General features: G+C 63.7%; 48 protein-coding genes, 1 tRNA gene and 2 pseudogenes (1 of these 51 cut by a window edge). 18 read left to right on the plus strand and 33 right to left on the minus strand.

Annotated features, from left to right (window positions below):
• Positions 1-210: 210 nt before the first annotated feature.
• From E4Q23_RS06535 to E4Q23_RS06600, 15 genes are all read right to left on the minus strand, one after another.
• A complete protein-coding gene (locus E4Q23_RS06535; RefSeq protein WP_169065889.1) occupies positions 211-1020 on the minus strand; it encodes a ParB/Srx family N-terminal domain-containing protein in 810 nt (269 codons plus the stop codon).
• A 383-nt stretch (positions 1021-1403) separates the two neighbouring features.
• Positions 1404-1769, minus strand: coding sequence for a cytochrome b5 domain-containing protein (locus tag E4Q23_RS06540; RefSeq protein WP_336511619.1), 366 nt, complete (start codon positions 1767-1769; stop codon positions 1404-1406).
• Positions 1769-2986: a ferric reductase-like transmembrane domain-containing protein gene (locus tag E4Q23_RS06545; protein ID WP_248595282.1), complete on the minus strand. Its 1218-nt coding sequence runs from the start codon at positions 2984-2986 to the stop codon at positions 1769-1771. The genes E4Q23_RS06540 and E4Q23_RS06545 overlap by 1 nt, the downstream gene beginning before the upstream one ends.
• Before the next feature lie 62 nt (positions 2987-3048).
• The gene (locus E4Q23_RS06550) at positions 3049-3357 is read right to left on the minus strand and encodes a hypothetical protein (RefSeq protein WP_169065891.1); all 309 of its coding nucleotides are present in this window, start codon (positions 3355-3357) and stop codon (positions 3049-3051) included.
• Between the two features lie 31 nt (positions 3358-3388).
• Positions 3389-4381, minus strand: a complete 993-nt coding sequence (locus E4Q23_RS06555) for a DUF3616 domain-containing protein (RefSeq protein WP_169065892.1) — start codon at positions 4379-4381, stop codon at positions 3389-3391.
• 196 nt (positions 4382-4577) lie between these two features.
• Positions 4578-6158, minus strand: coding sequence for a glucose-6-phosphate dehydrogenase (gene zwf, locus E4Q23_RS06560; protein ID WP_248595283.1), 1581 nt, complete (start codon positions 6156-6158; stop codon positions 4578-4580).
• A gap of 67 nt (positions 6159-6225) precedes the next feature.
• Positions 6226-6921, minus strand: a complete 696-nt coding sequence (pgl, locus tag E4Q23_RS06565) for a 6-phosphogluconolactonase (RefSeq protein WP_169065893.1) — start codon at positions 6919-6921, stop codon at positions 6226-6228.
• A gap of 11 nt (positions 6922-6932) precedes the next feature.
• Entirely contained in the window at positions 6933-7913 is a 981-nt protein-coding gene (gene gnd, locus E4Q23_RS06570) for a phosphogluconate dehydrogenase (NAD(+)-dependent, decarboxylating) (RefSeq protein ID WP_169065894.1), read from the minus strand.
• Positions 7914-7994: 81 nt separating this feature from the next.
• A complete protein-coding gene (locus E4Q23_RS06575; protein ID WP_169065895.1) occupies positions 7995-10139 on the minus strand; it encodes an FAD-dependent oxidoreductase in 2145 nt (714 codons plus the stop codon).
• 176 nt (positions 10140-10315) lie between these two features.
• Complete coding sequence (gene arsS / locus E4Q23_RS06580) at positions 10316-11350, minus strand: arsenosugar biosynthesis radical SAM (seleno)protein ArsS (RefSeq protein WP_169065896.1); 1035 nt, start codon at positions 11348-11350, stop codon at positions 10316-10318.
• 385 nt (positions 11351-11735) lie between these two features.
• Complete coding sequence (locus E4Q23_RS06585) at positions 11736-12188, minus strand: DUF302 domain-containing protein (RefSeq protein WP_169065897.1); 453 nt, start codon at positions 12186-12188, stop codon at positions 11736-11738.
• 51 nt (positions 12189-12239) lie between these two features.
• The gene (locus E4Q23_RS23255) at positions 12240-12431 is read right to left on the minus strand and encodes a hypothetical protein (protein WP_211203667.1); all 192 of its coding nucleotides are present in this window, start codon (positions 12429-12431) and stop codon (positions 12240-12242) included.
• 47 nt (positions 12432-12478) lie between these two features.
• Positions 12479-13051 carry a hypothetical protein gene (locus E4Q23_RS06590; protein WP_169065898.1) on the minus strand — a complete coding sequence of 191 codons (573 nt, stop codon included), beginning with the start codon at positions 13049-13051 and terminating at the stop codon, positions 12479-12481.
• 132 nt (positions 13052-13183) lie between these two features.
• Positions 13184-13516, minus strand: a complete 333-nt coding sequence (locus E4Q23_RS06595; RefSeq protein ID WP_169065899.1) for a type II toxin-antitoxin system RelE/ParE family toxin — start codon at positions 13514-13516, stop codon at positions 13184-13186.
• Entirely contained in the window at positions 13513-13764 is a 252-nt protein-coding gene (locus E4Q23_RS06600) for a type II toxin-antitoxin system ParD family antitoxin (protein ID WP_169065900.1), read from the minus strand. Before E4Q23_RS06600 ends, E4Q23_RS06595 begins: the two co-directional genes overlap by 4 nt.
• Before the next feature lie 224 nt (positions 13765-13988).
• On the opposite strand from E4Q23_RS06600, the gene E4Q23_RS06605 reads away from it, so the two are divergent.
• Positions 13989-14135 carry a hypothetical protein gene (locus tag E4Q23_RS06605; RefSeq protein WP_169065901.1) on the plus strand — a complete coding sequence of 49 codons (147 nt, stop codon included), beginning with the start codon at positions 13989-13991 and terminating at the stop codon, positions 14133-14135.
• A 193-nt stretch (positions 14136-14328) separates the two neighbouring features.
• Here the strand turns inward: E4Q23_RS06605 and E4Q23_RS06610 are convergent, their stop codons facing one another.
• Positions 14329-15129: an SDR family oxidoreductase gene (locus E4Q23_RS06610; protein ID WP_169065902.1), complete on the minus strand. Its 801-nt coding sequence runs from the start codon at positions 15127-15129 to the stop codon at positions 14329-14331.
• 195 nt (positions 15130-15324) lie between these two features.
• Here E4Q23_RS06610 and E4Q23_RS06615 point away from each other — a divergent pair, with 195 nt between their 5' ends.
• The 4 genes and pseudogenes from E4Q23_RS06615 (at position 15325) to E4Q23_RS06630 (ending at position 22057) form a co-directional block, all read left to right on the plus strand.
• The gene (locus E4Q23_RS06615) at positions 15325-17514 is read left to right on the plus strand and encodes an ABC transporter substrate-binding protein (protein ID WP_169065903.1); all 2190 of its coding nucleotides are present in this window, start codon (positions 15325-15327) and stop codon (positions 17512-17514) included.
• Between the two features lie 59 nt (positions 17515-17573).
• Positions 17574-18552, plus strand: a pseudogene (locus E4Q23_RS06620) (ABC transporter permease).
• On the plus strand, positions 18552-20024 hold the full coding sequence (locus E4Q23_RS06625; RefSeq protein WP_169065904.1) for an ABC transporter permease: 1473 nt from the start codon (positions 18552-18554) through the stop codon (positions 20022-20024). The pseudogene E4Q23_RS06620 and the gene E4Q23_RS06625 overlap by 1 nt, the downstream one beginning before the upstream one ends.
• Positions 20021-22057 carry an ABC transporter ATP-binding protein gene (locus E4Q23_RS06630; RefSeq protein WP_169065905.1) on the plus strand — a complete coding sequence of 679 codons (2037 nt, stop codon included), beginning with the start codon at positions 20021-20023 and terminating at the stop codon, positions 22055-22057. The genes E4Q23_RS06625 and E4Q23_RS06630 overlap by 4 nt, the downstream gene beginning before the upstream one ends.
• Before the next feature lie 120 nt (positions 22058-22177).
• Here the strand turns inward: E4Q23_RS06630 and E4Q23_RS06635 are convergent, their stop codons facing one another.
• The 3 genes from E4Q23_RS06635 to E4Q23_RS06645 all read right to left on the minus strand — a co-directional run bounded on the left by E4Q23_RS06635 (position 22178) and on the right by E4Q23_RS06645 (position 25922).
• Positions 22178-23923: a lytic transglycosylase gene (locus E4Q23_RS06635; protein ID WP_169065906.1), complete on the minus strand. Its 1746-nt coding sequence runs from the start codon at positions 23921-23923 to the stop codon at positions 22178-22180.
• Between the two features lie 286 nt (positions 23924-24209).
• Positions 24210-24286, minus strand: a tRNA-Asp gene (locus E4Q23_RS06640).
• A 193-nt stretch (positions 24287-24479) separates the two neighbouring features.
• Entirely contained in the window at positions 24480-25922 is a 1443-nt protein-coding gene (locus tag E4Q23_RS06645; RefSeq protein ID WP_169065907.1) for an HDOD domain-containing protein, read from the minus strand.
• Positions 25923-26316: 394 nt separating this feature from the next.
• On the opposite strand from E4Q23_RS06645, the gene E4Q23_RS06650 reads away from it, so the two are divergent.
• From E4Q23_RS06650 to rpmG, 4 genes are all read left to right on the plus strand, one after another.
• Positions 26317-26955, plus strand: a complete 639-nt coding sequence (locus E4Q23_RS06650; protein ID WP_169065908.1) for a glutathione S-transferase family protein — start codon at positions 26317-26319, stop codon at positions 26953-26955.
• A 214-nt stretch (positions 26956-27169) separates the two neighbouring features.
• Complete coding sequence (gene radC, locus E4Q23_RS06655) at positions 27170-27850, plus strand: RadC family protein (RefSeq protein ID WP_169065909.1); 681 nt, start codon at positions 27170-27172, stop codon at positions 27848-27850.
• Between the two features lie 106 nt (positions 27851-27956).
• Positions 27957-28190, plus strand: a complete 234-nt coding sequence (rpmB, locus tag E4Q23_RS06660; protein ID WP_169065910.1) for a 50S ribosomal protein L28 — start codon at positions 27957-27959, stop codon at positions 28188-28190.
• A gap of 14 nt (positions 28191-28204) precedes the next feature.
• The gene (gene rpmG / locus E4Q23_RS06665) at positions 28205-28360 is read left to right on the plus strand and encodes a 50S ribosomal protein L33 (protein ID WP_169065911.1); all 156 of its coding nucleotides are present in this window, start codon (positions 28205-28207) and stop codon (positions 28358-28360) included.
• 184 nt (positions 28361-28544) lie between these two features.
• Here rpmG and aroG read toward each other — a convergent pair whose 3' ends face one another.
• The 8 genes from aroG to E4Q23_RS06705 all read right to left on the minus strand — a co-directional run bounded on the left by aroG (position 28545) and on the right by E4Q23_RS06705 (position 41083).
• Complete coding sequence (gene aroG / locus E4Q23_RS06670) at positions 28545-29624, minus strand: 3-deoxy-7-phosphoheptulonate synthase AroG (RefSeq protein WP_169065912.1); 1080 nt, start codon at positions 29622-29624, stop codon at positions 28545-28547.
• 104 nt (positions 29625-29728) lie between these two features.
• Complete coding sequence (locus E4Q23_RS06675; protein WP_169065913.1) at positions 29729-30877, minus strand: HD domain-containing phosphohydrolase; 1149 nt, start codon at positions 30875-30877, stop codon at positions 29729-29731.
• A 126-nt stretch (positions 30878-31003) separates the two neighbouring features.
• Positions 31004-31402 carry a hemerythrin domain-containing protein gene (locus tag E4Q23_RS06680; RefSeq protein ID WP_169065914.1) on the minus strand — a complete coding sequence of 133 codons (399 nt, stop codon included), beginning with the start codon at positions 31400-31402 and terminating at the stop codon, positions 31004-31006.
• Between the two features lie 414 nt (positions 31403-31816).
• Positions 31817-37888: a PilC/PilY family type IV pilus protein gene (locus tag E4Q23_RS06685; protein WP_169065915.1), complete on the minus strand. Its 6072-nt coding sequence runs from the start codon at positions 37886-37888 to the stop codon at positions 31817-31819.
• A 30-nt stretch (positions 37889-37918) separates the two neighbouring features.
• Positions 37919-38581, minus strand: coding sequence for a pilus assembly PilX family protein (locus tag E4Q23_RS06690; protein ID WP_169065916.1), 663 nt, complete (start codon positions 38579-38581; stop codon positions 37919-37921).
• Positions 38572-39627, minus strand: coding sequence for a PilW family protein (locus tag E4Q23_RS06695; protein WP_169065967.1), 1056 nt, complete (start codon positions 39625-39627; stop codon positions 38572-38574). Before E4Q23_RS06695 ends, E4Q23_RS06690 begins: the two co-directional genes overlap by 10 nt.
• 5 nt (positions 39628-39632) lie before the next feature.
• On the minus strand, positions 39633-40631 hold the full coding sequence (locus tag E4Q23_RS06700) for a GspH/FimT family pseudopilin (protein WP_248595285.1): 999 nt from the start codon (positions 40629-40631) through the stop codon (positions 39633-39635).
• Between the two features lie 5 nt (positions 40632-40636).
• Complete coding sequence (locus tag E4Q23_RS06705) at positions 40637-41083, minus strand: type IV pilin protein (RefSeq protein WP_169065918.1); 447 nt, start codon at positions 41081-41083, stop codon at positions 40637-40639.
• Between the two features lie 205 nt (positions 41084-41288).
• Here E4Q23_RS06705 and E4Q23_RS06710 point away from each other — a divergent pair, with 205 nt between their 5' ends.
• Positions 41289-42137: an energy transducer TonB gene (locus E4Q23_RS06710; protein WP_169065919.1), complete on the plus strand. Its 849-nt coding sequence runs from the start codon at positions 41289-41291 to the stop codon at positions 42135-42137.
• On the opposite strand, the gene ispH is transcribed toward E4Q23_RS06710, so the two are convergent.
• Genes ispH through E4Q23_RS06735 form a run of 5 tightly spaced genes read right to left on the minus strand, consistent with a single transcriptional unit; the run spans position 42103 to position 47889 of the window.
• The gene (gene ispH / locus E4Q23_RS06715) at positions 42103-43026 is read right to left on the minus strand and encodes a 4-hydroxy-3-methylbut-2-enyl diphosphate reductase (RefSeq protein ID WP_169065920.1); all 924 of its coding nucleotides are present in this window, start codon (positions 43024-43026) and stop codon (positions 42103-42105) included. The genes E4Q23_RS06710 and ispH overlap by 35 nt on opposite strands.
• A gap of 8 nt (positions 43027-43034) precedes the next feature.
• Complete coding sequence (locus tag E4Q23_RS06720) at positions 43035-43541, minus strand: FKBP-type peptidyl-prolyl cis-trans isomerase (RefSeq protein WP_169065921.1); 507 nt, start codon at positions 43539-43541, stop codon at positions 43035-43037.
• 46 nt (positions 43542-43587) lie between these two features.
• Positions 43588-44112, minus strand: coding sequence for a signal peptidase II (lspA, locus tag E4Q23_RS06725; protein ID WP_291995846.1), 525 nt, complete (start codon positions 44110-44112; stop codon positions 43588-43590).
• Complete coding sequence (gene ileS / locus E4Q23_RS06730; protein WP_169065922.1) at positions 44099-46957, minus strand: isoleucine--tRNA ligase; 2859 nt, start codon at positions 46955-46957, stop codon at positions 44099-44101. The genes lspA and ileS overlap by 14 nt, the downstream gene beginning before the upstream one ends.
• The gene (locus tag E4Q23_RS06735) at positions 46927-47889 is read right to left on the minus strand and encodes a bifunctional riboflavin kinase/FAD synthetase (RefSeq protein WP_169065923.1); all 963 of its coding nucleotides are present in this window, start codon (positions 47887-47889) and stop codon (positions 46927-46929) included. Before E4Q23_RS06735 ends, ileS begins: the two co-directional genes overlap by 31 nt.
• Before the next feature lie 324 nt (positions 47890-48213).
• On the opposite strand from E4Q23_RS06735, the gene E4Q23_RS06740 reads away from it, so the two are divergent.
• The 7 genes from E4Q23_RS06740 (at position 48214) to E4Q23_RS06770 (ending at position 55344) form a co-directional block, all read left to right on the plus strand.
• Positions 48214-50697 carry a heavy metal translocating P-type ATPase gene (locus tag E4Q23_RS06740; RefSeq protein ID WP_169065924.1) on the plus strand — a complete coding sequence of 828 codons (2484 nt, stop codon included), beginning with the start codon at positions 48214-48216 and terminating at the stop codon, positions 50695-50697.
• A 6-nt stretch (positions 50698-50703) separates the two neighbouring features.
• Complete coding sequence (gene ccoS / locus E4Q23_RS06745; RefSeq protein ID WP_169065925.1) at positions 50704-50910, plus strand: cbb3-type cytochrome oxidase assembly protein CcoS; 207 nt, start codon at positions 50704-50706, stop codon at positions 50908-50910.
• 341 nt (positions 50911-51251) lie between these two features.
• On the plus strand, positions 51252-52679 hold the full coding sequence (gene ccoN / locus E4Q23_RS06750) for a cytochrome-c oxidase, cbb3-type subunit I (protein WP_169065926.1): 1428 nt from the start codon (positions 51252-51254) through the stop codon (positions 52677-52679).
• A gap of 14 nt (positions 52680-52693) precedes the next feature.
• Positions 52694-53308: a cytochrome-c oxidase, cbb3-type subunit II gene (gene ccoO / locus E4Q23_RS06755; protein ID WP_169065927.1), complete on the plus strand. Its 615-nt coding sequence runs from the start codon at positions 52694-52696 to the stop codon at positions 53306-53308.
• A 68-nt stretch (positions 53309-53376) separates the two neighbouring features.
• Positions 53377-53505 (plus strand): hypothetical protein, encoded by a 129-nt coding sequence (locus E4Q23_RS24510; RefSeq protein WP_272873644.1) that lies wholly within the window; start codon positions 53377-53379, stop codon positions 53503-53505.
• Positions 53502-54410: a cytochrome-c oxidase, cbb3-type subunit III gene (gene ccoP / locus E4Q23_RS06765; protein WP_169065928.1), complete on the plus strand. Its 909-nt coding sequence runs from the start codon at positions 53502-53504 to the stop codon at positions 54408-54410. The genes E4Q23_RS24510 and ccoP overlap by 4 nt, the downstream gene beginning before the upstream one ends.
• 145 nt (positions 54411-54555) lie before the next feature.
• Positions 54556-55344 carry a DUF3313 domain-containing protein gene (locus tag E4Q23_RS06770; RefSeq protein WP_169065929.1) on the plus strand — a complete coding sequence of 263 codons (789 nt, stop codon included), beginning with the start codon at positions 54556-54558 and terminating at the stop codon, positions 55342-55344.
• A 123-nt stretch (positions 55345-55467) separates the two neighbouring features.
• Here E4Q23_RS06770 and E4Q23_RS25120 read toward each other — a convergent pair whose 3' ends face one another.
• Complete coding sequence (locus E4Q23_RS25120; protein WP_423753315.1) at positions 55468-55710, minus strand: hypothetical protein; 243 nt, start codon at positions 55708-55710, stop codon at positions 55468-55470.
• On the opposite strand from E4Q23_RS25120, the pseudogene ccoG reads away from it, so the two are divergent.
• Positions 55600-56647 (plus strand): annotated as a pseudogene (gene ccoG, locus E4Q23_RS06775) (cytochrome c oxidase accessory protein CcoG); it runs 279 nt beyond the window's last position. The gene E4Q23_RS25120 and the pseudogene ccoG overlap by 111 nt on opposite strands.

The raw sequence follows: 56647 nt of genomic DNA on the forward strand, positions 1-56647 counted from the left end.
TTGCGCGCTTTCACAGTTAACGGTCATGACANGTNGAGANACCCCNAATCATGAAAGTCATGACCGTTTCCCTCTTCCCCTGCCCCTTCTCCCGCAAGGGGAGAAGGGAGTTTCGTGAGTCGCTTGCGCGACTTTCACATTAACTCAGCGCGCTCTGGGAAGGCAGCGGCGGGCGGGCGTCGAGCGACGCCACGCCTGTCGCCGACGCTGTTACTGGCAGCGTTTCGGTTGCGGGATGCCGGGTTGCAGCGCCGGGTTGTGGCCCGCATCCTTGCCCAGCGCCTGCAAGGCTTCTGGCGCTGCCGCTGCCTGCATCGCCAGCGGCAGTGCTTTGATCATCACGTCATACTGCTTGTCCAGGCACTCCTGATTCAAGGGATCCTGTTGCGAGCAGCTCGCTTCGCTTGCCAGCGCCTCTTTCACCGCGGGAACGTTGCCGAGGTAGGTGGCCCACTTGAATTCCAGGAAATAGACGTTGGCCGGTGCGCAGGTCGCGCTCTCGTGAAACTTGTCGTCGCAGCTCAGTTCGTCGTCGTCCAGGCTGACGCCGGGAGCGTCACACTTGATGTAGCCGCAACTGTTTCGCACCCACGCCGACAGCGTTCGCAAGGGGTCGTCCTGCAGGGCGCCGATGCTTTTCGGAAGCTGGCTGGGCCGGATATCCTCGCCGGCCGGATTCTTCAGCCAGGTATCGTGCTTCGCTACCATCCGCGCCCAGAAGTCGTCATCCTTCAGGTCGGACCAGTCGGCAAGGAGGTAGCCGTAAACCTTCTTGTCACTGTTCTTCAGGTCTGCGTTCCACACGGCGGTGGACAGGTGATGGTGGTCGGTGAGGTAAAACACTTCGCCCGGCCCCCGCACCAAGGGCACCCAGCGCTTCTCGCCAAGCAGATATTGATCCAGTTTCCCGGCCTTGGCTTTCCCCGTAATCTTGGCGGCCTTGCACTCGACGGCGTCCATCCCGACTGCCGACTGTGTCGGATGAAGATCCTTGACCTCGATGACGCAGCCTCTCTTCATTTTTTCCTTCAGGCTGATGAGCCCATCGTCGTTCGCTCTGGCGACTTTTTGTATGCTTGTCGCACTCCGCAATCTTGTCGTCGTCCTTGTCTTTCTTCGCTTGTGCCGTTCCAGACAGGCCAATTGCCAGCAATCCGGAAAGCATGATCGTAATAGCGTGCATCTCGTCCCTCCTTTGTTAAAGCAACGTGAAACAGATGTGAGGCAAGCTCCAAGGGGTGCCGCAGGCAGTATCGGGGGCGCCAGCGGGCAAGTCAATCTTTTGCCGACATGAGGCAGAGTGCACAGGACGGTCGCTGGCCAACTGCAAGCTGCCCGCCAGGGTCTACGAAGGCCGCGGAGTGGAGTGAGCGGTGTGCTTGTGCTGTGGTGCGAGCGCGCGATCAGCGGTCTTGCAGCGTGGCGATTCGGTATTCGGCCAGCTGGCGATCGGCGCGGGCCGAGTGGGCGCGGTTCTTCATTTTTGTCCGGTAGGCCTCGCTCGCTTCCCGGCCGCACCAGACCTTGATGACTTCCGGCTCGCTCGGGTGCTCGGGCAGATAGCTGCTGAGGTCGTAGACTTCGCCGTTGATCGCCATCCAGCAATCGTCGGCAGTCTTGTGCCTGGCCACTTCGCCGAGGGTACGGAAGTTGCCTCTGGCGATCAGCAGGGGTGCCTGAACCTGGTTGGGCAGCCATCGATCGCTGCTGGCGAAGCCGAGTAGCAGCAGCCAGAAGGAAGCGGTGGCGATGATGAATAATTGGCGCATCAGCGGAAATCGAAACTCTCGAAATGAATGGCTGCGGCGCTGACTCCGCGCTGACGCAGGGCTGCGGTGAGCGTTGCCAGCAGCGGCTGTGGACCGCACATGTGCACCTGCCGCTCGCGCAGCCCGGACACCTGTGCCAGCAGGCGGTCGACATCCGGCAGGCCGGATCCGGAGGCGTCAGTGAGCAAGACGAATTGCGCATCCTCGCGGCTCGCGGCGGCGAGTTCTTCGAGAAAAACGGCATCGGCGGTGTGGCGAAAGAGGTAGAGCAAGGTCGTCGGCTGGCTGCAGCGCTGCGCCCGCAACTCGGCAATGAACGGGGTGATGCCGATGCCGCCCGCAATCCAGAGTTGGGGCGCCCAGCGAACATCGTCCAGAAAGCTGCCGAAGGGACCTTGGAGGCGGACCAGAACGCCCGCTTCGAGTTCCTGGATATGGCGAGAACAGGGGCCAAGTGCGCGCACGCTGATTCGTAGTCGGCCCTGGTGGTCAATGCCGCTGACCGTGAAGGGATGGTATTCGCCACAGCCGTGAAAGCTTGGGCCGTCGCCGAAGGCGGCGAGAACGAACTGGCCTGGGCTAAGCGCCAGTGCCGCGGCACAGGGCGCCAGCGCGGCCTCGATCACTCCTGCCGCCGGCTTTTCGACCTGCGTTACCCGGTAGGGGTGAGCGCTCAGGCCGAGATCGCTGGCCAGCAGGCGCCAGCCGAGCGCCAGCGTCGTGATGAGCAGCAAAGCGAGGAGTAGCGGCTCGTTGCCAAGCAGCACGTAGACATGCGTCAAGCCGAGCAGGACGCCGCCGCCAAGCAGGAAATGAAAGCTGCGCCAGCGCCGGTACGGCAGGTGCACGGCGAAAGTGCTGGCCAGGCCGAGCATCAGCAAGAGTAGTCCGGCCCAGCCAAGCCACAGTGGCCAGGACTGCGCACGCGGATCGAGCGTTTGCCAGGCGAGCTGCGGCGCTTCTGCCCAGCCGTCGAGTGCCAGCGCCAAGGGGTGGCAGAGGAGGAGAAGATAGGCGATCAGGCCGCAGCGGTGGTGCCAGCGATAGCTCAGCTCGAGGCCGCCGAGCAGGCGCGCCAGGCGGGCCTCGCGAACCATCAGCAAGAGACTGGCCACCAGCAGGCCGGTGCCCGCCCATCCGGCGACGATGCCGGCGCTGCGCCAGGCCGTCAAATCCTCCGGGAGCGCCCAGTAGACGCTGGCGAGAGCGATTGACAAGGCCAGCGTCGGGGCAACCAAGCGACGGGCTGAGGCGGCGCCTGGCGCCGAGCTTGGCCGGCTCATTGCAGCCGGCCGCGCGCGCGCAGCTTGTCACAGCCGGATTCCGGCGACGCTTCGAGAACGACACCCACTGCACGGGCGCGCTCGGACAATTCGGCGTGCCGTTTCGTCTGGTAGGCCTTGCATTCCTGGTAAGTCGCAAAGCTGCGCATCAGCCGCTGATGTTCGACACGCTCGTCCGGGGTCATGAACTGCCAGCCGTAGGTGTTCTGGCGAGCGGCGTGCCAGGGCCCTGCGGCCAGAGCGACGGTGAGCAAGGGCAGGAGCAGCACGCCTGCCAGCAGCGCCCTGCGTTTGAATGGCTTCATCGCTTATGGCCCGGGAAGGATTTTCACGGCCTCAAGGCGCGATTTGCAGTTGCGCCGGGTCGAGAAGCAGGAAGCGGGCGAAGCGTTGTTCCTTGCGCTTGCCGTCGTCACTGACGATGACGATTCGCGGCTGGCCATCGATGACTGCCGCGGTGATTCCCTCGGCGTGCTCGAAGCCGGGCAAGCCGGCGACCGTCACCCGGCGTGCCCGGTCATCGGCATCACCACTCCAGAACCAGAGTTCGAACTGTACCTGCGCGCGCGCCATCGGGCCAGCGATCACGAGATAGCCATTCAGCAAGGGGATGTAGGCCATGCCGCGGATACCATTGCCGCCAAGATCGAGGCTGATCAGCGAGGCCGCAATCCTGGCTTCGGCGCCCGTTTCAAACAGCGTTTCGGGCTCATGAAGACAAGCGATAATCGCCCGGCCGTTGAGCAGTGGCGCACGCAATCCGAGCAGCAGGGCACGCTGGTCGGAACTCAGGGTCAGCCCTTCGATATTCAGCCCGCCGTCGGCCTTTACGTCGCGGATCCTGGCCGCAGCCGCAAGCACCGGGTGTGCAGCGGTCAAGGCCTGTTTCACCCCCGTGGCGACGCTGGCGTCGACGACGCGCTCGCCGTCGATGCGAAAGCGGATCAGTTTTTCGCGCGCTGCCCGCACCTCGCCATCCTTGTCGCGGGAGTGCGAGGTGATCGCATAGATGACTCCCGCGCGGTCGACGGCGACCCCTTCGAGGTCGTCGAGTTCACCCAGTTCACTGATTGCACCTTGTTGCGCGTCCTTGTCGGGCACGCCGAGGGCGAGCCTGATCTGGTCGAACAGGCCCAGCTTGCGCTTGGCGTCGTCCGTTGCCAGGGGCGTACTACTGACGCTGTCGTCGGCGTCGATGGTGATCACGCTGAGCGGCTGCGTGCTGTCGTCCTCGACGACAATAAAACGGCCGTCGGGGAGCTGCTGGATACCAGATGGCTCATAGACGCCGGGCAGGGTACGGAAGCTGGGGGTGTCGTGCGCTGGCAAGGGAGAGCTCTCCGGACAAGAGTAAGAGTCAGCGCGTTGCGTGCGCTGCGTGAGCTGAATGAGTTGTATGAGCTGTTTGCTTTCTGTGCTTTGTTCCGCTGTGCCGACCAGTATCCATGGCTGCGGGAGTGCTCGTCAATCGCGCCGTCGCGGCGTCTCGTCGGCTCTCTTTCTGCGCCCTCAAGTCTCTCGGCTCTCAGATGTGACACATGCCGACGTTGTCGGCGATCAAACGCCAGCGATGGCCTTTGCGGCTCAAGAGGGCGTCGGCTGCGGCCGGGCCATCGCTGCCGGCGGCATAGGAGGGCAGGGGTTCGTCCTGTTGCGCGGCCCAGGCCTCTTCGATCGGCGTCATCAGCCGCCATTGCGCCTCGACGCCGTCGCGACGGGTGAACAGGGTCGGGTCGCCGCGCATCGCGTCAAGCAGCAGTACGGCATAGGCGGAAGGCGGCTGGCCGGCAAAAGCCGAGCGATAGCAGAAGTCCATGCTCACCGCGGTCGCCTGTTTCCCCACTCCCGGTTGCTTGGCGCCGAAGACGAGGCTGATACCCTCGTCCGGCTGGATGCGCAGGGTGATGCTGTTGGACTCAAGCGTATTGGTATTGGGAAACAGGCTGACCGGCGCGTGCCGAAAATGAACCGTGATTTCGGTGACCTGGCGGGCGAGACATTTTCCGGTACGCATGTAGAAGGGTACACCTGCCCAACGCCAGTTGTCGATGCTCAACTCCAGTGCCGCGTAGGTCTCGGTACGGGAGTCGCGAGCAACGCCCTTTTCCTGGTGATAGCCGGGCACGGGCAGGTCGTCGATCGTTCCGGCAGCATATTGCGCGCGCACCGTGCGCAGCCCTACTTCCGTGGCCGTCATCGGGCGGATGCTGCGCCAGACTTCGCTCTTCTTGTCGCGGATGACGTCGGCGTCAAGGCTTGCCGGTGCTTCCATGGCCGTCAGTGCCAGGAGTTGCAGCAGGTGGTTGGCGACCATGTCGCGCAGCGCGCCCGATTCTTCGTAGTAGCCCGCCCGATGTCCCACGCCGAGGGGTTCGGCGGCGGTGATCTCGACATAGTTGATGTGGTTGCGGTTCCACACCGGCTCGAAAAGCGCGTTGGCAAAGCGAAAGAAAAGGAGGTTCTGTACGGTCTCTTTGCCGAGGTAGTGGTCGATGCGATAAATCTGTCGCTCGGCGAAGGCTTCGGCGACCGTGGCGTTGAGGGCGTGCGCCGACGCCAGGTCACGGCCGAAAGGCTTCTCGATGACAAGCCGCGACCAGCCTTGCTGCTCCTGGTTCAGCCCGGCGCTGGCCAGTTGGCGAATGATGGTCGGCGCGGCGCTGGGCGCAGTGGCCAGATAGAACAGGCGGTTGGCGGCGGCGGGCAGGGGCAGCGCCTGCAGGGATTCTGCCAGTCGCCGGTGAGTGTCCGGATCGGCGAAGTCGCCTTGCAGATAATGCAGCCGCGAGGCGAAGCCCGGCCATTGCTCGGCCACGTCAGCCAGGTCGCTGGTCTCGGGCGATTCGGCGACGCCGCCGTGCAGATGTTCGCGGAAGGCATCGTCGGCCAGCACCTGGCGCCCGATTCCCAGGAGCTGAAACTTCTCGGTCAGGCAGCGCTCGCAGGCCAGACGAAACAGCGCCGGTATCAGCTTGCGCCGCGTCAGGTCGCCGGTGGCACCGAAAATGACGACGATGCATGGCTCGGCGGCGGGCAGGGGCGCGGCCGGCGTTGCCAGGGGAGTGCTCGGATCGTTTTGTGGAGACAGCGCAGCCATGGGAGGCATCGGTTTTTCCTTGCGAAAGCGAGCGGGAGGGGGAGCGTCAACGGCGGGCGCAGCAAAGGCAGGCGCGTCAAGAGTCGGGTGAGGTATGGAAAAAGATGTCGACGCCGCCAGTCGGAGTGATCCGACTGGCGGGGACAGGTGCGCCGTGGCGCCAGTCTTGCAGTGCTTCCTGCTTGTCCGGGCCACTGACCAGGAAGATCACCTGTCTGGCGCTGCTCAGCCGCGCGGGGCTCAGCGTGACCCTTTCTGGCGGTGGCTTGGCGGCGTGCAGGATGGCGATCACCGGCGGCAGCTTTGTTGCCTTTTCCCAGGCTTCTCCGGGGAACAGGCTGGCGGTATGGCCGTCTTCGCCGAGGCCCAGCAGGACCAGGTCGAAGTCCGTTCCCGCGCCCAGCGTGGCGAGTTCCTGCGCATAGCAGAGCGCCGCTTTTTCGGCGCCCAGTTCAGCCGGAATCGGATGCACCTGCAGCTGCGGGATGGGCACCTGCGCGAGCCATGCACTGCTCGCCATGGCACTGTTGCGCTGCGCATCTGCCGGCGGCAGGCAGCGCTCGTCGCCAAAATAGATGTGCCACGCCGACCACTCGGTCCTCGCCGCGCACAGCGCCCGATAGACCTGGCGCGGGGTCGTGCCGCCGGCGAGCACGATGCGAAAGGCGCCGCGTTCGGCGATGGCCTGTTGCGCGCTGGCGAGAATGGCATCGGCAGCCGCCGCTTCCAGGTCGCTGCGGCTATCGAATTCGTGCCAGCGGCGTTGTTGCATGGCGCTTCGCCTTACTCGGCCTTGCTCGGCTCGACATGGCCGCCGAAGCCTGCGCGCATCGCGGAAAGCATTTTCTCGGCAAACGTATGTTCCTGGCGCGAGCGGAAGCGGGCGTAGAGCGCGGCGGTGAGCACTTCCGCGGGCACGGCCTCGTCAATCGCCGCCTGCACCGTCCAGCGGCCCTCGCCGGAATCCTGCACGAAGCCACTATAGCCGGACAAGTCGGGCTGCCTGGCCAGCGCCGCGGCGGACAGGTCGAGCAGCCACGAAGTCACCACACTGCCGCGCCGCCACAGCTCGGCGATATCGGCGAGGTCGAAGGGGTAGCGTTCAGCGCTCGGCAGGGCTTCGCTGTCGGCGTTGCGGAGAATGTCGAAACCCTCGGCATAGGCCTGCATCAGGCCGTACTCGATGCCGTTGTGCACCATCTTGACGAAGTGTCCCGCCCCGGCCGGGCCGCAATGAAGATAGCCCTGCTCGGCACTGCCGCCAGGCGTTCTCCCTGGCGACGGCGGCACGCCGGAAGGGCCCGGCGCCAGCGTCCGGAAAACCGGCTCCAGGCGTTTCACCGCCGCCGCATCGCCGCCGATCATCAGGCAATAGCCACGTTCCAGGCCCCAGACGCCGCCACTGGTGCCGGCGTCGAGATAGAGGATGCCGCGTTCGGCGAGCACTCGCGCGCGGCGCACGTCATCCTTGAAATGGCTGTTGCCACCATCGACGATGACGTCGCCAGCGGCGAAATGGCTGGCCAGTTCCATCACCGTCGCGTCGGTGATCTCGCCCGCCGGGACCATGATCCATGCGGCGCGCGGCGGCCTCAGCTGGTCGGCCAGTTCGGCCAGGCTGGCGGCGCCGCTGGCGCCCGCCTGCACCAGTTGGGCGACGGTTTCCGGCTTGGGGTCGTAGACCACGCAGTCGTGTCCACCCTGCAGCAGTCGCCGCGCCATGTTGGCGCCCATGCGGCCCAATCCCAGCATCGCAATTTGCATCGTCATTACTCCTTGATCGACAGGTCAATCGGCAAAACGCTGGCTCGCAGGAAGGGCGCGGCGCCGAGGTGAAGCAGCTGCCTAGCCGCGGCGCCAGGCGTGGAAGCGTGCGACCCATGCGAGCAGCTGCTGCGGCGCGTGCGCCTTCTTCCAGTTACCGGCGACGTACTTGTTGGCTTCGGCGAGCGTCGGGTAGATGTGGATGGTGCCGAGAATCTTGTTCAGGCCGATGCCGTGGCGCATGGCCAGGACATACTCGGCGATCAGGTCGCCGCCGTGCTCGCCGACGATGGTGACGCCGAGAATGCGATCCTTGCCGGGAACGGTGAGGACCTTGATGAAGCCATGCGCTTCGCCGTCGGCGATCGCCCGGTCGAGATCGTCGATACCGTAGCGCGTCACTTCGTAAGGGATGTTGCGCGCCCTGGCGTCGCTCTCGTTGAGCCCGACGCGCGCCACTTCGGGTTCGACGAAGGTCGCCCAGGGGATCACCGAGTAATCGGTACGGAACTTCCTGAACGGATCGAAGAGCGCATTGACCGCCGCGTACCAGGCCTGGTGCGCGGCGGTGTGGGTGAACTGGAAGGGGCCGGCGACGTCGCCGGCGGCGTAGATGTTCGGATATTTCGTTTGCAGGAAGTCGTTGGTCTCGATCGTCCGATTCGTCGCGATGCCCAGTTCCTCGAGGCCGTAGCCACTCAGGTTGGCTGCCCGGCCGACCGCTACCAGCAAGGCGTCGAAGGGAATGCGCACTTCCTGGCCCTGGTGTTCGGCGAGCAGGATCTTCTCGCCGTCCTCGACGACAAAGGCTTTCGCCTGGTGATTGAGGAGCACGCTGATGCCTTCGTCGCGGAAGCGTTTGGTGACCATTTCCGAGACTTCCGGATCTTCGCGGACCATGATCCGTGGCCCCTGCTGCACCTGCGTGACTTGCGCACCGAAACGGGCGAAGGCCTGCGTCAGTTCGCAGCCGATCGGGCCGCCGCCGAGGACGAGCAGCCGGCGCGGCAGTTGGCGCAGCTCCCAGATGGTGTCGGAGGTGAGGTAGCCGACCTCTTCGAGACCGGGAAGCGGCGGCACGAAAGGGCGACCGCCGGTGGCGATGACGATGCTGCGCGTCGTCAGCCGCTCGCGCTCGCCACTGTTGCGCAGCACCTCGACTTCCCACGGCGAGATGATCCTGGCGCTGCCGGCGATCACTTCGACGCCGAGCTCGGTATAACGCTCGGCCGAGTCATGCGGTTCGACGGTCTTGATCACCCGCTGCACACGTTCCATCACCTCGGCGAAGTCGAACTCTGCCTTTGCTGCGCGGATGCCGAACTCCTGCGAGCGTTGCATGTGCGAGAGCAGCTTGGCCGAACGAATCACTGCCTTCGAGGGCACACAACCGGTGTTCAGGCAGTCGCCACCGAGTTTGTGTTTTTCGATCAGCGTCACCTTGGCTTTCACCGCCGCGGCAATGTAGGCGGTGACCAGTCCGGCCGAGCCGGCACCGATGACGATCAGATTGCGATCGAAGCGCGCCGGCTTCGTCCAGCCGGCATAGACTTTGCGGGCCGCCAGGGTGTCGACGATCTTCTTGGCAAGCAGCGGAAAGATGCCGAGCAGCACAAAGGAGCCGAGCAGCGCCGGCGAGAGAATCCCGGCCAGCGAGTCGATCCTGGCCAGCTGCGTGCCGGCATTCACATAGACCAGCGTGCCGGCGAGCATGCCGAGCTGACTGACCCAGTAGAAAGTGCGCGTCTTCAGCGGCGTCAGCCCCATCACCAGGTTGATGACGAAGAAGGGGAAGAGCGGTACCAGGCGCAGGGTGAACAGATAGAAGCCGCCTTCCCTGGCGATGCCGGCGTTGATGGCGCGCATGCGCTCGCCGAAGCGCTTCTGTACCCAGTCGTGCAAGAGGAAGCGCGAGGCCAGGAAAGCCAGGGTGGCGCCCAGCGACGAGGCAAAGGAGACCAGCAGCAAGCCCCAGAAGAGTCCGAAAATGGCACCGCCGGCGAGCGTCAGCACAGCGGCACCGGGCAGCGACAGCCCGGTCACGGCCACGTAGGCGAGGAAGAACAGCAAGCCCGCCTTGACCGGCTGCGCCGCACGCCAGGCTTCGATTGTTTCCTGCTGGCTCTTGAAGTAGTCGATGCTCAGGAAGCGACCGAGGTCGAGCGCGAAGTAGGCCACCAGCAGGCCGCCCAGGGCAGCCATCAGCAGCAGTCGTCGAGTATTCATTACCGCCTTTCCGATCTAGAGTGGTGCTGCATTCCTGATCAGGCTTTCAGCGACCCTGAGCGCAGCCTGAAAGCCGTGAGGTCGCGGGATTTCGCCCGCTTGGTGGCGCTGCCGTCGTGGCAATGACGTGCGCGCTGGTGTGGCGGCGTATTTCCGACGCGACTCTCAGCAAGCGATCAGCTGCCGCAAGTCGGCGCGGCAGCGATTTGGTCGCCGAGCACCTCGCCGAGCGCGCCGCCGCAACTCGAGCCCTGTCCCGCCGTACAGCCATAGCAGTGATCGGCAACGCGGATCGGGCGTCCTTCGAGGGCCGCGGCGCTGAGCTCGGTAATGTGCAGGCGTGGCTGGCCGGGCTGGCCAGGTGGCTTGCCCGCTGCCAGGCCGAGGGGCAGCCCGAGCTGCTGGTTGAAGTCACAATCGTAGAGATAGCCCTGCCAGTCGATCGACAGCAGATTGCGGCACATCACCTGCTCGAGGTTGTCGTCGCGATGCGCGCCGCGCAGCAGTTGCATGTAGCTGTTGAACTGACCTTTCGAGATCAGCATCGACCCGAAGCGCTGGATCGGCATGTTGCTGAGCGTGAACAGCTCGTTGAAAACGATGCCGAACTCCTGCCCGAGATGCTCGCGGTAGGCGGCGGTCAGCGCTTCCTGCGGTGGCGGCAGCGTCGGTCCTTGCGGGTTGAAGACCAGATTAAGCAGCAGGCCGCTGTCGGGAGCCGCGTAGCCGAGCGCATTGAGTCGCTGCAGGCCGCGGATGCTGGCGTCGAACGTGCCCTTGCCGCGTTGCCGGTCGACGTTCTCTTCGAGATAGCAGGGCAGTGAGGCGACCACCTCGACGCCATGTTCGGCCAGGAAGTCGGCCAGATCCTCATGGCCTGGCTCCTCGAGGATGGTCAGATTGCAGCGGTCAATGACGCGCAGACCACGTTGCCGACCGGCGACCACCAGGCGGCGGAAATGCCTGTTCAGTTCCGGCGCGCCGCCGGTCAGGTCGAGCACCTTGACTTCGGGGCTGGCGGCAATGAAGGCCAGCAGCGCATCGATCGTCTCGGCGGTCATTTCCTCCTTGCGCTGCGGGCCGGCATTGACGTGGCAATGCAGGCAGCTTTGATTGCAGCGATAGCCGAGATTGACCTGCAGGGTTTCCACCGAGCGCCGGCGCAAGGCCGGGAAAGTGCTGATGGCGAGAAGGGGGAGGGTGGCGTGCATCTTGTTTTTTCTCCGGTTGATCGTCCTGCCTTGGTCGAGCGCAAGCGGTGTTTCCTTACAGCGCGCTCAGGCACCAGGCAGGACGCTCGACGCGCAGGCTACAACGCGTCCCGGGAACTCGCTGATTGCGCTGGCCACCGGAAAGGGAGCGCGGCGCCACACCAACCCGCACGTCATTGCGAGGAGGCGCAGCCGACGTGGCAATCCAGTTCCATCGTCTCACTATCTCCTGCCGCAGTGACACGCTGCCGCACTGACATACTGACAACGCGAAGAGCCAAACCTCTGGATTGCCGCGTCGCTGCGCCTCCTCGCAATGACGGTGGATGGGTGGATGGGTGGGTGGATGCTTGCCGACAGCCCATCAAGAATGCAGCGCATGCCCCTAGGGTGCGAGAGCCGCTTTCGCCAGGCCGGCCAGGGCCTTGCTCAGCTTCTCGGCGACCGGGCACTGCGCGACGCCGTGTCGCTGGGCCAGGAAGAGGGGATCGTTATAGCCCAGCCAGACCTGCGCACTGTCGTCCTCCCAAATCAGCGCCTTGAGGGGCAAATCGATGCCGACTGTTTGTGCGCATTCCATGAACGGCGTGCCGCCTTCCGGATTGCCGAAGATGATGACCTCCGTGGCGCGCAGGGACTTGCCGATCTTCGCCGCGCCCGCAGCGTGATCGATACGCGCGAAGACGGTGAGTCCGCGTTCCTTGACGACTTTCTCGAAGCGGTCCATGGTCGCCAGCACGCCATAGGGGCTCTTGACGACCACCAGACCTTCGGCGGCGGAGGCCAGCGAGACAATGGCCATGAGGGCGAGGGCGACGAGCGAGTGCAGGGTCTTCATGATGAACTCCTTTCAGGTGGGCTCAGGGGGGTCATTCACTATGACAGTAAATCAGGGTTCCGAGAAGAAGCCCGGCGCCGGCTTCGCCAGACGCTCACTTGTCCACCGCGAAAGGTGAGCCTTGTCCAAAGTGGTGTGACCCTCAAAGTAGATGTCGGCGAAGGACGAAACGGCTTGGTCATCCTGACGATGGTGATCAACAGGAACGAAACACGGCTTCGCACGATCGAGCAGATCGAACAATTCCCACGCGGTAGCGGGAATTCATAGCTTCCATACTGTGTGCAACGCTACCTTAGCGTGCTCTGTTTTCTGTTTTCCGAGAACGACCCCTTCTTCAGCAAACGCCTGTGCAGCAGCTGTGCGCTGCTGGACCACGGGTGGCCGGTTCGCCTAGCGCTCACTTCGCGATGGTAATCGGCAGGTCGACGCCCGGCGCCATTGCCGAAGACCTTGGCCAGCGCATAAGCCTCGAGCGCGGCCGTCAGGATGTCGCTGCCGAGCGCTATTTCGGTGTCGTCGGCTTTGCCCACCAGCTGCCGCAGGCTGGCCAGGTGCGGTCGCAAGAGATCGAGCTTGTGGAGATCGCGCTCGGCTTCGGCGAGATCGAGTTCCGGCGGGATGATCTGCCTGTTCTGCGCCAGGACGATCAGCGTCTGTCGGCAAAAGGCTTCCGACTTGTCGCCCATCTTCGCCAGGCTACGCCGCTGCTCGACCGAGAACTCGATCAGGCCGCCGAGTTTCTCCTGCAGGGTCGTGATCGCGGCGGCAATCGCCGCCAGGTCGTCGGGGCTGATATTCGGCGTTACGAGGTTTTGGCTCCAATGACTCTTGATTGACCGCGCCGGACGGCCGCCTGTCAAACTCGATTGCTTGTCGATGGCGGCCTTGTAGTACGATTGCCGGGCGGCGTGTTTCGGCCATTAACTGCCACTGGAGCGGAGCTCCGATAAGCGGACCGTGACAACCGCCCCGTGGGGTGCCCGGCGATCACGTCAGGAGAAGACGTCTGGATCCTGCATCCAGGCGGGAATGTCGCTCTGGCCATGCAGTATGCGCCAGACGTCGATGTGGTTCGGTTGCTCGGCGTAGAACACGAGGTAGGGGTAGGACGACAGCGCCCAGGCGCGTAGGCCGGGAAGGTCCAACTCATGTCCATAGCGAGGCGAACCCGTGCCAGGATAGCGCGCGATGTGGGTATAGCTCCGTTCCAGTGCGTCAATGAAGCCCAGCGCCACCGCCGAGGAAGCCTCTTCGAGGTAGTAAGCTATCGCGTCGTCGACGTCCTGGTTTGCCCGTTCACGGGGAACGACGGGCTTGACCTTCACCCGCGAGAAACCGACTTGGCGGCTTTGTGTACCCGGCCACGCAGACTTTCGAAGTAGGCGGCATCAGCCGGCGACGTCGGCGCAGTGGCTACGCCGGCCAACAACAAACCACGCAAGTGCTGACGATCCTGATCCTTGCGGATCAATGCGCGCACGTACTCACTACTGGTGCCGTAGCCACGTTCGCTCACCTGCTTGTCCACGAAGGACTTCAGGCTGTCGGGCAAGGAAATATTCATTGTGCTCATGGACGCAGACTAGGCTTCTTGGCAAAATTTGGCAAGTCGCTTATTCGCCTCCGTCTCATCAGTTGCGCTGGACGACCGCTTCCTTGTCGCGCTGATGACTGCAACGACCCTTATGGAAAGCTTTCCATAAGGGTCGTCAAGAGACCATCACGAAAAAATGACAGAAACCTCGCTTCGGATTGTTTCCGAATGCCGTGGCTGCCCTCCGAACCACGAAGCATCGCTTGGCCAACCGCCTGTCTTCTGCTCACCACAAGAAGCGCGCCGTGGCCGCCCTCGACGCATGCGGTAAGCAGGTTTCCCTCGTCGGCATGTTCTACGGCGGCGAGTCGCCGGCACTGTCGTGCCGGACTTTCCGAGCATTAATGTGAAAGTCGCGTATGCGACTCACGAAACTCCCTTCTCCCGTCGCGGGAGAAGGGCCGGGGGTGAGGCGGGGAATTCAGGGAGCATGCTCCCTGCCCGGCGAACGATTCCGGCGTGCAAGCCGGAATGCGCACTGCAAGTGAGAGGGGGGGCGGTCATGACTTTCATGATCAGGGGTGTCTCGACATGTCATGACCGTTAGCCGGGCATTGGATCCGCGTTACCCAGCGCCGTCGTATTCAGCCCGCCATCGACGTACATGATCTCGCCGGTAATCGCGCTGGCCAGGTCGGAGAGCATGAAGGCGGCGGCGTTGCCGACTTCGTCGATGGTGATGTTGCGGCGCAGGGGGGCGTTGTGGGCGTTGTAGGCGAGCAGGCGCGAGAAGTTGCCGATTCCGGACGCGGCCAGGGTCTTGATCGGGCCGGCCGAGATGGCGTTGGCGCGGATGCCTTGCGGGCCGAGGCAGAAGGCGAGGTAGCGGGTGGCCGCTTCGAGGCTGGCCTTGGCCAGGCCCATGGTGTTGTAGTTGGGCAGGGTGCGTTCGGCGCCGAGGTAGGAGAGCGCCAGCAGGGCCGGGTTGCGGCCTTTCAGGAGCAGTGGCCGGGCGGCCTTGGCCAGTCCGGCGTAGCTGTACGAGGAAACGTCGTGGGCGATGCGAAAGGCGTCGCGCGAGATGCCGTCGAGGAAGTCGCCTTCGATGGCTTCGCCGGGGGCGTAGGCGATCGAATGCACCAGGCCTTCGAGGCCGTCCCAGTGCTCGGCGAGAGCGGCGAACAGCGCGTCGATATCGGCGTCTTCGGCAACGTCGCAGCGATAGACCAGGGTGCTGTCGAACTCCGCGGCGAATTTGGCGACGCGAGCTTCAAAGCGTTCGTTCTGATAGGTGAAGGCCAGTTGCGCGCCTTCGCGGTGGCAGGCTTTGGCGATGCCGTAGGCGATCGAATGCTTCGATAGTACGCCGGTGATCAGAATTCGCTTGTCGGCGAGGAATCCCATGACTTCTCCCGTAACTAGAATGGGTTGCGTTGGCAGCTTGGCTGCGAATCAGCATAACCGACGCATTATAAAGGAATTGCATCACTCGCTCGGCAAAAGCACGCAGTCTGTCAGGTGGCGGGCGTTTGCCAATGGCGAGTGCCGGATGCTGCGCCGTGCAGCCAAAGCGGCGGACTTCAAGGTAAACTGCCGCCCATGCCCCCCTTTCGCCTTGCCCTTCGCCCGCTGCTTCTTCTGCTTGCGCTGCTGTCGCTGCTGTTCCTGCTGGCGGCCTGCAGCAGTGAGCAGAACGATCCCTATCCGCAGGCCGAGCGCGGCAAAAATATTCTCTATGCGGCCTTCACCGAGCGTCCGAAACACCTCGATCCGGTGCAGTCGTACAGCGAGGACGAAATCACCTTCACTGCGCAGATCTACGAGCCGCCGCTGCAGTACCACTACCTGAAGCGGCCGTACACGCTGATTCCGGCGACCAGTGAGAGCGTACCGGTGCCGCGCTACTACGACGCCGAGGGCCGCGAGTTGCCGGCCGACGCACCGGCCGCCGAGATCGCGCGCAGTGTTTACGACATTCACATTCGCCCGGGCATTCGCTACCAGCCGCATCCGGCTTTTGCCACCGACGCCGCCGGGCAGCCGGTCTATGGCGAACTGGACGCCGAGAAGCTGCGCGGCATCGAGGTGATCGCCGATTTCGCCGCGACCGGCAGCCGCGAACTGGTCGCCGACGACTACATCTACCAGATCAAGCGCTTGGCCCATCCACGCCTGCATTCGCCGATCTTCAGCATGATGAGCGAGCGCATCATCGGCCTGCCGGAACTGGGTGCGGCGCTGAACGAGGAAGCGAAAAAGCTGCCGCCAGAGGCCTGGCTGGATCTCGATCGTTTTCCGCTGAGCGGCGTCAGTCGCCTCGATCGCTACAGCTATCGCATCGAGTTGCGCGGCAAGTATCCGCAGTTTCCCTACTGGCTGGCGATGCCTTTCTTCGCGCCGGTGCCGCGCGAGGTCGACCGTTTCTACAGCATGCCGGGAATGGCCGAGAAGAACCTGACGCTGGACTGGTATCCGGTCGGCACCGGGCCGTTCATGCTCACCCGCAACGATCCCAACAGCCGCATGGTGCTTGAGCGCAACCCGAACTTCCATGGCGAGAGCCATCCCTGTGTCGGCGAGGCCGGCGACGAGGCGGCCGGGCTGCTGGCGGATTGCGGCAAGGCCTTGCCGTTCATCGGCCAGGCCGTCTTTTCGCGCGAGAAGGAGGCGATTCCCTACTGGAACAAGTTCCTGCAGGGCTATTACGACGCGTCCGGGATTTCCTCGGACAGCTTCGACCAGGCGGTGCGTCTCGGCGGCGGGGGTGACGTCAGCCTGACCGACGAGATGCGCGGGAAGGGCATCCGCCTGCTGACCAGCGTGCGTCCCTCGGTTTTCTACATGGGTTTCAACATGCTCGATCCGGTCGTCGGCGGCCTCTCCGAGGAGGCGACGAAGTTGCGCCAGGCGCTGTCCATCGCCATCGACCAGGAGGAGTTCATCTCGATTTTCATGAACGGTCGCGGCATCGCCGCAACCAGCCCCCTGCCGCCGGGGATTTTCGGCTATCTCGACGGTGAGGAGGGTAATAACCCGGTGGTGTACGACTGGGTCGACGGGCGGCCGCGACGCAAGTCGATCGAGGTGGCGAAGAAGCTGCTCGCCGAAGCCGGCTGGCCGAATGGTCGCAACGCCAAAACCGGCGAGCCGCTGGTCCTCAGTCTCGATACCACCAGCGGTGGCATGGGCGAGAAGTCGCGGCTCGACTGGCTGACCCGGCAGTTCGCCAAGCTCGATATCCAGTTGCTCGTGCGCTCGACCGACTTCAACCGCTTTCAGGAGAAGATTCGCAAGGGGGCGGTGCAGCTCTACTACCTCGGCTGGAACGCCGACTACCCGGATCCGGAGAACTTCCTGTTCCTGCTCGACGGCACCGACGGCAAGGTTGCGGTCGGCGGTGAAAATGCCTCCAACTACGCCAATCCCGAGTACGACCGCCTCTTCGAGCGCATGAAGAACATGGAAAGCGACGGACCACGCGGCGCTGAACGGCTGGCCATCATCCGTCAGGCGATAGCCTTGCTACAGAACGACGCGCCGTGGATCTTCGGCTTTCATCCGAAGAGCTATACCCTCGGCCATGACTGGCTGCACAACCGCAAGTCGACGGATGTCGGCAACAATATCCTCAAATATCAGCGCATCGACGTCGCCGAGCGCGAGCGCCTGCGGCAGCAATGGAATGAGCCGGTGCTCTGGCCGCTGCTTGTCGCGCTGCTGCTGCTGGTGGCGGTCGTCTTGCCGGCGGCGATCGGCTATCGGCGCCGCGAGCGCGGGACCGCGCGCTGATGTGCGCCGCGCTCCGGGCAAGCCGCTTTGCGCTGCGGCTTGAGGTATAGTCGCGCACCATGCTCGCTTACCTCGTTCGCCGTCTGCTCTATGCCTTGCCGATCCTGATCGGCGTGAACGTGATCACTTTCGCGCTGTTCTTCATCGTCAATACCCCCGATGACATGGCGCGCATGCAGCTTGGCGTCAAGCGCGTGACGCCGGAGGCGATCGACAAATGGAAGGCCCAGCGCGGCTACGACAAGCCGCTGTTTATCAACGAAGCGGCGAGTGGCAGCGCGGTGTTCACCGATACCATCTTCTTCAGCAAGTCGGCGCGCATGTTTGCCGGCGATTTCGGGCGCGCCGAGGACGGCCGCGACATCGCCCGCGAAATCAGCTCGCGGATGGGGCCGTCGCTGGCGATTGCGCTGCCGACTTTCATCCTCGGCCTGCTGGTGACCGTTTCCTTTGCGCTGATGCTGACTTTTTTTTCGCGCCAGCTACCTCGATTTCTGGGGCGTCGTGCTGTGCGTGGCGCTGATGTCGATCTCCGGCCTGTTCTACATCATCGGCGGCCAGTTTCTGATCAGCAAGATGTGGAAGCTGGTGCCGATCTCGGGCTATGGTGGCGGCCTCGATGCCTGGAAATTCGTCATCCTGCCGGTGCTGATCGGGGTCATCTCGGGGATTGGTTCGTCGACGCGCTGGTATCGCACCATCTTCCTGGAGGAGATCTCGCGCGACTATGTGCGCACCGCGCGTGCCAAGGGGCTCTCCGAACTGGCGGTGCTTTTTCGCCACGTCCTGCGCAACGCGATGATCCCGATCCTGACCGGGGTGGTAGTGGTCATCCCGCTGCTGTTCATGGGCTCGCTGCTCACCGAATCCTTCTTCGGCATTCCCGGCCTCGGCAGCTATACCATCGACGCCATCAACGCGCAGGATTTTGCGGTCGTGCGGGCGATGGTCTTCATCGGCTCGGTGTTGTACATCGTCGGCCTGATTCTTACCGATCTCTCCTACACCTTCGTCGATCCGCGGATTCGTTTCAACTGATGGCCTTCCTCCCCGTCATCCTCTGGTCGGATGTGCTGATCTGGCTGCTCTTCGTCGCGGCCGCTATTTTCGGCTGGCTGTCCCTGCGCAATCCGCTGTGGCGGACGGCCTGGCAGCGCGTCGGTCACAGCCGGGCGGGAATGGCTTCGGCGACGGTGTTGCTGGTCTTCGTTGTCGTCGGTCTGCTGGATTCGCTGCATTATCGGCCGCGCCTGGAAAATGCGGCCGGGCAGCGGCCCAGTGGCGAAGCCAGCCCGGCGGCCAGCGACGTCAGCAAGCAGCCGGCAGCCTACGCCGTCGAAGTGCTGTCGCTGCTCGACGCGATCCTGACGCCGCTACGCACGCAAAACGAGAAAACCTATTCCGAACCCCTGGCGACGCGTGCCTACGCCAAGGAGTCGATCGAGTCGCGCGACGCGGCTGGCGAGCTGCAGCAAACGCGCGATTATCCGCGCCTGCGCCATGGCGGTGCTCATCTCGGCGCCGACGAAGCGGGTCGCGACGCCGACGTCGGGCAGCGCCTGCTGCATGCCCTGGTGCTGGCCATTCTTGCCTGGTGGGTGCTGGCGGCGGCGACTGCGGCCCGCCTGGCGCGCCGCGAGAGCTGTGCGCACATGGAGGCCTGGCGACGCATCTGGAGCAATGAGAGCGACTTCGCGTGGAACGCGGTACTCGCCGCGCTCGGCGTCGTCCTGCTGGTCGCCCTGCCGCTGGCGATGCTCGCTGGCCACTACCATGTCTTCGGCACCGACAAGGTCGGCCAGGATGTCTTCTATCAGGTCCTCAAGAGCGTGCGCACGGCGCTGGTCATCGGGCTGGTGACGACCCTGGTCACCTTGCCGCTGTCGATTTTCCTCGGCGTCCTCGCCGGTTACTTCCGCGGCTGGGTGGATGACCTGATCCAGTACCTGTATACCACGCTCAGTTCGATTCCCGGGGTGCTGCTGATCGCCGCCGCGGTGCTGATGATGCAGGTGCTGATCGACAACCATCCGCAGTGGTTCGCCACCGCCGCCGAACGCGCCGACCTGCGCCTGCTGGCGCTCTGCTTCATCCTCGGGGTGACCAGCTGGACCGGCCTCTGCCGCCTGCTGCGCGGCGAGACCCTGAAGCTGCGCGAACTGGAGTACATCCAGGCCGCCCAGGCTTTCGGAGTGGCCGATCTGCGCATCATCGGCCGCCACATCCTGCCCAATCTGATGCACATCGTGATCATCGCGCTGGTGATGGATTTCTCGAGTCTGGTGCTCGCCGAGGCGGTGCTTTCCTACGTCGGTATCGGCGTCGATCCGACGATGATCAGTTTCGGCACGATGATCAACAACGCGCGCATGGAGCTGGCGCGCGAACCGATGGTCTGGTGGTCGCTGGCTGCCGCCTTTACGTTCATGTTTACGCTGGTGCTGGCGGCGAACCTGCTCGCCGACGCGGTACGCAACGCCTTTGATCCGCGGATGGCGGGCTCGGCATGATTGAGGAAACGAGCTTGAGCGACCAAAAGCTGCTCGAAGTGGCGAATCTGCGCATCGCTTTCGCCAGCGGCCGTTCATTGCTGGCGGCGGTCGACGGCGTCGACTTCCAGGTCGCTGCCGGCGAGACCCTGGCCCTGCTTGGCGAGTCGGGTTGCGGCAAGTCGGCGACGGCGCTCGGCCTGCTGCGCCTGCTGCCCGCTGCCGGGCGGATTCCCGGCGGTGCGGTGCGTTTTGCAGGCCGCGATCTGCTCGCCTTGCCGGAAGCCGAAATGCGCGGCGTGCGCGGCGGCGGCATGGCGATGATTTTTCAGGAGCCGGCGACCAGCCTCAATCCGGTGCTTACCGTCGGTCATCAGATCGGTGAAGTGCTTGAACGCCACCTTGCCCTGGCCGGCCAGCCGGCGCGCGAACGTTCGCTCGAACTGCTCAGTGCGGTCGGCATCGCCGATGCGCCACGCCGTCTCGGCGAGTATCCCTTCCAGCTCTCCGGCGGCATGAAGCAGCGGGTGATGATCGCCGTCGCGCTGGCCGGCAATCCGCGCCTGCTCATCGCCGACGAGCCGACCACCGCGCTGGACGTGACCATTCAGGCGCAGATTCTCGAGTTGCTGCGCCGGCTGCAGGCCGAGCGCGCGATGGGCATGCTCTTGATCACCCACGACCTCGGCGTCGTCGCCCAGATGGCAACGCGGGTGGCGGTGATGTACGCCGGCCAGATCGTTGAAGAGGCGCCACACGCGGTCTTCTTTTCGGCGGCGCGCCATCCCTACACGCAGAAGCTGTTCGCCGCCTTGCCCGATCTGGAACGGCGCGGAGGTCGGCTCGATACGATCCCCGGACAGGTACCGCCGCTCTCCGCAATGCCCGCCGGCTGCCGCTTCGCGAGCCGTTGCCAGTACGCCTGGGAGCTTTGCCGGCAGCAGGCGCCGGAATGGCGGCAGGTGGCGCTGGGCCATCGCTTGCGCTGCCATCTGGACGCCTTGCCGGACGCCGTGGCGCGTACCAGCACGGCCACCAGTGCTGGCAGCAGCGAAGCGCTGTCTAGCGGGGGCGGTGATGTAGTGTCACCGGTATTGCTCAGCGTCGACGAGCTGCGTGTTCATTTTCCGATCCGGCGCGGCATCCTGCAGCGCACGGTCGGACAGGTGCGCGCGGTCGATGGCGTCTCGCTGGAGTTGGCGCGGGGCAGGACGCTGGCGCTGGTCGGCGAGTCGGGCTGCGGCAAGACGACGGTCGGCAAGGCCATCCTGCAGTTGATCGCCGCCAGCAGCGGCAGCGTGCACCTGCTCGGGCAGGAACTGGGTAGCCTGACGCGCAAGGGACGGCGTCCGCTGCGGCGGCGCATGCAGATGATCTTCCAGGATCCCTTCGCTTCGCTCAACCCGCGCATGTCGGTCGGCGAAATCATCGGCGAGGGCATGGGCGCTTTGCGCATCGATATGCAGCGCCAGGGCCGGGGCGCGGCGATTGCTGCCGTGCTCGAGCAGGTCGGCCTCGAAGCGGCGGCCGCCAGTCGCTATCCGCATGAATTCTCGGGCGGGCAGCGGCAGCGCATCGCCATTGCGCGGGCGCTGGCGGTGCAGCCGGATCTGGTGATTTGCGACGAGCCGACTTCGGCGCTCGATGTTTCGGTGCAGGCACAGATTCTCAATCTTCTGGCGACGCTGCAGGCCGATCTCGGGCTGGCCTATCTGTTCATCACCCACAACTTCGCGGTGGTCGACCATCTCGCCCACGAGGTGGCGGTGATGTACCTTGGCCGCATCGTCGAACGCGGGACAGTCGATGAGGTTCTGCGTTCGCCGCAGCACCCCTATACGCGCGCCTTGTTGTCGGCGGTGCCCAGCACTCGCCTCGACGCGCAGCCGGCCTTCATTCGCCTGCCCGGGGAAACGCCGTCACCAGCCAATCCGCCGAGCGGTTGCCATTTCCATCCGCGCTGCCGGCAGGCCACGGCTGCCTGCCGTGAGCGCTATCCGGAAACGACGGCGCTGTCGAGCACGCACACGGTGCGTTGCCATCTCCATGCGTAGCTGCCACTGCTCCTGCCATGGCAGCGCGCGGTGTTGGTAAGCCGGAAAGTTGGCAAAAGCCGGAAAGTTGGCAAGCCCGCTTGACGCTTCGCTGACGAGGCTTTGCCGGCTACTTCAGGATCAGGACTGAACCCGCAATTTCGTGCCCGAGGTCACCTGATCCGAACGCAGCTTGTTGAGCTTCTTGAGTTCGCTGATGCTCATGTCGTAGCGTTGGGCGATGCTGGACAGCGTCTCTCCCCGGCGCACGGTATGTGTGCGCGGAGCGGCCGCGGCAGGCGCAGCCGTCGTGGGCCCGCTCGCCGTTCGCGTTGGCTTGCTTTTCGCTGGCGTTTCCTTGCTGGCGATCTCGGTCTTGACGCGGGTGGAGGCGCTGGCCTGGGTGCTGCTGGTCACCGTTAGCCGGGTGCCGTATTTCGCGGTATTGGAGCGGAGCTTGTTGAGGCTTTTCAGCTCGGCAAGGCTCATTCCGTAGCGCCGGGCGATCGCACTCAGCGTCTCGCCCTTGCGCACCTCGTGCGTGCTGGTTTGCGTGCCCACGCCTGGCGCCGGTTTTTCCGCAGCCGGTCTTTCCGTTGCCGGTTTTTCCGCTCGCTGGGCCGGCGCTGCAAAGACCAGCGGCTGCTCCTCTGGCGAAGCCTTCAGGCCCATGTCTTGCGGTTCGTTTCCTTCACCTGCGACCAGCAGTGTCGCTCCCGAAGCAACCCGCATGCGGCCCTGGAGACCGTTTACAGCCTTGAGGCCGGCTACCGTCATGCCGAAGCGTGGCGCGACCTCTTCGAGTTTCTCGCCCGGGCGCAGGGTATAGGCTTGCCAGGAAGAGAGAGGTTTGTCGCTTTCCTCGTGCGCTTCGAGGTTGTGGGCGAAGGTTTCGAGCTTGTCGGCCGGGATGACCATGGGCGTTTCGGATCTGATCACCGCGCGATTGTGCGAAGGGTTCAGCGCAACGAACTCCTGGACCGGCATTTCAGCCAGTTTTGCTGCCAGCTTGACGTCGATATTGCCGGAGTTGGTAACCGTCGCGAAGTAGGGACGCATCGGGACGCCGAGCATGTCGAGGTCGGCGAGGATATTGGGATTGTTGAAAATGTTTTTCAAGGCCTGCAGCTTGGGGACGTAGTTACGCGTTTCCTCAGGCATCTTGAGGCTCATGTAATCGGTCGGCAGACCCTGCGCGGCGTTTTTCTTGATCGCCCGACCGACCGCGCCTTCGCCCCAGTTGTAGGAGGCCAGCGCCAGGTGCCAGTCGCCGTGCAGTTCGTAAATGTACTGCAGGTAGTCGAGTGCCGCGCCGGTCGACTGGACGATATCGCGCCGTTCGTCGACCCACCAGTTCTGTTCCAGATTGTATTGCTTGCCGGTCGCCGGCACGAACTGCCACAGGCCGGAGGCATGGCTGCGCGAGTAGGCCGTCGGGTTGTAGGCGCTCTCGACCATCGGCAGCAGGGCAATTTCCAGCGGCATGCCGCGCTTGTCGAGCTCGATGATGATGAAATGCAGGTAACGGCTGCTGCGTGTGATCATCCGCCGCAAGTAGTCCGGGCGGTTCAGATACCACTGCTGATGGTGCAGAACGAGCTCGCTGTTGATGTTCGGCATCGCGAAGCCGCGCCGCAGGTGCTGGAAGATCTCCGCCGACTCGTAGGTCAGGTCGATGGTCTCGGGGAGTCGCGCCGGCGCGGCTACTTCAACCACCGGCAAGGGGCCATCGCTTCCTGCCGGGACGGCGCTTGCCGCGGCCTCGCTGCGTGCCGGGGCGGTCAGCGCTGGAACCTCTGACTGAGGATTTACGCTCGCCGCGTCGTTCGACCAGGCGGTAGCGCAGGCAAGAGCAGTAACAAGTGCGAAAGCGATTCGTGACGTCATCCGGTGGTCCTGTCCTCGTTCGCGGGCGGTGCCAGTTGTCCCGACGAAATCGGTTGAGCTGTGCGCTTCACCTGAGCCGGTTCACCTGGTGGAATTTTGCCCGACAAGCTTCTGATTATAGAACAGCCATCTCGCTGTTGTAGTGATCATTTGCGGCGCAGAGACGCGCTCGCGCCGACGGGGGGGGCTGGCTGCTGGCCCCCGGAAAGGGAGCGCGCGCCCTTGGCGGTTGCCAGGCGTAAAACAGAAAAAGCCCAGGCTGGCTGGGCTTTTTGCTTTCTTGTGCTGGCGGAGTGGACGGGACTCGAACCCGCGACCCCCGGCGTGACAGGCCGGTATTCTAACCAACTGAACTACCACTCCTTGTGTTTTCTTGTGTTTTTGTTGCCCTGCTGCTCCCTGTCGCGGCCTCTCTGCTGCTGTCTGGCGAGGCCCTTGCAACCGGGAAGCTGCGCATTATAGCGGAATTTGGCGGGCAAGCAAGGGGAAAAGAGCCGCTCGCAGCGCCGCGCATGTTTTTGCTGCATTTCGCTGTATTTCGCTGCATTTCGTCGCATCAGCGGATCGCACCGACAAAGCCGTTGATGTCGGTGTGCGCGTCGTGCAGGTGTTGCAGGCACTCGTCCCAGTGCCGCGGGCGCAAGGCCAGCAGCTCGAGCAGGGCGGCTCGCTGGCGGTCATGTTCCGCTGATGGCGGCGTCGCGCCACCCAGTGCGGCGTAGGCGGCCTGGTCGGCCAGTCCGATCAGGGCGCAGAAAGCGCGCTCCTCGCCAGCCGCTTGCGGGTCGTGATGGTGGGCGATGGCGGCGATGTAGCGCGCTGGCAGATCCCAGCGCTCGGCGACCATCTCGCCGACCTCCGGATGAGTGAATTCGAACAGCGTTCGCTCGGCTTCGAGACTGCTCATCGCTGCCGCGCCGCGCCGCAGCTCGAGTACTTGATGGTAGGCAGGTTCGGCCTGGATGGCGAAAATCAGCTTGCCGATGTCGTGCAGGATGCCGGCCATGAACGCTTCGTCGGCCGAGCACTCGAGGTGTGGGGAAAGGAAGCGTGCGGCGGCGGCGGTGGCGATCGAATGCTTCCAGAACTCGGTCAGGTTCAGGCGCTCGGTGCGGAAGGAATCGAAGGCGCCAACCGAGAAGATCATTCCCTGAACATTGGTGAAACCGAGCACCCGCACCGCTTCGGAAATGGTGCTGATGCGCCGCGAGAAGCCAAAGAAAGCGGAGTTGGCGACGCGCAGGATCTTGGCCGAGATCGCTGGATCATTGACGATCACTCGCTCGACGGCGCGGGCATCGCTGTTCGGATTCTGCAGGACCTTGAGTGCCTGCACGACGATCGCCGGCAGCGTCGGGACTTCGTAGAGGTCGACGGGGCGGAAACGTGCCATCGGTTCCGTGGTCAGCTTGTGTCCGTCCGCGGTGGCGCCCAGCTCGCACAAGCTCGGCGACAGCCCGGGGTGAATCAGCTGGAAGACGTGTATCGGGTGCGGCAGGTCGCGCAGGCGCAGCATGCCGGTATCGCGCAGGCTGGTTTCCGCCGGCAAGGATTTGCGCACCAGGGCTTCGGTCGGCGAAGTGAGCAGTGTCTGTCCGCCAAGCGTGACCGCCAGCACGCGCGCGCAGCGGTTGACCGTCGTTCCGAAGTAGTCGCCGCTGCTCAGGTACGCCGGGCCGGTGTGCAGCGCGACGCGTACGCGCAGCGCTGACTTCGTCGGCCAGCGCGTGGCGGCGAGGCTGGCCTGGATCTGGCAGGCGGCGTGCAGCGCCTCGCTGGCATCGTCGAAAGTGACGCAGAAAGCATCGCCAACGGTCTTGAAGACATAGCCGTGGTGGCGCTCGATGGCCGCCGAAAGCAGCGCGTTGTGGCGCTGCAGGGCGACGCGCATGGCCTGCGATTCGGTTTCCCAGAGGTTGGTCGAGCCTTCAATGTCGGTAAACAGGAAGGTGGCCGTGATCAGCGAAGCATCGCCCAAGGTAAGTTCTGCCGGTGCCATTTGCTGCCTCGCTCGTTCGTTGTCGGAGATCGTCGGCCGTCGCTGTCGGCTGGACGGGCGGGCGGGTGGGCGNNNAGNNGTCAGGAATTTGGCCGCGCCGAAGCGAGTATCCCGGCTTCCGGTCACTGCCGTCAATCGGCGCGGTGGCTTGGCAGCGGCTGGCGAGCACGCTTGCCGACCGCAGCGGCGATCCGCTCGGCGGTGCTTTCCGGGAGTTTTTTTCGGGTCGCTTTGCACATCCCGCCCAACGGCAGCAGCGCGTGGGAGCAAGCAGCAGCGCTATTTCCCGAGTGCAAAAGCGGCGATCAGCGGGCAGAATGGTGCTCGTACGGCCGACTTCAGTCGAGGCTCGTCCTGTACAAACTCACTGGAACAAACCCATAGGAGACAAGTCATGAGCCAAACTCTCGTTTACGGTGATGCCATCAGCACCTACGTTCGTTCCGTTCGCCTGGCCCTGGAGGAAAAGGGCGTAGCGCACACGCTGGTCGCCGTGGATCTGGTCAAGGGTCAGCATCTGGAAGAGGCGCATCTGGCCCGCCATCCCTGGGGAAAAATGCCCGCCTTCGAACACGACGGCCATTCGATCTACGAGGCAGCGGCGATCATGCGCTATATCGACGAGGTGTTTCCGGGACCGGCCTTGATGCCCGCGACGCCCGTTGGCCGCAGCCGGGTCAATCAGGTGATGGGCATCGTTGAAAGCTACGGCTACCCGGCGTCGATCACTCATATTTTCATTCCCCGTGTCCTGGTGCCGGCACTCGGTGGCCAGACCGACGAAGCCGAAATCGAGGCGGCCAAGCCGCGGGCGGCGTTGTTCCTCAAAGAGATCGGGCGCTTGCTGGGCGAGGCAAACTACTTCGGTGGTGCGACCGTGAGCCTCGCCGATTTGCACGTCCTGCCGGTAGTGACCTACCTGCGCGCGACCCCGGAAGGCCTGGCCCTGCTTGCCGCGGCGCCGAGCATCGAGGCCTGGTTGGGGCGCATGAACGAGCGCAGCAGCGTGCACGCCGTGATGCCGCCCAGTTGAACCTCGGAGACAATCAAGCGCCAGGGGTCGAACGGGCTCCGAATGTCGCGCGAGGGGCTTCTCGCCGGCGTTTGTAGGCGCGCGATTCCCCGTCCGATAAGCGATAAGCCGGCCCTAGGTGTGCCAAGGTGCTGTATCGGCAGCGAAATCGCCTGTACCAGCGGCTGTGCTGTGGGTAATATGCCTGACCGAGGCTTTTCCTTGAGGTGTCGACATGGCAATTCGCGACTGGCCTGAAGACGAGCGACCACGTGAGCGCCTGCTGGCGCGCGGTGCCGCTTCCCTATCGGATGCTGAATTGCTGGCGATTTTCTTGCGCGTCGGCAGCAAGGGAAAAAGCGCGGTGGATCTGGCGCGCGAGTTGATTGGCGGATTTGGTGGGCTGAACCGCATGTTTGCGACCAGCCTGGCCGATTTTTCTGCGGTGCCGGGGATGGGGCCGGCGAAGTATGCGCAGTTGCAGGCGGTGCTGGAAATGGCGCGGCGGGCGCTCGGCGAAGAGCTGAAGGAGGAGGGGCTGACTTTCGCTTCTCCCGGCGGGGTGCGCGACTATTTGCGGCTGCATCTGGCCAGCTTGCAGCATGAGGTCTTTCTGGCCCTGTGGCTGGACGCCCAGAATCGCCTGATTGCCACCGAAGAACTGTTTCGCGGCACCTTGACGCAAACCAGCGTCTATCCGCGCGAGGTGCTCAAGCACGCGCTGCGGCATAATGCGGCGGCGGTGGTGCTGGCGCACAATCATCCGTCGGGGGTTGCCGAACCCTCGCGCGCTGACGAACTGCTGACCAGCGAGCTGAAACAGGTGTTGGCGCTGATCGAGGTGCGGGTGCTCGATCATTTCATCGTTGCCGGGCAATCGCCGCCACTCTCGTTTGCCGAGCGCGGCTTGTTGTAGCTTGCGACGACAGCAGCTTGGACGAGTGGGCCAAAACGCTTGAAGTAGACCCTTGCCTGCGCTAGAATCGCGGGTTTTCTTCCCTCAGACAATTGGAGCGACAATCATGGCGCGTGTTTGCCAAGTCACGGGCAAAGGCCCGATGGTGGGGAACAATGTTTCCCATGCCAACAATAGAACGAAGCGCCGCTTCCTTCCGAATTTGCAGTATCGCCGCTTCTGGATCGAGAGCGAAAGCCGTTGGCTGCGCTTGCGCTTATCGAACGCCGGTTTGCGCACCATTGACAAGAACGGTATCGACGTTGTGCTCGCAGACCTGCGTGCGCGCGGCGAGATCTGACCAGGAGAGCAGCTATGCGTGACAAGATCAAGCTTGAGTCGACCGCCGGAACCGGCCACTTTTACACCACGACCAAGAACAAGCGCACCATGCCGGGCAAGATGGAGATCAAGAAGTACGATCCCAAGGTCCGCAAGCACGTGATCTACAAGGAGATCAAGCTCCGCTGAGCGACGCGCGCGCTCGCGCGCTGCTGACGGAAAGCTGTTCCCACCGGCGGGGCGGCCGCGAAAGCGGCCGCCCCGCTGTTTGTCGTCCCGGCCTGGTGTCGCCCCGGCTTACTACGGCCCCGTCGCTGCGCGCTTGCTGCTGGCGGCGGCAGGCCCCGCCTTGCCGCCTCTCGGATGCCAAACCTTACGCGGCGGCTTCGACCAGGCGGCGCTCACGGACGCTCTTGGCGAGCAACTCCAGCACCAGCAGCGAGTCTTCCCAGCCCAGGCAGGCGTCGGTGACGCTCTTGCCGTATTCGAGCTGCTGGCCGGGCACCAGATCCTGGCGTCCTTCCACCAGGTGTGATTCGATCATCACGCCGATGATCCGTTCGTCGCCGGCCGTTACCTGCCTGGCGGTCGTCCTGGCGACCTCGATCTGTTGCTTGAAGCGCTTCTCGCTGTTGGCGTGCGAGGCGTCGATCATCAGCCGCGCGGCGAGTCCGGCGGCGGCAATTTCCTTGCACGCGGCGTCGACGTGTGCGGCATCGTGGTTTGGTTCCTTGCCGCCGCGCAGGATGACGTGACAGTCCTCGTTGCCGGAGGTCGATACGATCGCCGAATGGCCGGCCTTGGTCACCGAGAGGAAGTGGTGTGGCGACTGCGCGGCGCGAATGGCGTCGATGGCGATGCGGATATTGCCGTCAGTGCCGTTCTTGAAGCCGACCGGGCAGGACAGGCCGGAGGCCAGTTCACGATGCACCTGTGATTCGGTGGTGCGCGCCCCGATCGCTCCCCAGGCAATCAGGTCGGCGGTGTATTGCGGGGTGATGGTATCCAGGAATTCGGTCGCGCAGGGCAGGCCTATATCATTGATCTGCAACAGCAAGCCGCGTGCCAGGCGGAGGCCTTCGTTGATCCGGAAACTATTGTCGAGACGCGGGTCGTTGATCAAGCCCTTCCAGCCGACGGTCGTGCGCGGCTTCTCGAAATAGACGCGCATCATGATCAGCAGATCGTCCTCGAAATGCGGCACTTCCTTCTGCAGTCGCGTGGCGTATTCGATGGCCGAATCGACATCGTGAATCGAACACGGCCCGATCACTACCAGCAGGCGATTGTCGGCGCCGTGCAGGATGCGATGGATGTTCTGGCGCGCTTCATAGGTGGTCGTTGCAGCGCGAACGCCGACCGGAAATTCGCGAAAAACGTGCGCTGGCGGGACCAGCTCCTTGATTTCCCGGATGCGAACGTCGTCGGTGTTGGGCTTGCTCTGCAAGGTCATGAGGCATTCTCCGGAGGGCGGCCTGAGTCGGCAAAGGATCGATTCTAATGGAAACCGGGAAGATACACGGCACGGCTTGTGCTTTGCGAGCGCTTGGCAAGGGCTCAGCTGCTATTTTCTGCGCGGCTCGGAGTCTGTGTTGGCGAAGGTGTTCGCTCATCGGCCCGGCGGGCGTCGCCGTCAGCGTGCCGGGCGGCGATGGCGAGGAACTCGTCCTGGCGGGAAAAAAAGGCGTCGACGACATCCGGGTCGAAGTGGCTGCCGCGCCCTTCGCGAATGATCCGCAGCGCGTCTTCGACCGGTAGCCCCGCCTTGTAGACGCGTTGCGCGAGCAAGGCATCAAAGACGTCGGCGAGGGCCATCAGCCGTGCCGAAATCGGAATCGCGTCGCCAGCGAGGCCTTCCGGGTAGCCCGAGCCATCCCATTTTTCGTGGTGATAGTGGGCGATTTCCCTGGCCATGCTGAGGAATTCGAGAGGTCGTTCGGCGTCCTTGTCGGCCTGTTCGATGGCCTGCGCGCCAAGGAGGCTATGCTTTTTCATTTCGACCCATTCCTCCGCGGTCAGCTTGCCGGGCTTGCGCAGGATGTGGTCCGCAATGCCGACCTTGCCGATGTCGTGCAGCGGCGCCGACTTGACCAGCACCTCGATGTTGTGTGCCGTCAGGAAAGCTGCGAAGCGCGGGTGCGAACTTAGCTCCATGGCCAGCGTGCGGACGTAGGCTTGCGTGCGGCGCAAATGATTCCCTGTCTCAGGGTCACGAATTTCCGCCAGTCGCCCCAGTGCGCGGATGCTGACATCCTGGATCTGGCGATTTTCGGCCATCCGCCGGTCGATCTCACGCTGCAGCTTGCAGTGGTGATCGCGTACCAGCAGGTCACGGGCTGCTTTCAGTTCGAGCTGCGCCTTGACCCGCGCCAGGACGATCGCCGGCCGGAACGGTTTGCTGATGCAGTCGGCTGCACCCAGTGCCAGGCCGCGCTCCTCGTCATCGCTACAATCGAGCGCGCTGACGAAGATCACCGGGATGTCGGCGCTGGCCGGGTCGGCCAACAAGTGGCCGAGTACCTGGTAGCCGTCCATCTCCGGCATCACGAGGTCGAGGAGGATCAGATCGGGCCGCGGCTGGCTGGCTGCTGCCTGCAAGGCGCGCGGCCCCGAGTCGACGGTGCGCACCCGATGCAGCGGGCTGAGAAGGTCGCTCAGCAGCGACAGGCTTGCGGGGGTGTCGTCGACGATCAGAAGTGTGGCCATGAGGATCCTGCTGGGGAAGTCGCAAGCAGCCAAAATGAACGATGGCTGGCTTGCCAGGCCTGGACCGCGAAGAAAGTCGCGGCGAGGAACGGATGCTTGGCGAAAACCTGGGCCGGCGGCGCTGGGTCAAGCTTGCGGCACAAGACGCTGCTGGGCAACTTCGAACAGTTCTCGTTCCTCGAAGCGGACGTGTGCCGACAGCAGGTCGGCGAAACTGAGCAGGGTGGTGGCATCGGCATCGGCATCCAGCACACGGCCGAGGAGGGTACGTAGCTCGGCATGCTCGCGCAGCGTGCGCGCAACCAGGGCCTCTTCGCCGGCCTGGGCCATGGCCGGCAGCAGGCTGGATTCTTCAATCCTGAAATGAGGTTCGAGCTCCGCGGCAAAAACGTCGGCGCAACTCGCGATTGCCGCGGCGATTTTCCCGGCATCGCCCGAAGTGGCCGCACGGCGGGCGCCGAGCGCCAGCTTGAGCGCACTATGGTGCTCGCGCGAGAGGTCCTGGAGAGTCTGGTGGCGTTTCATGGCAAGAGTCCTTGAGTGTTTATGCGGTCCCGTCTGGGTCGGGCGAGCAAACGGGTAGCGGCGGGCGGCGGGCAATGGCGGCAGCGATCGCAGCGACATCGATTGCGATTGCGATTGGCGAAGCAGCGTCAGACGGCCGGTTCGCCGCGTGTTGCGGCTGGTTGCGGCGAGCCCGCTCTCACAGTCGGCGATTGTAGCGAATGACAGGCCTCGGTGTCGGCGTTTTGAGGGGCTGTCCATGGACAGCACGCCGGAAGAGCGCCGCCGAGTTAACGGTGCACGCGCAGGCGATTGCGCGCGCGGCGTGACCCTTGACAGGGCGCGATCACCCGCTTGGCGTTTTGGCCGCTGGGCTTGGCGGGGAAAATCAAGCAGAAGGCCGCTTTCGCGGCCTTCTGGTGCTGCGCGGGCGGGCTACTCGGTAACCAGCTCCCGCCAGGAAACGCGGCGTGTATCGAGCGGCGTCGGCGCGGTCGGAACCGGCGCACTGATCGTATCCGGGGTGTCGGTCCGGATCAATTCCCTGATCGTGCCGTCCTCGAGGCGGATGACGCTTGGCGAGGTACTCAGGAAGTCGCCCAGTTTGGTGCCGACCAGCCCGTCCGTTCCTTCGACAGCACCACCGCTCCGGTAGTCGAGGAAGTAGGCGTAGCTGACGCCGACCGGAACGCAGGCGCCTGTGGTTGGCGTATTGGTGTTGAACGCCAGCGTGCCGAGCTGCAGGCGCAGGTCGGTGTTGATCCTTTCGCCAAGGACTGGGAAGTCGACATACCAGCCGTCGTTGCTGTTGAAATCAACGGCGAAATCCGAGCTGGTGACCGTGCAGTAGAGGGTCGTGCTGTCCGGGCACAACACGCTGGTCAGCGTCTGCTTGACGAAGTCGCCGGGCGGAGGGGTTTCCTGTGGCGGCGACAACGGCTGCCGTGGGCTTCCGTAATCACCATATACAGGCGGGTCTGCTGTGAGGTCAGTGACGGTGAGGCGGTCCTTGATCGCGTAGAGCGATTGTTGCTGCGCCGTCACCAGGTCATCCGAGCCGAGCAGTTGGCCGGTGCCCACAAACACCACCGGATGGCTGCCGACCTTGCCAAGTTCGGGTTTGCTGGTGATCGGTTGCGCGACGCCAGCGGCATCAACAAGCTTCGCCAGCCGCTGCGCCTCGTAGACCGGCGGCTCAACGGTGACGGGAATATCGCCGTTGATGTCGAAACGCCACAGGTTGCCGCGCAGGTCGCCGCCGTAGATGCGCTGCGTGGTGTTGTTGTTGTCCGGGAAGTTTGCCCAGCCGGCAATCCGCGCCAGACCGCTCGGGGTGCTGGCATCACCGACTTCGGTGCTGATCGTGCGAATGACGGCCCCGGAAGTGGCGTTGAGAATGAACAGTCGTCCCTCCCCGTCGCCTGGGACGACGTTGTTGTAGCCCGAGGCGACAATTACCACCCAGGTGCCATTCTTGAGCTTGGTGATCACCGGGTTGCCGTAGGTGTAGCCCAGATTGTCGTCAGTAAACTCCCACAAGCCCTTGGGGGCCGCGGGATCGGTGACGTCCAGTGCGTAGTAGCCGCGCCCACCGTGGTTCAGGCCACCAACGAGGATGGTCTTCCAGACGGCCGATGTGGTCGCGCAGTCGCTGATGCAGATGTCAGCAGCGACGGGCGTGCCATCGACCAGGAACTGATGCCGTCCGGGGAGTGCATAGTTCTTGTCGGCAAGCTTGTAGAGCTTGGGCATCACCAGCGTTGGTACATACGCCCACGCTTCCTCGCCGGTCGCCGCGTCGATGGCGTGCAGCATGCCGTCGTTGGCGGCGACGTAGACTCGGCCGGCTCTGCTCAAGTTGGCGCTCTTGAAGGCGCCGTACTGCAAGTCGGCATAATTCCACGGCGAGCCCTGGACATAGACTGCTTCAGAGCCGGCAATGTCGCCAAGCAGATGCGCTCGCTGGCGATAGTAGGCGCCAAGGTTCACCAGCGGGCCTTCGTTGGTCTTGTCACCGCGCACAAAGTTGAGCAGCGGTTCGCCGTCGGCGTTGCCTTGCGTCTCGGAGGTGAGGCAGATCGTGCCGACGTCGCAGAAGTGCGACAGCGGCTTGATCGCCGGCAACTCGAAGTAGGCCTGTTCGGCTGCGCTCAAATTGCCCCACTGGAAATCCCTGAGCTTGTTCGTCGAGTCGGGAGCCGTATCGTAAGTGTAGATTGTGCGTGCCGTATGGGTGCCCGCCGAGACCTTGGCGTCGAGTAGTGCCTGTGCCGCCCAGACCGGGTCCGACAGAACGCCGGTACTTGCGTTGATGGTCCGTTTGACGACGTCACCCGACCACTCTCCGGCTTTGAACGAGACCTCGAAGAGGCTGTTCTCGCTGCCGGCCACCAGGTTCGGGCTGGTGACCGTCACCGCTGCCAGCGCACCGGCCTTGTCGCGGACGCTGGACAGTGCGCCACTGATGCCGGTTGCCAGCGAAGCGGGGTCGGAAGCGCTGAAGTAGGTGCCCCGGCCATTGACGGCGGCGTGCCAGAGGTCGTCGATATTGGTCTGCGAGTCGCTTTCCGGTTTCGGCCAGTTGCATTCGCCCGCTTTCTGCCATGGACACAGGCCGGTGGCCGGGTCAGCGGTGACGCCCAGTTTGAGGCTGTTAAAATCCCCGCTGCTCGCGGTCAGGTAATCGGCCTGGTATTGCATCAGGCCGGAAGCGCCCAGACCGAGCGTATAGGTGTTCATGAATTGCCGCGGGTTCGTGTCGTCGTTGACGCAGACGTCGTTGTAAGTGGTGAAGTCGCCGCTGACGATTGGACCACCGGTGCAGCGATCGGGAAGCTGCAAGGGATCGCGCAAATCCGTCTTCCAGTAGTATTGGGCGACGTCAGCGAGGGTGTCGCTGGTTGGGCCGAGGGCGACCGTGGGGCACTTCGTCGTCAGCCAGTCGTTGTCCTTGCTGGCTGCTGCCTCGACACACGAGTCGTCGTCGATCGGCCCGGTCGTTACCGTGTCGCAACTGGTTATCACACCGTCGAACGTTCCCGCCTTGCAGTCGTCGACGGTGGCCACGAAGGACTTGGCGGGCGGCGGGACGACGTTCTGGCAATAGGTGGTCAGTCCAGCGACGCGGCCTGCCGTGCACAAGGGATCATCGGTCCACTCGGCGATGACCGGAACGGTTTGACATTTCAGAGTTTCGTTTGCCGCACAGGTGCTCGCGTCCGTCCAGTCAACCCAGGGGTTTGGCCATGTCGTCTGGCATTTCGTATCGGGGGCGATGTCACAGGTAGCCGTAGGGGCCCAGGACGTCCAGTCGGTCTCGCACTCTCTGGCCAGGCCAACGCTGTAGTCGTCGGCTCGCGCTACTGCCGTGCAGCCGTCAGTAGGGCTCCAGCCGCTCCAGTCTTCGTACTGGCATTTCCTGGTGTCCGAAGCGGTGCAAGAGTCGGCATCGACCCAGGGGTTGGGCCACGTCGTCTGGCATTCGGTAGCGGTTCCGACGGTGTATGTTGTTGGCCCGGTCGATTGCGCCAGCGGGGTGCATGAGGCGGTATTGCTCCAGCCGGTCCAGGGCGTATACTGGCAGTTTGTCGTGTCGTCCTTGGTGCAGGACGAGGTGTCGGCGAACGCGGTCCACACCGTCGTGCACACCGTGGTTGCCGTCGGAACGCAAGTTGGCGTATCTTTGGCGGTGGTCCAGACGGTCTGGCAGTTTCTTGCCGTTCTGACGCTGTAGGTCGGTCCGGGAGACGGCGCCACGGCCGTGCACGAAGCGACATCCCTCCAGGAGCTCCAGTCGTTGTATCGGCACTGCGTTTGCGTCGCACCGGTGCTCACTTCGGTGCACGTCAAACCGGCTCCTACGGCTTTCCAGCCGCCGTCGCTCATCTGGCACTGCTTGGCCCGGGTGACCGTATAGGGTGAGGCAGTCGATTTGTCGGCCACAACACAGGTAGGGTCATCGACGTAAGTGGTCCAGCCGCCGTACTGGCAGTCGACCGTTGCCGACTTGGTGCAGCTCGCCGTGGTGTCGGCCCAGTCCGTCCAGCTGCTCGTCCTGCATTGACTTGCAACCGCAACCGTGTAGGGCGACCCGCTGGATTGGGCTTGGGGCGTGCACGAGTCGACCTTGGAATAGCCGGTCCATGGCGTGTACTGGCACTCCATAGTGTCTGATTTCGTGCATGACGAGGCGTTGATCCAGGGGTTCGGCCAGGTCTTCTGGCATTCGACCGCCGTGCCGACGGTGTAGCTGGTAGGACCCGGGGACGGTGCAAGCGGCGTGCAGGAGTCGGCGTCGACCCACGCTGGCGAAGTGTACTGGCATTGCGAATCGGTGGTGTAGATCTTGGGGTCGTATTCCCCCCCGGTACCCGTTTCACCGCCGTCCACTTTCGTGCAGCTTGACACGCTGTTCCAGGGCGACGGGGCCAATGTCTGGCAATCGACGCGGTTGGCTCCGCTTTTCACCGGCGAACACGCATCGACATCGCTCCAGCCGGTCCACGTCGTGCCGCCGTTGCTCGAGGTTCTTTGCTGGACCTGGATCAGCTTCTGCTGTAACTGGTAGGTCTTGCTCTGTAGCAGCGCCGCCTGGCTTTGTAGCTGCGAGGTGCTCACCTCGTCCTGCGTCTTGCTTTTCGTCTGCAGGTTGGCCGTCCGCCCCTGCAGCGTCAAGATCTTCTTTTGCAGGGTGGCAGTCTGTTGCTGCAACTGGGTCAGCGTACTAATCTGTTTTTGAGTGAAGGTGCTGATCTGAAGTTGCGAAGTCTTGCTTTGCCACTGCGGGTCCTGGCTCTGAAGCTGCGACGTCCGCGTCTGCTCCTGCGTGAAGGTGCTGATTTCGACCAGCGCCGCCTGGCTCTGCTCCTGCTCCGTTGTCTTTTGCCGCAGGGTCGGCAAGGTTGGCGTTTCGGTCTTGGTGGTCTGCGACGTGGTCTTCCACTGCTGCGGGGCGCCGCCGTCGAGTTGCGGGCGAACTTCGAGGCCCGGGCCGTCCTGGTCGCCGACGGCGGTGACGCCGTTCCATTGGAAACCGGCACCCTCGTTCCAGTAGCCGTCGGTCGACAGAATGGTGACGTTCTGCTGGCAGTAATGCTGGACGGGGTCGACGACGGTGACGCCGTTGAACGTCAGCTCGTTCAGCCGGCCGGCGTAGAGGCGCCCGGCGTTCGACAAGGCGACGCGCAAGGGCGTCAGCGCGTCTTTCTTGGGATAAGCGGCAAACAGTTTGTCATACCAGGCCTTCTTCTGGGCGGGGTTGAATGAGTCGATGTTCTGGAAGTCGGTCGTCGTATTGTTGTTGATGGTCATGTAGCCGACGCGGAAGCTGCTGTTGATCGGCTCGAAAGACAGGCTGGTCGCTGTTTTCATGGCCTGCATGCGCGTCCGGTAATAGGCCCACCAGTTGGCGTAGTTGGTCATTTCCTCGCTATACGTGCACTCGCTGGCGGCACAGTCGCTGCGGGTGACTGCCTTGGGGTAGGCGGTGGTGGTCGAGGTGATCACGGTCAACAGATTCTCGCCCGGAGCGAGGTTGCTCGCCGGGCGGGCAAAAGCGCTTGGCGTCCCGGCCATTGACCCAATCTGGGTGAGCACCGGTGCGGATGTCGGCACGGCGGGGGCGCTGATGGTGATCGTGTAATCAGACCCGGAGGCCGTGGCGACGGCGTTGTAGCCGACGATCGTGCAGTCGCCAGCCAGCCCGTACGTACAGGCATTGATACTGGCCTCGATGGCGCTGGCCAGCGCCGCCGGCGAGCTACTGGCAGCGATCGCCACCGACAGGATCTCCTTGGTGTCGACCTTGATGCTGCTGATCGACGTGCTGCTGCTGCCGCTGATGGTGATCGTGCTGGTGCGCGGCGCCGGCATGCGCGGGAAATTGAAGGGAATATTGGCGGCGACGGCCGGCGGCGGCGGGCTGGGGTCGACCTCGGTCGCCTGGCAGGCTCCATCGGCAGGGGCCGCTGCCACTGCGTCGGCCGCCGTCTTGCACCAGCGCAGATAGGCAGGGACCGCTGTCGGGTCGGTGCCACAGTTCTTCATGCTCTGGTTGGTACAGTATTCGCCGGCGACGGTAGTGAAGTAATAGGCGTTGCCGATCAGGTTGCTGATGCCGGCACTCTGTACGCCGTAACCGTCGTCCTTGACCGCGGTCCATGTGGTCTGGCTGGGGTAGGTGGTGGTGTCGGCTGTGCCGTCGGCCTGGAAATACCTGGGTGGAGAATAGGTGACCGCCGGGTTGTAGGCGATGCCGTTGAAGCGTGGGTTGTGCGTCTGGTTCAGTTGCGAGCTCAGCCCTGCCCAGTCGGGCAGGTAATCCCAGTCCATGCTTCCCGAGTCGTCGAGCACGAAGAGGATGTTTGGCTCTATCGCCACCGACGAGGCGCCGGAGAGGGGCGAAGCGGCCAGTTGCGTCGGGGCCGCGTGGACGCTGGTGGCGACGAGGAGCGAGGCGATCAACGCGAACAACGCGCTCGATCGGGTCATGTGTTTGATGGTTTCCATGGCGAACTCCTGGTCAAATCCTCTGTGGACCTATAGCGCAACGATCGTCTGGATGAAGGCGAGAGTATTGCGTGGTCCGGCAATGCGCGTGGTGATCCGGTAATACACCTGATTGTTGGTCAGCGGCGAGACGCCGCCAGCGCCGAAGCTGCCACCGCTGCTGATCGAGGCGGGTTGCTTGGCGCAGTTGGCGACGTGTGGCGCGCCGGTTGTTGCACATAGCCGTTGAATGACGTAACGCACGTTGTTGCAGGCTGCATCGGCGTTGTCGTCAGTCGGGCAGGTCGGAGCAGAAGGTGGGGCGACAACAGATTGCGCTCTCAACACTCTGAACCAGAACGCGTCCCAGGACTCGTCGGCGCTGGGGTCGCCGCTGCCGTCAGGCGGCCGTGATGCTAGGTAGCCGGCAGCGGCGTTGTTGTCGAAAAGGTCACGGTCGCCGAGGGCGTTATTCGACTCCAGCCAGCTGATGGCGACTTCCGTGCTCCTCTCGGCGGCATGTACGGCCGACTGATGAAAAGACTGGTTGCCGGCAATCAGGTTGGCGGTATCAACCGAGCGAATGAGCGCCACTCCGGACAGGGTCAGGGCGACCAGGATGATCAGCGCGACGAGCAGGACGACACCGCGCTGGCTGCTGCGCAGGTGACCGGCGAGGGCTTGGCGGCGGTGGAGAGCTGGCCTTAGGTACATGTTCCCATCCAGGGCAGGTTGCGAATCGGGATGATGGTTTCGAAGACTTTGTAGCGGTAGTTCTGCCAATTTGCGCGCCCACTCAGAGTGAGCGCTGCGCCCGCGCTACCCGACCAGGTCGGTGCGACGGCGGTGATCTGATCACGTTCCAGCTGGCTGTTGCGAGCGACGATGGCGATACGTAGCGCCGAGGTTCTTGCCCACAGGCAGGCCAGCGTTGCCTGGTTGGCGTCCGCTGGCGTGGTTTGATCCCAGGAGTCGACGCCGCTCACGTCCGTCGAGGCGTGTCCATACTGAGCGCGCAGGCTGACTATGTTGTTAGCGATGGCGATGTAATTGGCGGCGGCGCTGCAATTCGCGGTGAGGTAGTCGCACACGGTCAGGTTGCCGCCACGAACGGCGTAGGCAAGAAATCTTGGGGCGGTGCCCAGATTGAACAGCGTGCCGCCATCGACCGCGCCGGTCGCATCGCTGACGGGCACATTGGGCGCCGTAACTGGCGTCCCAACCGCCGTCAAGGTGAGGGCGCAACCTGCAGTGGGGGCAGACGGTGCCGCGATGACTTGCTGCCCCGTACGGTAATTTGTCGCCGCCGCTACCGCGAGTAGAGAGCCGTTGACCGCCGTGATCACATCGCCCTCAGGCGGGCCTTCGTTGTTGCCATAGGCGATCAGCAAGGTGTCCGTGTTGGCATCGCCGGCCGGAACGTCTGCGGTCGGCGGATTGATGATCACTGGCGCCAGCTGCGCCAAGGTACGACTGGCCGGCGCGGGGAGGGCGAGCGGGCAGCCGAAGGTGTTGACGGCATTGAAGCCGTAACCGCCCTGACGGATGTCGCGCTGCAGCGCATAGAGCGCCATGGCGCCGTTGCTTTGTGCGTCGCCGCTGCCGGTCGTGGCTCGCCGCTGGCCCTCGGCAGCGGAGAAGACCTGCATCATGATGATCAGGCCAAGCATGCCGATGACCATGGCGACCATCACTTCAACCAGGGTGAAGCCGCGGTGGTGCTCTGGCATTGCCGGCGGAAGAGTTGAGTGTAATTTCATGGCGTTCAGGGATTCCTGACGATCTGTGAGACCACGACGTGACGGTGGCCGGCTTCAGCCGCTGCCATCTCCGGCGTGCGCCAGAAAAGGGTGATCTCAACCACCCCTGCAGCGCCAACGGTCACCGTCGGCAGGGTCGAGATGACGTCGTCCGCAGCCGCGACAACGCCTGGCAGACCTTCAGGGCCTGATACGTCGGCCAGCCATGTGTCGTATGCTGCACCACCGGTTGCGAACGCGTTCAGGTCGCCATCACTCACCCACATCTGTCCGATCAATCGGTTGGCCAGCAGCGTGGCATCGGTACGGTATTTGGCGTCGCCAGTGAGCTGGATCGCGGTGGCCTGCAGGGCGACCAGCGAAAGGATGCCCAGCGAGAAGATGAGGATCGCGATCAGGGCTTCCAGCAGCATGACGCCCGCTTGTTCCCGGGGGAGCTTCGGATGTTCGTTCATCAGCATCCCTGAGCATCTCCAGCGGGCAATGCGGGATCGCACATGCGGATCTGGCCGCCGACCGAGATCTCGGCGCGCAGACAGCGTACCGGTCCTCCCGCATCCACACAGGCCGCGCCGGCCGCGTCGGTGAAACTGATGGTGATGGGGACGACGACAGGCAGGGGGGCGACCAAGCCCATTGAAAACCACCGAGAATTGACTGGCTGCCACCGTCGTCGCCGCGCCGCCGCTTTCGGTGCCACTGCGCGCCTGGATGATGTTTGGCGCGCTACACGGCCCGTCAGGGGAGACGACACTGACGATCCAGTTGGGGCCCGCGGTGCTTAACGTGCAGTCGTCCGGGTTGGTTACCAAGTAGAAGCCAACCGTAGTGTTTCGTCGCACGGCCTCGACCCTGGCCAACTGCAGGCCGTTCAGTACCGATTCGGCTGTCGTACGCACCCTGGCGTTGCGCATCCAGTCGCTGAACGCCGGAATGCCGAGACTCATCAGGATGCCGAGGATGGCCATGCCGACGATCAGTTCGATCAGGCTGAAGCCACGCATGCCGTTCAACAGCCACCTCCCTTGTTGGTCATCCAGCAGGCAGTCAGTGCATGTACCCAGCCGGACGGTGCCGGGCTGGCAATGGTGCTGCTTCTGACGTTGGCCTGGTCGAGGGTGTAAGTGAAGCCGCTCATCGAACTCTTGCCGGTGGCGGTCAGGGTGTAGGTGGTGGCGGTGAGGGTCGGGCAGGTGAAATTGAAGTATTGGCTGGCGGTGGTGTCGTCGGCGCAGGCGGGTGCGCTGATCGCCGGAGCCGCCTGAAAATAGAGGTGGTTATCCTGAAAGAACTGCTCCATGCGTACCCGTTTCTCGGAAAGCCCGGCGGTGGCCTGGGTGATGCGTGAGCGGATCAGGTAATCGCTGTAACTGGGAACGGCGATGGCGGCCAGGATGCCGATGATGATGACCACCATCATGATCTCGATCAGGGTGAAGCCAGCGTGTCTTTTCACGGCGTTTTCTTTCCTCAAGGGCGGCAAGCCCGGGCGGGCACGGCGCAAAGGCAACTGCTGCCATCATAGTCGAGGCTGATTGAGGCGCCAATCCGGAGTGATATACGGTGCCTGGTAGCGGACGAGTGGCAGGGTAGGTATTGACTCGGGCGCCTAGAATCCAGCTGCTGCCAGTTTTGGCATTCTCTTTCGGACAGTGGATTTCTTGACATCGGTCTTCTCGGACAGCCTGGCGGGGTGGTGGCCAAAATGGCAGCGGCTGGGCCTGGCGCTGGGCCTATCCCTGGCCTTGCATCTGGGCGGGCTGGCGGCCCTGCGCTGCGTAGTCGGCGCGGCCGCTGACGTGGCATCGCCGTCGGCGGCGGGGCGTGCAGCGACGGCGATCAGCGCCGTCCTTCTTGCGCCACTGCAAGAGCCGGGACGGGAAGGGCCGCAGCCGGCAAGCGAGGCGCCTGCGGGCAGGGCAGCAGAGGAGGTCCGTGCAGCCGGCGCAGCGCCTGGAAGCGGGGCAGGCAGCGCAGGCAGCGAATCCGGAGCGAGTGCCGACGCCAGCAAGGCGCCGTCGCCGTCGCCGTCGCCGCCGCTGCTGTCTGCCGAGAGGCTTGCGGCGCGTGGTCAGCGCCTGCTGGCCGCGTCTATGCCGCCCTACCTGGTGCAGCCCTTGCCAGCAGAGCTGTCAGCGGGCCTGTGGTATTTTCGTCGCTCTGAACTGACCGTCGCCGCCGTGCCGCTGGACGAGCCCGCGATCGAGCCGCCCGATGACAGCGCAGGCCATGCGCTGCGCGGCGGCAAGGTGGTGCTACGCGTCTTCCTGGCGGCGGATGGGGCGGTCGACCGCGTCGAAGTGGCAAGCAGCAATCTGCCACCCGCGTATGACGAGGCGGCGGTCGCCGCTTTTTCCCGCTTGCGCTTTCGCCCGGGTGAAATTCAGGGAGTCGCGGTAAGCAGCGAGAGCCGCTTCGAGGTCGGCTTCGACGCTGGCGATCCTGGCAGCAGTCACGCCAGCGATCGCCGTGGGCTCAGCCCTGCAACTCGCGGGGCAGCGCAAAGGTGACGTTTTCTTCGGCACCGTCGAGTTGTTCGAGCTTGCTGCGATCACCCGCGGCGAGCCGATCGACGACGTTTTGCACCAGCACTTCGGGTGCCGAGGCGCCAGCGGTGACGCCGACGCGGTTGGCGCCGCTGAGCCAGGCGGGGTCGATCTGATCGGCCTGGTCTACCAGGTAGGCGCGGCTGCCGATCAGTTCCGCCACTTCGCGCAGGCGGTTGGAGTTGGAACTCGACTCACTACCGACGACGATCACCACGTCGCTTTCCCGGGCCAGTTGCTTGACGGCGTCCTGGCGGTTTTGCGTGGCATAGCAGATGTCGTCCTTCTTCGGGCCGATGATCGCCGGGAAGCGCTCCCGCAGGGCGGCGATGACCTGCGCGGCGTCGTCGATCGAGAGCGTGGTCTGCGTGACGTAGGCCAGTTGGGCAGGGGTTTTAACTTGCAGTTGGCGGGCGTCGGCGACGGTTTCGACAAGGTACATGCCGTCACCGCTTTGTCCCATCGTGCCTTCGACTTCGGGATGTCCCTTGTGGCCAATCATGATGATCTCGCGGTCTTCGTTGCGCATCCGGGCAACTTCCAGGTGCACCTTGGTGACCAGCGGACAGGTGGCGTCGAAAACCTTCAGGCCACGCCCTGCCGCCTCCTCGCGAACCGCTTTGGAGACGCCATGAGCGCTGAAAATGACCGTGCCGCCGCTGGGCACGTCGGCCAGCTCGTCGATGAAAACGGCGCCTTTGCGGCGTAGATCGTCGCAGACGAACTTGTTATGGACCACTTCATGGCGAACATAGATCGGCGCGCCGAACTTTTCGAGCGCCCGCTCGACGATGGCGATGGCTCGGTCCACGCCGGCGCAGAAGCCGCGGGGATTGGCGAGAATGATCTGCATGCTGGGCCTCACATGACGGCGATGATGTGGACTTCGAAGCGCACCGCCTTGCCGGCCAGCGGATGGTTGAAGTCGAAGGTCGCGCTGCTCTCGGTCAGTTCGCGCAGGAAGCCGGCAAAGTCGCCGGCGCCGTCGGGCGAGCTGAACTCGATCAGCGAGTTGACCTTGAGTTCGACCTCCGGCGGCAGCGCGCTGCGTGCGATACGTTCGATCAGGCGTGGATTGTGGGGGCCGAAAGCGTCTTCCGCCGCCAGTTCGAAGACCCGGCGTTCGCCAGCGGCCATGCCCATCAGGCAAGCCTCGAGCGTCTCGGCGAGCTGACCGCTGCCCATCTGCAGGGTCGCCGGAGAGAGATCGAAAGTGCTCACGTAGTCGGTGTTGTCCACGTCGGAAAGACTGTAGTGCAGCGTCAGGTAGCTGTCGCGGCCGACGATCGGAGCGCTTTCCGGAGAGGCGGGGGAGGCGGGAGTGCTTGGCGTGCTTGGAGTGCTTGGAGTGCTTGGAGTGGGCTTCATGCGCTTCCTCGTTTGCTGGCGGCCGCGCCGCGGTCAGGGTCGTGGCTCAATGCCGTTCGCCGCGGTGCGACCTTGTGGCCTGGCCAGGCGTCGCGTCGCTGTTGTGCGTGCCGAACAACTGGTCGATGATCATCAACACCGCGCCGACGCTGATTGCCGCGTCGGCGATGTTGAAGGCCGGCCAGTAGAATCCGGCGGCGTGCCATTGAATGAAGTCGACCACCGCGCCGAAGCGCAGGCGATCGATGACGTTGCCGAGCGCACCGCCGAGGATCAGGGTAAGCGCCAGCGAGATGGTGAATTCACCGCTATGACGCGGCAGGAGGCTGACGATCCAGGCCGAGATGGCCAGCGCCAGCGCGGTGAAGAACCAGCGCTGCCAGCCGCCGGCATCGGAGAGGAAGCTGAACGCGGCGCCGGCGTTGAAGGTCAGCACCCAGTTGAAGAAGGGGGTGACGTAGATCGAATCGCCGGGCTGTAGCCAGGCCAGGACCAGCCACTTGCTGAGCTGGTCAAGGAGGACGATGACCCCGGCTAGCCATAGCCAGCGCTCGATATTACGCGAAGGCACGGCTTTCACCCTCACCGTCGAGGTTGCTGACGCAGCGGCCGCAGAGGCCGGGCCGAGTCGCTTGGCTGCCGACGTCGTCGCGGACGTGCCAGCAACGCTCGCACTTGGCCGCCACCAGGGGCGCGCAGAGCAACTGCTCGGCAGCGCTGTCGAGCACCTCGATCACCGTCGCCTGCGAACAGATCAATACGAAGCGCAGGTCGTCGCCGAGCGAGGCGAGGATGCTGTGCTTTTCGCCAGCGCAGTGCAGGCGCACCTCGGCTTGCAGCGAGGAGCCGATCTTGCCGGCGATGCGCAGCTCTTCGAGCGCACGCATGACCTCGGCGCGATAGGCGCGGATTTTGCGCCACTTGCCGAGCAATTCCGCCTCGTCTGCCGGTTCCGGTAGCGCTTGCCAGGTGTGCAGCATCACCGACTGCGCCGTGTCGCCGGTCTGCAGCTGCCAGATCTCTTCGGCGGTGAAGGAGAGGATCGGCGCCATCAATTTGACGAAGCTTTGCAGGATGTGCCACAGGGCACTTTGCGCCGCGCGCCGCGCGGGTGATCCGGCGGCCGTGGTGTAGAGACGGTCCTTGAGGATGTCGAGATAAAAGCCGCCGAGATCTTCGGAGCAGAAAGTCTGCAACGACTGGACGACGTGATGGAACTCGAAGCGCGCGTAGTCGGCTTCGCATTGCGCCTGCATTTCGCGCGTCATGGCCAGTGCGTAGCGGTCGATCTCCAGCCACTGCTCAACCTCCAGCAGGTCGCGCCTGGGGTCGAAGTCGGCGGTGTTGGCGAGCAGGAAGCGCAGGGTGTTGCGGATGCGCCGGTAGGATTCGACGACGCGCTTGAGAATCTCGTCGGAGATCGACAGTTCACCCGAGTAGTCGGTGGCCGCGACCCACAGGCGGAGAATCTCGGTGCCCAGAGTATCGGCGATTTTCTGCGGGGCAATCACGTTGCCTTTCGACTTGGACATTTTCAGGCCCTTGCCGTCGACCACGAAGCCGTGCGTCAACAAGGCCTTGTAGGGCGCGCGGCCGTCCATGGCGCAGCCGATCAGCAGCGAGCTCTGGAACCAGCCACGATGCTGATCGGAGCCTTCGAGATAGAGGTCGGCGGGGTAGCTCAGCTGCGTGCGATGCGATCCGCGCAGGACGCTCGAGTGGGTGGCACCGGAGTCGAACCAGACGTCGAGGGTGTCGCTCATCTTGCGATACTGCGCGGCTTCGGCGCCGAGCAGTTCCTGCGCTTCGAGCGCGAACCAGGCTTCGATGCCGGCTTTTTCGACGCGCTGGGCGACGGCTTCGACGAGCTCGGCGGTGCGCGGATGCGCTGCGCCGGTCTCGCGATGCAGGAAGAAGGGGATCGGAACGCCCCAGTTGCGCTGTCGTGAAACACACCAGTCGGGGCGCGTCTTGATCATTGCTTCGAGGCGGGCGCGACCCCAACTCGGGAAGAACTGCGTTTCGTCGACGGCGCGTTCGGCGCACCAACGCAGGCTCGCTTCCTCGTCGTTGTGGGCGAGCTGTGGCTGGCCCGCCGCCGGCGAGTCGTCGCCTGGCGTCCGCGCTCGCTGTTCCATACCGACGAACCACTGCGTCGTGGCGCGGAAAATGATCGGCGTCTTGTGGCGCCAGCAGTGCGGGTAACTGTGCTGGATCTTCTCCAAGCAGAGCAGGTGGCCGCTGCCGGCGAGTTGTTCGAGGACCAGCGGGTTGGCCTCCCAGACGCTCTTGCCGACCAGTTCGCCGACTGCCAGCGGCGGCGTGCCGGCCACGAAGCGGCCGTCGTCGCCGACCGGGTTGTTCACCGGCAGGCCATAGACCTTGCCGATCAGGTAGTCGTCGGTGCCGTGCGCCGGCGCGGTGTGCACCAGGCCGGTGCCGGCTTCGACGGTCACGTGGCGGCCGCAGACGATCGCTACGTCACGGGCCTGGAAGGGGTGGCGGAGGAGGACCTGCTCGAGTGCCGCGCCCCTGGCGGAACCGAGCACCTTGCCGGTCAGGGCATAGCGCTGCAGGCAGGCGTCGGCGAGTTCGCGAACCAGGATCAGCGCACCTTTCGGGGTGTCGATCAACTGGTACTCGAAGTCCGGGTGGGCGCTGACCGCCTCGTTGGCCGGCAGGGTCCACGGGGTGGTCGTCCAGATGACGGCAAAGGCGGGGCCACGCAGGTGGCTCAGGCCGAAGGCCCTGGCTACCTTGTCGGCGTGATTGGCATGCACTTCGAAAGCAACATCGATCGCCGCCGAGCTCTTGTCTTCGTATTCGACTTCCGCTTCGGCCAGCGCCGAGCCACAGTCGAGGCACCAGTTGACCGGCTTGAGGCCCTGGTAGAGGTAGCCTTTTTCAAGAATCGCGCCGAGAGCGCGGATTTCGTCGGCCTCGGTCTTGAAGTCCATCGTCAGGTAGGGATTGTCCCACTCGCCGAGAATGCCAAGGCGGATGAAGTCTTTCTTCTGACGCTCGATCTGCTCGGCGGCAAAGGCGCGGCAAAGCGCACGCACCTGGTCGGCCGGCACGTGTTTGCCGTGCAGCAATTCGATCTGATGCTCGATCGGCAGGCCGTGGCAATCCCAGCCCGGAACGTAGGGGGCGTCGAAACCGGCCAGGGTCTTGGCGCGGACGATGATGTCCTTGAGAATCTTGTTGACCGCATGACCGATGTGAATGTCGCCGTTGGCGTAGGGCGGGCCATCGTGCAGGACGAAACGTGGCCGTCCCTGCGCGGCCGTACGGATGCGTTCGTAGAGCTTGCTCTCCTGCCAGGCGGCGACCCACTGTGGCTCGCGGCTGGGGAGATTGCCACGCATCGGAAACGGCGTGTCGGTCAGGTTGAGGGTTTGCTTGTAGTCAGCCATGGCGGGTCTCGGAACTGGAAATAGGCTTTCGTGGCTTCGACGTCGGCGGCGATTTGCGCCTTCAGGGCGTTGAAGTCGGGGAATTTCATTTCGTCGCGCAGCTTGTGCAGGAAACGCACGCTCAGGTGCGCGCCGTAGATGTCGGCGCAGAAGTCGAAAAGGTGTACTTCGAGCAGCGGTCGCGTCACCTGGTTGGCGCTCGGGCGGTAGCCAAGGTTGGCGGCGCCGCGCTGCGGGCCGCCGGGCAGACCGCTGACCTCGACGGCGAAGACGCCTTGCAGCGGCGGTTTCTGGTGCTTGATGCGGATGTTGGCGGTAGCGAAGCCCAACTGCCGGCCGAGCTGTTCACCCCGCACCACGCGTCCGTCGATCGCATAGGGGCGGCCGAGCAGGCGCGCGGCGTGCTCCAGGCGCCCGTCCTGGAGCGCATCGCGAACCGCCGAACTGGATGCGCGTTCGCCTTCGAGAGTGACGCTGTGCATGGCTTCGACCTGAAAACCGAGGCGGGCGCCGGCCGCGCGCAGCAAGGCGAAATCGCCACTGCGTCGGGCGCCAAAACGGAAGTCGTCGCCGACGATCAGATGGCGGACGCGCAGCGCGTCGACCAGCACCTGCTCGATGAACACTTCGGCCGTCAAAGCGGCGAAGGCGGCGTTGAAGTGGCAGACATAGCTCAGGTCGACGCCGTCGTCGGCGAGCAGTTCGAGTTTTTCGCGCAGCGTGGACAGGCGCGAGGGCGCTGCTTGCGGCGCGAAGAACTCGCGCGGGTGCGGCTCGAAAGTGAGCACGGCAGCCGGCAGGCCGGCGTTGGCCGCAGTCGCCGTCAGGCGGGCGAGCAGCGCGCGATGGCCCAGGTGTACGCCATCGAAGTTGCCGATGGTCAATACAGTGGCGCTGTGTGCTTTCCGGGAATAACCTCGATAGACGAGCATCGGGGGCAGGGGAGGCCGAAAAAACGTGCGATTATAACCAGTTTCCTGCGCCGTCAGCGGCTATCGAACAGCGCTCGACCGTGTTCCGCGGGCCAGTGCGGGCTGTCTGACGGCGCTTTCCAGGCCAGAGTGGACGCATCGTCCGCTGCTTGCGCGGAGCCTTTGCCGGCCGGCTGTTGTCCGTGTTGCGGCGCGATTGGCAGTAAGATGCCGACAGTTTCGCGTCTGCGCTCGCTCAGCGCAAGGGCTCAGCGGAGCCGCAAGCCGGCGCTGCATGCGGGCGCCGGGCGCTGCTCTTTCCCGTTTTCTTTCTCCCTGGCAGTGATGAACAACAGCAATTGCTACCATTGCGGTCAGCCGGTGCCGGCTGGCGTCGATCTTGAAGTAGGCATCGACGGTCAGCCGCGTGCCATGTGCTGTGGCGGCTGCCAGGCGGTGGCGCAGGCGATCGTCGCCAATGGGCTGGCCGACTATTATCATAACCGTGACCAGCTGCCGAATGCGCCACGCGAGGCGCTGCCGGCGCTGGTCGCCGGCCTGCAGGTCTTTGATCACCCGGATTTCCAGAAGAGCTTCGTGCGCGTTCTTCCGGCCGCTGGCGAAGCTGGCCGCGAAGGCGCTGCCGGCGGCAGCGAACGGGAGGCGTCGTTGATTCTCGAAGGGATCACCTGCTCGGCGTGCATCTGGCTCAACGAGCAGCATCTTTCGCGGCTCGCCGGGGTCACCGCGGTGGACATCAACTACGCCACGCGGCGTGCCCGAATTCGCTGGGACGAGCAGCGCATCAAGCTCTCCGCCATTCTGGCGGCGATCGCCGCCATTGGCTATCACGCCCATCCCTACGATCCGGCGAAGAGTGAGGAGCTGGCCGGAAAAGAGCGGCGGCGCGCGCTGTGGCGGCTGTTCGTCGCCGGTTTCGGCATGATGCAGGTGATGATGTACGCCGTGCCACTGTACCTGGCCGGCGATGGCGAAATGACGCCGGACATCGAGTTGCTGCTGCGCTGGGCGAGCCTGCTGCTGACCACGCCGGTGGTCTTCTATTCGGCGGCACCGTTCTTCCGTAATTCCTGGCGCGATCTGCGCCTGCGCCGGGTCGGCATGGATCTCCCGGTTGCCCTCGGCGTTGGCGCAGCTTTTGCGGCCAGCGTCTGGGCCACTCTGACGGCGAGCGGCGAGGTTTACTTCGACTCGGTGACGATGTTCGTCTTTTTCCTGCTCACCGGGCGTTTCCTGGAGATGAGCGCGCGGCAACGCGCGGTCAGCATCACCGAGGCGCTGGCCAAGCTGATGCCGGCCGTGGCCGGCCGCCTTGCCGCTTATCCGCAGAGCCGCGAGGTCGAGCAGGTGATGGTCGCCGACCTGCATCCCGGCGATGTCGTGCTGGTCCGGCCCGGCGAGACGATTCCGGCCGACGGGCGGGTGCTCGAAGGGGCGAGCAGTAGCGACGAGGCCCTGCTCACCGGCGAAAGCGCACCGGTGAGAAAGGAACCAGGGCTGGCGGTGACCGGTGGCGCGGTGAATATCGAGAGCCCTTTGCTGGTCGAGGTGGTGCACGTCGGCGAGGCGACGCGCCTATCGGCGATCATCCGGTTAATGGAGCGGGCGGCGGCCGAGAAGCCGCACATCGTCGAACTGGCCGATCGCATTGCCGGTCGCTTCATCATCAGCCTGCTCGCCCTGGCGGCCGCGGTCGCCGTCGTCTGGTGGACCATCGATCCTGCACAGGCGCTGTGGATCACGGTGTCGGTGCTGGTGGTTACCTGTCCCTGCGCCTTGTCGCTGGCGACGCCGGTGGCCCTGAGCGTGGCCAGCGGAGCGATGGCCCGGGCAGGCCTGCTGGTGACGCGTAGCCACGCCGTCGAAACCCTCGCCCGGGCCAGCCATTTCGTGTTCGACAAGACCGGCACGCTGACCAGTGGGCGTATGCGCCTGCTTGAAGTCGTGCCCTTGAACGAGCAGGTGACGCCGGCGCATTGCCTGGCTCTGGCGGCGGCGCTGGAGCAGGCGTCCGAACACCCGATTGCTGCCGCTTTGCGCGCCGCAAGCAATGGCCAGGTGCTGCCGCTGGTCGACGCGCTGTGCAACGAGCCGGGTCAGGGGATCACGGCCCGGCACGCTGGCCGCCGCGTACGCCTCGGCCAACCCGGCTATGTTCTCACCTTGCACGGCGAGCCGCTGCCGGCGGCGGCCGAGGCCGTGCTGGCCAGCGGTGATACCGTCGTTGCTCTCGGTGACGAGAGCGGCTGGATGGCGCTGTTTCGTGTCGGCGACGAGCCGCGGCCGGAAGCCGCGGCTCTGGTCGCCGCCTTGCAGGGGCAGGGGCGGCAGGTAATTCTGCTGAGTGGCGACGCGGCTCCGGCGGTGTGGCGCGTGGCGCAGGCTCTGGCCATCCATGAGGTGGTGGCGGGTGCGTCGCCGCAGGCGAAGCAGGATTTTGTTCGCCAATTGCAGGACAGTGGAGCGGTGGTGGCAATGATCGGCGATGGCGTCAACGATGCGCCGGTGCTGGCCCAGGCGCAGGTTTCGGTGGCCATGGGCGGCGGCGCGCAGTTGGCGCGCACGCAGGCCGACCTGGTCCTGCTCTCCGAAAATCTGGATCACCTGCGGCGTGGCGTATTTGTCGCACGCCGCTCGCTGGCGGTGATACGGCAGAATCTGTTATGGTCTTTCGCTTACAACGTGGTCGCCCTGCCACTGGCGATGGGCGGTTACATCACTCCGTGGATGGCCGGTATCGGCATGTCGGGAAGTTCGCTGCTGGTGGTGCTCAATTCCATGCGCTTGCGGCAAGTCGGCGGGAGATGAGGGCTGATGGAAACGCTATACCTGCTGATTCCGATCTCGATTGTCCTGGTCTTCCTGATCGGCATCGCCTTCTGGTGGTCGCTGCGCAACGGTCAGTTCGACGACCTCGAGGGCCCGGCCTACCGCGTTTTGATGGACGACGACCGGGTCACAAGTCCACTGGAGAAGGGCGCCGATCCAGCGCCGACCGAAGACCGGCGCGGGCCAAGCTGAGCGAATTCCCGGACCGCCGATCGCCAGCACTCTTGACGCACATCAAAACAAATACCGTTGCGCCTACGATAATTGTCAGCATTGGGTGTCGCCAACACGCTGGCATTGTGCGTTGCGGGATGTGAAAGGCGGTTTCTCGGTTGGGGTTGGGGTGCGTCTCGGCGCACCCTTTTTTTGCCCATTCGACGTCGATGATCGTTTGGCGGCTGTTTGACGGGTGTCAAGTTGCGCCGCAAGAGGTTAAAATAGCATCCGCAAAGCCGGTGTCCATGGGGTGATAGTGGGCATTGCGGTGTACGGGGCGGTGAGAACCGCTTTACAGTCATAAACGAGGTGAGTCCATGTCGGAAACTCAGTCAACATACAACTACAAGGTGGTGCGGCAGTTTGCCGTGATGACCGTCATTTGGGGTATTGTCGGAATGCTGGTCGGGGTGATCATTGCCGCGCAGCTGGTCTGGCCTGACCTTAATCTGGGCTTTCTGCATTTCGGTCGCCTGCGTCCGCTGCACACCAACGCGGTGATCTTTGCGTTTGGCGGCAGCGCACTTTTCGCTACCTCGTATTACGTCGTACAACGCACCTGCCATACGCGAATTTTTTCGGACGGCCTGGCTGCTTTTACTTTCTGGGGCTGGCAGGCGGTGATCGTTCTGGCGGCCATCACGCTGCCGCTGGGGATGACCCAGGGCAAGGAGTATGCCGAGCTTGAATGGCCGATTGATATCCTGATCGCGGTGGTCTGGGTTTCCTATGCTGTCGTGTTCTTCGGCACCATCGCCAAGCGCAAGGTGACCCATATCTACGTCGCCAACTGGTTCTACGGCGGCTTCATCCTCGCCGTTGCGCTGCTGCACATCGTCAATAGCGCCGCTATCCCGGTTTCCCTGACCAAGTCCTACTCGGCCTATGCCGGCGTGCAGGACGCGATGGTGCAGTGGTGGTATGGCCACAACGCGGTGGGTTTCTTCCTGACCGCCGGCTTCCTCGGCATGATGTACTACTTTGTCCCCAAGCAGGCCGGTCGCCCGGTGTACTCCTACCGTCTGTCAGTGGTGCACTTCTGGGCGCTGATCTTCACCTACATGTGGGCCGGCCCGCACCATCTGCACTACACGGCACTTCCGGACTGGACGCAATCGGTGGGTATGGTGTTTTCGTTGATTCTGCTGGCACCCTCCTGGGGAGGCATGATCAATGGCGTGATGACCCTTTCCGGTGCCTGGCACAAACTGCGTGACGATCCGATCCTCAAGTTCCTGATCACCTCGCTGTCCTTCTACGGCATGTCGACTTTCGAGGGTCCGATGATGGCCATCAAGACGGTCAATGCGCTCTCGCACTACACCGACTGGACGGTCGGGCACGTGCACTCCGGTGCGCTTGGCTGGGTGGCGATGATCTCCATCGGCTCGATGTATTACCTGCTGCCGCGCCTCTTCGGCAAGCCGGAAATGTTCAGCGTCAAACTGATCACGGTGCATTTCTGGGTGGCAACGATCGGTGTGGTGCTCTACATCGCTTCGATGTGGATTGCCGGCGTCATGCAGGGGCTGATGTGGCGGGCGGTCAACGCGGACGGTACCCTGACCTACAGCTTTGTTGAATCGGTCAAGGCCTCGTATCCGTTCTGGGCGATCCGCTTCGTCGGGGGCGTTCTCTTCCTTTCCGGCATGCTGATCATGGCCTACAACATGGTCAAGACGATGGCTGGCGGGCGCACGGTGGACGATGCGCTGGTCCTGCAACCAGCTGCCCAGCACGCCTAAGAGAGAGGAATGAAATGAAATTCACGCATGACAGTATTGAACGCAATGTCTGGCTGATGGTGGTGCTGACCATTCTGGTGGTCAGCGTCGGTGGCTTGGTCGAAATCGTGCCGCTCTTCTTTCAGAAGTCGACCACCGAGCCGGTGGCCGGGCTCAAGCCCTACGATCCACTGCGCCTGACCGGGCGTGATGTCTATGTCCGTGAGGGTTGCTTCCTTTGCCACTCGCAGATGATTCGTCCGTTCCGGGCTGAGACCGAGCGCTATGGCCACTATTCGGTCGCCGGTGAGTTTGTCTACGATCATCCCTTCCAGTGGGGATCGAAGCGTACCGGCCCGGACCTGCATCGGGTTGGTGGTCGCTATTCGGACGAGTGGCATCGCGCGCACCTGATCAATCCACGCGACGTGGTTCCCGAGTCGAACATGCCGGCCTTCGCTTTCCTGGAGGGCAATCCTGCCGATGCGGCGCTGATCGAGACCAAGATGCGCCAGTTGCGCAAGGTCGGCGTTCCCTACAGCGACGAGGAGATCGCCGGCGCCAAGGCACAGCTCGAAGGCAAGAGTGAACTCGACGCCATCATCGCCTATCTGCAGGGCATGGGCCTCGAACTGAAGGACGCGAAGTAACTCATGGATATCAATGATCTACGAGCCATCGTCACAGTCGTTTCGCTGCTCACCTTCCTGGGAGTGGTGTGGTGGCCTACGGCGTTAAAAGTAACAAGAAGCGCTTCGAGGAAGCGGCCATGCTGCCGTTCATCGATGAGGAAGCGGATTGGGCCGAGCTCGGCCTGGATCGCAACGGACAAAGGAAAGCATCATGAGCGATTTTGTGAATCAGTTCTGGAACTGGTACGTTATTCTCCTGACGGCGATCAGCATCATTGCCTGTAGCGTCGTGCTCTGGTCGCAAAACATCACACCGGTTAGCGATCAGGCGCATACCACCGGTCATGTCTGGGACGAGACCCTCGAGGAGTACAACAACCCGCTGCCGAAGTGGTGGATGTGGTTGTTCCACATTACCGTGGTCTTCTCGCTGGTTTACTGTGTTCTCTATCCGACGCTCGGCAGTTTCCAGGGCGTACTGGGTTGGTCGTCGAGTGGGCAGTACGAGAAGGAGGTGGCGAAAGCGGATGCCGAAACCAAGCCGCTGTACGACAAGTACCTGGCCATGGATCTGCCGGCCCTGGCCGCCGACAAGGAAGGCGTCGAAACCGGCAAACGCTTGTATCTGACCTACTGCATGCAGTGCCATGGTGCCGACGCACGCGGCGGGAAAGGTTTCCCGAATCTCGCTGACAACGATTGGCAGTGGGGCAGCGATCCGGCCCAGATCGTTGAAACGATCAGTGCTGGTCGGATGGGGGTCATGCCTGCACACGCTCAAGTGGGCGCCGACACGATCAAGGATCTCGCCAACTACGTGCGCTCACTTTCAGGTTTGCCTGCCGATTCTTTGCGCGCCGCCAAGGGCCAGGAAGCTTTCAACAGCGTCGGCTGCTCGGGCTGCCATGGGGCGGATGCAAAAGGAATGGCTGCGCTGGGGGCGCCCAATCTGACCGACAAAGTCTGGTTGTACGGTGGTTCGGAGGCGACTATCATCGAGACCATTGCCAAGGGGCGCACCAACCAGATGCCCGCCTGGCAGGCGTTTCTCGGTGACGCCAAGGTGCATGTCCTGGCCGCCTATGTGATGAGCCTGGGCAAGGGTGGCGAAAGCAAGTAGCACGGGCGTTCAGTCTGAGCGAGAGCGGCCGCTTGGCCGCTCTTTTTTTCTTGCTGCGCGATCCTTTGCCAGCGTCCTCCTGGAAGCGGCAAGCGCAGCGCTGGCAAAGCCAGTTCCTCAAATTCAACTGTCTTCAGGGACCCTCATGAAAAAATCCGCAACCCTTACCACGCTTGCTGCCGTCCTTCTCCTCGCCGGCTGCGCGAGCGACACCGCTGTGATGGGCAGTGGCGCAACGGTCACCGCCAGTGACAAGACGCGCATGACGCACAGCGGTTTCTTGTCCGATTACGCGCGCCTGACGCCAGCCCCGGGAGCTGAGGGAGCCGAATGCTGGCGAGATCCGAAACTCGACGCCAAAAAGTACGACAAGGTGCTGATTTCGCGCATCGTGGTGTCGCTCGTCGCGCCGAAGGACCAGAGCGAGCCGCAGACCATCGATCCAAGTGACCTCAAGACGCTGACCGACTACTTCCACGCTTCGCTGGTCAAGGCCTTGAAGCCGCAGATGCAGGTGGTCGCTCAGGCTGGACCAGGGGTGCTGGTCATGCGCATCGCGCTCACTGACCTGGTACCCACCAAGGTGACCGATAGCGTCGCCGGGACGCTGATTCCCTACGGTTTCGTCGTTGAAGCGGGCTCCGGTGCCGCCACTGGCCGGCCGGCCGGTTCCACCCCCTACATGGGCGAGACGGGCATGGAGATGCAGTTCCGCGATGGCGGGTCGGGCACTATCGTCGCCGAATGCCGCGATACCGAGATCGGACGCAAGTACGCGGCAGACGTCGACGGGAGCGCTGTCGGCGCAGCACAGACCTGGGCCAGCGGCTACCTGAACTCTTTCCAGGCCTGGTCGTACGCCAAGAATGCCTTCGACAAGTGGTCGCTTCTGGTTGCCAAGCGTCTCGGCGAACTGCGTGGCGTCCAGCAGTAAGCGAGCCAAACGGCCGTTGACGAGTCGTCGGCGGCTTGACGAAAAGGCTTGGAACATGTGCTGCTCCCGAATCGCTCCTGTCGCTGATACATATCAAACCCACTTCGGACGCCAATCTGTATATTAGCGTTTGGTGTAATTCTGAAATTGATCGGAGCTAAGATCATGAATGAGGCGGCCAGCAGACAGGCCAAGGCAATTCCCATCAACGTCGAAGGTTTGTACGAGAAGCACAAAACGGTGTATGCCCGTACCGTGACGGGGCTGTTCAACAACTGGCGCTGGGTGATGGTGTTTTTTACCCAGGCCTTGTTCTACGGTTTGTGCTGGTTCGAATGGAACGGCCGCCAGGCGGTACTTTTCCATATCATCGAACGCAAGTTTTACATTTTCGGCATGGTCTTCTGGCCGCAGGATGTCATCTATCTGGCGATCCTGCTGGTGATTTCGGCCTACGGACTGTTCCTGGTCACCGCCGTGGGGGGGGCGCCTGTTCTGCGGCTACGCCTGCCCGCAGACCGTGTACACCGAAATACTGATGTGGATCGAACGCAAGATCGAGGGCGAACGTCCGGCGCGAATGAAGCTCGACGCGCAGCCGATGAATGCGCGCAAGTTCCGGCTCAAGTTCGTCAAGCATGCGCTGTGGCTGTTGGTTGCGCTATGGACGGGGATTACCTTCGTCGGATATTTCACGCCGATCAAGGAGTTGCTCGCCGAATTGGTGTCGTTCCGGATCGGGCCATGGGAGGCCTTTTGGGTTTTCTTCTATGCCTTTTTCCTGTACATGATGGCCGGTTTTCTCCGCGAGCAGGTTTGCAAGTACATGTGCCCGTACGCACGCTTCCAGGGCGTGATGTTTGACTCCGACACCCTGATCATTACTTACGACCCTGAGCGCGGCGAGCCACGCGGGCTGCGCAAGAAGAAAGGGGCTGCCGATGCGCCGCCACTGGGTGACTGTGTGGACTGCAGCATCTGCGTTCAGGTTTGCCCAACCGGTATCGATATTCGCAATGGTCTACAGCTCGAGTGCATTGCCTGTGCGGCCTGTATCGATGCCTGCGATCAGGTGATGGACAAAGTCGGTTCGCCACGCGGTCTGATTCGCTATTCGACCGAGAACGCCCTGGCCAAACACTACACGGCGCGGGAGATCATCGGGCACCTGTGGCGTTTCAGAACGCTGCTCTATAGCGGCATCCTGTTGGCCATCATCCTCGCTGCCGTGTGGAGCCTCAGCCAGCGCGTGCCGCTGAAGCTGGACGTGCTGCGTGATCGTTCGAGCCTGTCACGCGAGGCC

Origin of the sequence: Candidatus Accumulibacter phosphatis (assembly GCF_012939955.1) — a bacterium.
Lineage (GTDB): Bacteria > Pseudomonadota > Gammaproteobacteria > Burkholderiales > Rhodocyclaceae > Accumulibacter > Accumulibacter delftensis.

What these genes read in the sequence shown, in the direction of transcription:
- E4Q23_RS06535 (WP_169065889.1), bottom strand. Translation starts at nt 1,020, where the DNA reads ATGAAGAGAGGCTGCGTCATCGAGGTCAAGGATCTTCATCCGACACAG.
- E4Q23_RS06540 (WP_336511619.1), bottom strand. Translation starts at nt 1,769, where the DNA reads ATGCGCCAATTATTCATCATCGCCACCGCTTCCTTCTGGCTGCTGCTA.
- E4Q23_RS06550 (WP_169065891.1), bottom strand. Translation starts at nt 3,357, where the DNA reads ATGAAGCCATTCAAACGCAGGGCGCTGCTGGCAGGCGTGCTGCTCCTG.
- zwf (WP_248595283.1), bottom strand. Translation starts at nt 6,158, where the DNA reads ATGCCTCCCATGGCTGCGCTGTCTCCACAAAACGATCCGAGCACTCCC.
- pgl (WP_169065893.1), bottom strand. Translation starts at nt 6,921, where the DNA reads ATGCAACAACGCCGCTGGCACGAATTCGATAGCCGCAGCGACCTGGAA.
- gnd (WP_169065894.1), bottom strand. Translation starts at nt 7,913, where the DNA reads ATGCAAATTGCGATGCTGGGATTGGGCCGCATGGGCGCCAACATGGCG.
- E4Q23_RS06575 (WP_169065895.1), bottom strand. Translation starts at nt 10,139, where the DNA reads ATGAATACTCGACGACTGCTGCTGATGGCTGCCCTGGGCGGCCTGCTG.
- arsS (WP_169065896.1), bottom strand. Translation starts at nt 11,350, where the DNA reads ATGCACGCCACCCTCCCCCTTCTCGCCATCAGCACTTTCCCGGCCTTG.
- E4Q23_RS06585 (WP_169065897.1), bottom strand. Translation starts at nt 12,188, where the DNA reads ATGAAGACCCTGCACTCGCTCGTCGCCCTCGCCCTCATGGCCATTGTC.
- E4Q23_RS06600 (WP_169065900.1), bottom strand. Translation starts at nt 13,764, where the DNA reads ATGAGCACAATGAATATTTCCTTGCCCGACAGCCTGAAGTCCTTCGTG.
- E4Q23_RS06610 (WP_169065902.1), bottom strand. Translation starts at nt 15,129, where the DNA reads ATGGGATTCCTCGCCGACAAGCGAATTCTGATCACCGGCGTACTATCG.
- E4Q23_RS06615 (WP_169065903.1), top strand. Translation starts at nt 15,325, where the DNA reads ATGCCCCCCTTTCGCCTTGCCCTTCGCCCGCTGCTTCTTCTGCTTGCG.
- E4Q23_RS06625 (WP_169065904.1), top strand. Translation starts at nt 18,552, where the DNA reads ATGGCCTTCCTCCCCGTCATCCTCTGGTCGGATGTGCTGATCTGGCTG.
- E4Q23_RS06630 (WP_169065905.1), top strand. Translation starts at nt 20,021, where the DNA reads ATGATTGAGGAAACGAGCTTGAGCGACCAAAAGCTGCTCGAAGTGGCG.
- E4Q23_RS06635 (WP_169065906.1), bottom strand. Translation starts at nt 23,923, where the DNA reads ATGACGTCACGAATCGCTTTCGCACTTGTTACTGCTCTTGCCTGCGCT.
- E4Q23_RS06645 (WP_169065907.1), bottom strand. Translation starts at nt 25,922, where the DNA reads ATGGCACCGGCAGAACTTACCTTGGGCGATGCTTCGCTGATCACGGCC.
- E4Q23_RS06650 (WP_169065908.1), top strand. Translation starts at nt 26,317, where the DNA reads ATGAGCCAAACTCTCGTTTACGGTGATGCCATCAGCACCTACGTTCGT.
- radC (WP_169065909.1), top strand. Translation starts at nt 27,170, where the DNA reads ATGGCAATTCGCGACTGGCCTGAAGACGAGCGACCACGTGAGCGCCTG.
- rpmB (WP_169065910.1), top strand. Translation starts at nt 27,957, where the DNA reads ATGGCGCGTGTTTGCCAAGTCACGGGCAAAGGCCCGATGGTGGGGAAC.
- rpmG (WP_169065911.1), top strand. Translation starts at nt 28,205, where the DNA reads ATGCGTGACAAGATCAAGCTTGAGTCGACCGCCGGAACCGGCCACTTT.
- aroG (WP_169065912.1), bottom strand. Translation starts at nt 29,624, where the DNA reads ATGACCTTGCAGAGCAAGCCCAACACCGACGACGTTCGCATCCGGGAA.
- E4Q23_RS06675 (WP_169065913.1), bottom strand. Translation starts at nt 30,877, where the DNA reads ATGGCCACACTTCTGATCGTCGACGACACCCCCGCAAGCCTGTCGCTG.
- E4Q23_RS06680 (WP_169065914.1), bottom strand. Translation starts at nt 31,402, where the DNA reads ATGAAACGCCACCAGACTCTCCAGGACCTCTCGCGCGAGCACCATAGT.
- E4Q23_RS06685 (WP_169065915.1), bottom strand. Translation starts at nt 37,888, where the DNA reads ATGGAAACCATCAAACACATGACCCGATCGAGCGCGTTGTTCGCGTTG.
- E4Q23_RS06690 (WP_169065916.1), bottom strand. Translation starts at nt 38,581, where the DNA reads ATGTACCTAAGGCCAGCTCTCCACCGCCGCCAAGCCCTCGCCGGTCAC.
- E4Q23_RS06695 (WP_169065967.1), bottom strand. Translation starts at nt 39,627, where the DNA reads ATGAAATTACACTCAACTCTTCCGCCGGCAATGCCAGAGCACCACCGC.
- E4Q23_RS06700 (WP_248595285.1), bottom strand. Translation starts at nt 40,631, where the DNA reads ATGCGTGGCTTCAGCCTGATCGAACTGATCGTCGGCATGGCCATCCTC.
- ispH (WP_169065920.1), bottom strand. Translation starts at nt 43,026, where the DNA reads ATGCAGATCATTCTCGCCAATCCCCGCGGCTTCTGCGCCGGCGTGGAC.
- E4Q23_RS06720 (WP_169065921.1), bottom strand. Translation starts at nt 43,541, where the DNA reads ATGAAGCCCACTCCAAGCACTCCAAGCACTCCAAGCACGCCAAGCACT.
- ileS (WP_169065922.1), bottom strand. Translation starts at nt 46,957, where the DNA reads ATGGCTGACTACAAGCAAACCCTCAACCTGACCGACACGCCGTTTCCG.
- E4Q23_RS06735 (WP_169065923.1), bottom strand. Translation starts at nt 47,889, where the DNA reads ATGCTCGTCTATCGAGGTTATTCCCGGAAAGCACACAGCGCCACTGTA.
- E4Q23_RS06740 (WP_169065924.1), top strand. Translation starts at nt 48,214, where the DNA reads ATGAACAACAGCAATTGCTACCATTGCGGTCAGCCGGTGCCGGCTGGC.
- ccoS (WP_169065925.1), top strand. Translation starts at nt 50,704, where the DNA reads ATGGAAACGCTATACCTGCTGATTCCGATCTCGATTGTCCTGGTCTTC.
- ccoN (WP_169065926.1), top strand. Translation starts at nt 51,252, where the DNA reads ATGTCGGAAACTCAGTCAACATACAACTACAAGGTGGTGCGGCAGTTT.
- ccoO (WP_169065927.1), top strand. Translation starts at nt 52,694, where the DNA reads ATGAAATTCACGCATGACAGTATTGAACGCAATGTCTGGCTGATGGTG.
- ccoP (WP_169065928.1), top strand. Translation starts at nt 53,502, where the DNA reads ATGAGCGATTTTGTGAATCAGTTCTGGAACTGGTACGTTATTCTCCTG.
- E4Q23_RS06770 (WP_169065929.1), top strand. Translation starts at nt 54,556, where the DNA reads ATGAAAAAATCCGCAACCCTTACCACGCTTGCTGCCGTCCTTCTCCTC.
- E4Q23_RS25120 (WP_423753315.1), bottom strand. Translation starts at nt 55,710, where the DNA reads ATGGAAAAGTACCGCCTGGCGGCCGTTCCATTCGAACCAGCACAAACC.